The organism is Streptomyces sp. AK08-02 (genome assembly GCF_033795085.1).
Lineage (GTDB): Bacteria > Actinomycetota > Actinomycetes > Streptomycetales > Streptomycetaceae > Streptomyces > Streptomyces echiniscabiei.
The window spans coordinates 1-57,671 of sequence record NZ_JARAZV010000020.1; the positions used below are offsets into that span (position 1 = coordinate 1).

Below are 57,671 nucleotides of genomic sequence, written 5' to 3' on the forward strand. Positions count from 1 at the left end.
CTGCGTCGTACTCGGTGCTGACGGTCGCGCCTGTTGGCCCGGTCACCGTGATGCGGTTACCCACCGCGTCATAGGCGTAGCTCGTCGTGTAGGCGGCCGAGTCGGCTCCAGAGACGTTGCCGCGCGCGGAGACCGCGCTCAGTATCCGGCCGACCTTGTCGAGGTGTAGGTCGCTTTGTTGCCCAGCGGATCCGTTTCGGACGTGAGCCTGCCGCCCGAGTCGTACGTGCGAGTGACCGACTTGCTGGCCGCGTCGGTGGTCCGGGTCAGGTTTCCGGCGTCGTCGTACCCGTAGGTGGTGGTGTTGCCCGCAGGGTCCTTCGCCGACGTCAGCTGTTCGGCACCGTTGTAGCCGTAGGTGGTGGTGCGGCCCAGCGGATCGGTGGCGCTGTTGAGGAGACCGCGACCGTCGTAGGTGTACTTCGTGGTGTACGCGGCGGGATCGGCGCCGGAGACGTTGCCTCGGGGGTCTGTCTTCGAACGGATGCGGCCCGCACCGTCATATGTGAACGTCGACTTCTCGCCGAGCGGGGTGGTGACCGAGGTCCGGTTGCCCGCTGCGTCGTAGCCGTACGTCGTCGTCTTGCCGCGCGGGGTCGTCACGGTCTCCAGGGCGCCGAGCGTCGTGTAGGTGTACGACGTCTTCCCGCCGAGGGGATCTGTCCCGGAGGTCAGTCGGTTGGACGTGTTGTAGGTGTACGACGTCTTGTAGCCACGCCCGTCGGTGTGGCTGAGGATGTTGCCGGCGGTGTCGTACGTCCAGCTCTCGGAGTATCCGAGCGACGACGGCGAGCTGCGGGTGAGCATGCGTCCGGCGCTGTCGTACGTCATCGACGTGGTGTTGCCACGCTGGTCGGTTATCTCGACCGGGCGTAGATAGCGGTCGTAGTCGTAGGAAACGCTCTTTCCATAGGGGTCAATGCTTTCCATCAGCACATTGCCTGCGTAGAGGTCGGTCCACACACCGCCATCGGGAGCCGTGGTGTGCGACGCGTTGACGCTGGCGTCCCAGATGAAGTTCGTCGTCTTGACGTTCGGGTCGGTCTGGGAGCTGACTCGGCCGCTGGAATCGTAGGTATTGGTGACCTTGCCGCCCGCGGGGTCGGTGTAGGAGGTCAGCCGCTTGTCCGTGTTGTAGCCGTAGGAGGAGACCTTGCCCGCGGGATCGGTGACGGAGGTCAGCAGACCACCCGTATAGGCGTACGACACCGAAGTGGCGTCCGGTAGAGCCACGTTGGAAAGCAGACCGTCGGCGTTCAGGGTGAAGTTGGTGGTGCGGCCCGCAGCATCCTTAACGGAAGACAGTTTTCCGGACGTGTACGTCAGGGTCAGGCCCTGGCCGACGCCGTCCACAACCGAGGTGAGCTGACCGCTGCTACTGAAGGTGCGCTTGGTGTGATCAGGCGTGGTGACGGTGTAGGTGCTGGTGCCCTTGACGAGCTTCGCCGCCGAACCGGCAGGTGCGGTGTACGTGCCGTCACTGGCCTGCGTGAAGGCGAACTTCGCTCCGTCGTCCGCCTGGTAGGTCACCTTGCCGGTGGCGATCGTCAGCTTCGCGTCAAAGGGCGTCGCCCAGCCGGGGCCCAACAGGCCGACCGCAGTGGAGTCGGAACGGTAGGTGCGCTCCAGGGACACCTGTTCGCCAACGCCGACCATCTGAGCGTCGGTGAGTTGCTCGAAGAACATGCCAGTAGCCGTGTTGACCGGGTCCGCACGGTGGGCCTGCCCGTAGCAAGAGCAGATGCCGGCCTGGGCGCCGGGGATGTCAGGGGTGTAGAACGCCTCGACCAGCGGGGAGGTGGTGCCATTCGGACTCCACGTACCGTCCGAACCCTTGAGCAGGACCTGGGCAAAATACTTCTTGCCGTCTTCGAGGTATCCGCCCAGAGCGGTCGTCCCCCACCAGAAGCATTCGTCATTGCGGTCCGTCGAGGTCGCCCACCAGCCGTAACACCAGGCTCCAATGTCCGTTTGCGCCTTACCCGATGGATCATCTGTGGCCTTGTTGATCTCCTTGGCACGGACAGTGACTCCCGCCTCGTTCCGGATGATCAACACCAGCCCTGAATAGGATGAACCGGTGCCGGAGGAGAACTTCACGTACCCGCCGATGCTGAGACTCGCCGGATACGCCAGGGCCAAGCTCGAAACCCATGCCGGATCAGCGGTTGCCGCCGCTGCGCGGGGCTGGCGCGTCTTGCTCCCCTCGGCTGCGAGGCGGCGCTCGATAGCGCCTTTGCTAGGTCTGGGGTGGGGTTTGCCCACCGGCTTCCTGGTGGGTGAGTCTCTGTAGCCGCGCATGGGTGATAGCTCGTCCTGGGACTGCTTCACCTGTTTGCGCCGCTCCGCCAGCGTCATCGCCTTGGGCGGCTTCGGCAGATCCGCCGCTGTCCGGCCCGCAGATGGGGCCTCAATCTGAGGAGCCGTCACCAGAGCGGTGGCGGGGCTGTTGGGGAGGGCGCCGGCCGGTACGGCACCCCCGATTGCTGTCAGGGCCAGGATCAGGACCGCGATGACTGATCTTCGTGCTCGTGTGCGCACTGCGTATCCCCGTGTTTCTGCTGTGAAGGGTGTGACGCAGTGATTCTTGGTCTGAGGCACCGGGGGCGAACCTGTTGGATGCGAGTTGGCTGAAAGCGTCGGAGGGCGATCGGTCCGCCATTATGAATTACCTGTTCAAATGGACGAGATACGCCCAGCCCTGTGTGAAATGGCGTGAACATGCCGATTGTCTGTGGCGGGCCGTCGGAGTCCCCATAGACCTCGGATGGACCTGCACGGCGCCGAGGCGATGCTCGTCTTCGCCCTCGACTCCCCGCCGGGGCGCGCCGCACCGTGCTCGGTCCCCGGGCCGTACAGGGGAGCGCGCTGGCCTCCATCAGGCTCTGTGCCGAGAGACAGAAGCGTCTGGCCGGGAATGGCGACCGGCGGCCAGATGGCCTTCGAGGCGTTTGGCGGGTCGGTGGAAGCGTCTTCCATAGTGCTCCTGAGTGGCGCGCAGACGGGCGCCTGCTAAGCGAGTGGATTGTTCGAGGGTGGCCGCCCTGTCGAATACGGGTGGACTAAGGCGCCGACCTGACGAGGGCGGTTGTGCAGCCAGAGCCCTCACTGCTCAGGTGACGAGGCCCATCGCTGTTGGACGCCCAAGAACCGAGCGCCCTCACGACCGGCTTGTGGTAGCAGACTCGGCGGCTTTTTTGGGTGGCGAACTCGACTGATTGGAGAGCGAGTTCGCAGAGCGCGGGATCGCCCACGGTGGCCAGTTGAGTGCGTATCCCTTCCACCGTCTCGGCGAAGCGCCAGGAAGAGGACCTGAATCGGAACGAGCCGACGTCAGGACATTCGGCTAGGCGGAACAGAAGAGTCGTGACTGGCTGTGGCCCCTGGCCACGCCTGGCCCGCGCCCTGCGTTCGACCATGGTGGGTGGGCATGCGCAGGGGTGACCTGCATCAGCTTCCGGGGACAAGAACACACGCCCGTCGCAGTGGTGCGCGAGGCCGCGCGAGTCCCACAGTTTCATCTGCGCCGTCAGCCTGCCGGGATCCTCGACGAGGACTCGGAGACTGGCCTTCTCGGCTACCACTTCGAGCTGTCCCGGGCTGGGGGCCAGTCGCTGCTGCGGCTCGGCTCCGAATACGCTCGCGACGCTCTTCGCTGCCTGCGGCGACATCGTGAGCAGGCGCCAGACCGGCTGGGCGAGCAGCTTGCCGTCAAGGATGCGGCCGAAGTCGCAGTCACCGATGACCGGCTCGGCTGCCCCGGACACCGCGCACGCCCGCGGGGTGCCGATTCGCTGGTGGCGAGCGGTGTGAGGGCGGGTGCGGTCATGCGTCGCGGCTGTGTGATGCCGCTGGCGAAGGTCAGTGCAACCACCGCCGGCCGGCGAAGCGGTGGCCGGGCTGAATTCGGGTGCGGGTTCATGCAAGAGACGGCTCCTGATGGCTGGGAGACACAGAGGCGCCGGAGCAGCGTCGCGGCTGCTCCGGCGCCCCCGAGGACACCGTCAATGCTCCGAAGAATCGCCGGTTTCCCTAACCGGCGATGTGGGTGTATGTTCCCTCGCCCTTCCCGGGCCAGCGACATGTCAGACCGCTGCCGCGAACACGTCCTTCTGCCGCGATTCGTCGGCCTGTGGGGCATCGCCCTCGGTCTGTTTTGGTCGTACGAAGTCGACCGTCGCCCGCTTCTCGACGGGCGTCGACTTCCCCGCACCGGACGCTTTGGAGACCGTGAGCCTGCGCACGAACAGCTTGACGAAGTCCCTGCGCTCCTGCGTCGTCGCGGTCTCCCACCACGAGCCCTCGCCCACCGGATCGACATCCCCCGAGCCCATGGGCAGCCACAGGTGGATCGGCAGCGTCGACGTCGCCGCCTCCTCCAGCTCGGCGAGACGGGCCTCCGCCCTCTCCATGAGCCCGAGGAGCCGTTCCCTGCGCTCGCGGAAGCGGCGCCGTCCGACGGGGTCGTCGTAATCGCCGGCCTCGTCCCTGTCGTACAGCTCCTCCAGCGCCTGCTTGGCATCGGCGCGTTCGGTGATGAGACTGCGGCGCTCGCCCAGGATCTCGGGTTGTTCCGTCTGGGCCGCGTACTGCCGAGCGGCTTCGGCGAGAATGACCGCCGTCTCGGGGTCGTCCTCGGCGGTCTGGATGAGGGCGAAGATGCGCCGGGCCACGTACAGGTCCAGGCTCTGCATGCTGATGGTGCATTCGCCCTCGTGCTGGCCCGGCAGCGCCTTCCGACGGCGGCAGCGGTACGCGGCCTTGTTGGGGGTCGTGGCGCGGTGCGACGTCATGACCGCGCCGCAGTCGCAGAACAGGACGTCCATGGCGGAGAGTACAGCGTGTCCACGCGACAGGCCCTTGCCCTGGCCTCTGCCGTCCAGCCACTTCTGCAGTTCGTGCCAGTCGTCCGGTCGGATGATCGGCGGGTACGCCTCGACCGGCTTCATGGTCTCGGGGTCACGCTCGATGCGGTAGCTCTCGATGGTGCTCGTCAGCTTGCCGTCCTCCCGGCGCTTGTACACCGGGGTCGCCGCGTAGCCCGCGATGCGGGGGTCGCGAAGGATGCGCATGGCCGTCTTCGGATCCCAGACGCTGTCCTTCGTCTTCTTGCCGACTCGCTGCCCCTTCGTCGGGACTCCGTCGGCGGTCATCTGGGCGCAGATGCCCGTGAGAGAGCCCGGGTGCCGCCGTCCCCCTCCCGGCCGGTACGGCATGTCCTTGTGCTCCTTGATCCGCGCCCACATGTCCTGGATGACCCGCACCTCGTCGGGCTCGTGCTCCAGGATCTGGATCACGACGGGCCTGCCGTCAGGCGTCGTTCGCGTCGTGGGAACCATGCGGAAGCCATACGGCGGCTTGCCGCCCACGTATCCGCCGAGTTCGCGGGCCGTTTTCTTCGCGCTCCGCACCGCGTCGCTCTTGTTCTTGCTCTCACTGTGAGCCGCGTCGAGCCGCAGGATCAGATGGATCAGGTCCATCAGATTGCCCTTGCGGAACTCGCCCTCGGTGAGGCTCATGATCGTCACACCGAGGTTGAGCAGTTCCGTGACGATGGGGATGGCGTCGAGCGGGTCCATCCGCGACAGGCGGCTGATGTAGTAGACGATGATCAGGTTGATCCGGCCGTCGTGGCAGTCCTTCAACAGCCGGTCGAAGTCGGGGCGGTTGTCGCCCGTGAACGCGGATATACCGAGGTCCTCGTACTCGGTGATGCTGACGGCCCCGCGCCGCTGGGCCTCGGCCACACCCGCAGCGCGCTGCGTGACCGTGCTGACCTCGGACTTGTTGGCGCGCCCCACGGACTGACGCCCATAGACACCTGCATGGATGTCCATGCCGGTCACCACCCCTGGTCTGATCATGTGGGGACTCTAGCTGATTTTTTGAACCCCCAACTGGTTTCACCCAAGGACACCCCCTGGCACCCGCACCGCGGTTTCGAGACCGTCACCTACATCATCGACGGGATCTTCGACCACCAGGACAGCCAGGGCGGCGGCACCATCACCAACGGTGACACCCAGTGGATGACGGCCGGTTCGGGTCTCCTCCACATCGAGGCGCCGCCGGAGTCGCTGGTCGTGTCCGGCGGTCTCTTCCACGGCATCCAGCTGTGGGTGAACCTCCCGGCCAAGGACAAGATGATGGCCCCGCGCTACCAGGACATCCGCGGTGGCCAGGTCCAGCTGCTCACGTCCCACGACGGCGGCGCGCTCCTGCGCGTCATCGCCGGTGAGCTGGACGGTCACCAGGGTCCCGGTATCACCCACACCCCGATCAGCCTGGTCCACGCCACGGTGGCCCCGGGCGCGGAGGTCACCCTCCCCTGGCGGGAGGACTTCAACGGCCTCGCGTACGTTCTCGCCGGGCGCGGCAGCGTCGGTGCGGACCGGCGGGCGGTGCACAAGGGTCAGACGGCGGTGTTCGGCGCGGGTTCCTCGATCACGTTCCGTGCGGACGAGCTGCAGGACGCGAACAGCCCGGACCTGGAGGTCGTCCTCCTCGGCGGCCGGCCGATCCGGGAGCCGATGGCTCACTACGGTCCCTTCGTGATGAACACGAGGGCGGAGCTTGAGCAGGCGTTCGAGGACTTCCAGAAGGGCCGGCTGGGAACTGTCCCGGCGGTGCATGGAATGTCCGAGGGTGGCCTGTAGGCCGTAGGAAAGTTCAGTACTGTACGAACGGGCCCGAAGCCGCAACCTTGTTTTGCGGCTTCGGGCCCGTCTTTCCTGGGGGCTACCGGACTACGGCAGCACGTAGAACGGAGCGTCGTCCGGAGTGCGGCCGGCCTCGCGTACGCATCCCTGCTTGGACAGCAGCTTCAGGCTGTGGCGGACGCGGTCCGGTGAGAGCTCGGTGTGGACGGAGATCTCCTCCACGCTGTAGTTGGCGCCGCCGTGCAGCAGGGCCGGGGCGAGGTGGGCGGCGACCTTGTGGACGTCCTCGGTGACGACGAGGTTCCTGGACTTCCAGTTGGACAGGAGCTGTTGGGGTGTCAGCTCCGGGGCTTGGACCTGGCGGGTTCGGTCGCCTGTGTGGCGGAGGGTCTGGGTGATGTCCCTGAGCAGGTCGACGATCGCGTTCTGCTTGGTGTCGATCTGGCGCAGGGCTTCGTCCTGGCGGTCGACGCGTTGTTCGAGACGGACGAGGGCGTCGGCGAGTTGCTGGGGGACCGCGTAGGCGGTGACGGTGGTCGGGGTGGGTTGCAGGACTGCGGGTTCGAGGGAGTAGGAGCCGTCGCGCTGGATGGCGACGATGACTTCGGAGACCCAGGCCTTGAACGGCCGTGCCGACGGTTTGGTACAGCCGTTGACCAACCGGATCAGACCTTGGAGGTCCACGAGATTCATGTCTCGGCGCCACTCCCGACCTGCGGGAATGCTGAGACCGTGCCCTCCAGTTACGGTCTCGAGAGACTCTCGGTGCTCTGTGGGGACATGGTCCGTCAGAGTTTTTTGAGGGTTCCTGTACCCCAGCTTGTTGAGTACGTCCGTCGCGGGAAACCAGTGCGTCCCGTCCGGCATCGTCAGCCTCCGTACCCGCGCCCCCGTGGCCGCGTACACGAAGTCGTTGATGTCGATCGCGTCTTTGCGCGTGTTGTTCTGCTCGTTCATCGAGCATCACCTCCGCCTCCGAAAATAGGCAGGTGGGAGTGCAACTCGTTTTTGAAGCAATGATGTTCACTCGTTGTGCTGACGCGTCATCTCCGGGACCGCACCCCCACCCGGCCCTCCCCCACCGCCTGCAGCGTGATCGCCGCCGTCACCGGCATCTCCGTGTCCGGTGCCTCGACGTCGTACTCGCGGAGCAGTACCGCCAGGGCCAGGACCGACTCCAGCATCGAGAAGTGGCGGCCGATGCACGCGCGCGGGCCGCCGCCGAACGGGAGCCATGCGTAGCGGTGGCGGGCGGATTCCCGGTCGGGGGTGAAGCGGTCCGGGTCGAAGCGGTCGGGGTTGTCCCAGTGGGCCGGGTGGCGGTGGGTGACCCAGGGGGCGATCAGGACGTCCGCGCCCGCCGGGACGACGTGCCCGTCGATCTCCGTGTCCGCCACCGCCCGTCTGCCCACCAGCGGAGCGGCCGGATACAGCCGCATCGTCTCCTTCAGGACCCTCGTCAGATACGGGAGTTGGTCCACGGTCGCCGCCGTCCAGGGCTCCCCCGGGGGCAGCGCGTCGATCTCCTCGTGGGCCCGGGCCCGCACCTCGGGGTGACGGGCCAGGAGGCGGAGGGCGAAGGCCAGTGACGTCGCCGTCGTTTCGTGGCCGGCGAGCAGGAACACCAGGACCTGGTCGCGGAGTTCGGTGGCGTCGAGGCTGCCGTCCTCGTCGTTCTGCGCCCGGGAGAGGAGGGAGAGCAGGTCGTCGCCCTGGTCCTCGGTTGCGGTTCCGTCGCTCCGACGCGTCGCGATGATCCGGTCGCAGACCTCGTACACCTCCCGGGTCGCCGCGGCCGCCCGTCTGTTGGACGGGGTGGGCCAGGTGCGCGGAATCCTGAGCGGGGAGTAGGCCCGCCCCGTGATGTACGCGCTGATGACCGGGAAGTTGGCGTGGACGACGTCCACCGCGGCCTCGACATCCGCGCCGAACAGCACCCGGGTGACCGTCCGCAGCGCCAGCCGGTCCATCTCCCGTACGACGTCCACCTCGGTCTGGTTCCGCCAGCGTTCCGCTGTCGCCTCGGCCTCGTGGGTGATCGTCGTGGCGTAGCCGTCGACCCGCTTCTTGGTGAACAGGGGCTGGATCAGGCGGCGTTGGCGGAGGTAGTCGTCGTCCTGGCTGGTGAGGAGGCCGTTGCCGCCGGTTTGGCGTATCTCCTCGTAGAAGGCGTTGTCCTTGCGGAAGTCGGCGGCCCGTGCGGCCAGGACCTGTTGGGCGCCCTCGGGGGAGAACACGCAGTACAGGACCGTACGAAGGCCGGGTGGACCGGCGGCCACGCGGACCACGTCGCCGTACTCCCGCTGGGCGCGGACGAAGGTGCCGAGCGGGTCCCTGCGGAGGTCGAGGGCGGAGCCCAGGAGGGGGTGGCCGGTGGGGCCGGGTACGGGAGCGGGGGTGTGGCGGGTCCCGGGTGCGGTCCTGCGGGCGGTTCGCGTGACGGCCATGGTCATATCATCCGCGTTTCGCGGCTCCCCGGGGGTGTCTTCGCCTACTCGCTCTCCAGTTCCTCCAGTTCCTCCAGTTCCTCCAGATGTTCCAGCTCTTCCGTCGACTTCAGCGCCTCTTTCTCCTCCTTCTCCTCCTGGGTCCTCTCGTACAGCTCGAACCAGATGCTCTTGCCCTCGCCCCGGGGGTTGACCCCCCACGCGTCCGCGAGCATCTCGATCAGCATCAGTCCCCGGCCCGACGAGGCCAGTTCGCCCGGGCGGCGTTTGTGCGGGAGGTCGTCGCTCACGTCCGTGACCTCGACGCGGATGCGGCGCCTGCCCGGGTCGCCCGTGACCTCGGCGACGACCAGGGCGTCGGCGTCCGTGTGGACCAGGACGTTGGTGGCCGTTTCCGAGATCAGGAGGACCGCCGAGTCGACCTGGTCGGGACATGGCCAGTCGTGTAGCTGTTCGCGCAGCTGCTGGCGGGCGACGGCGACGCGCTCGGGTTCCGCCTGGGCGATCGTCAGCATGGTGCGCCGGACGGTGGGGAGTGGCACCGGCGGCAGCGCGCCGTCGGTGGAGTACTCGCCGGGGCGGCTCAGTAGCAGCAGCGCTATGTCGTCCTCGCGGCGATCGGCCAGCGGACCCGTGGTGTGGTGGGAGGAGGGGCCGTGCACGGCCTGGACCAGGGCGTCGGCCAGTTCCTCCAGACCGTCGTCCCTGATCTCTCCCTTGTGGTCCTCCAGGGTCCTGCGGATGCGCTGCCAGCCCGTCTCCAGGTCGTGGCCGCCGGTCTCGATCAGGCCGTCGGTGCACAGGAGCATGGTCTCGTCGGGTTCCAGGGCCAGAAGGGTGGTGGGGTAGTCGGCGTCCGGGTCGATGCCCAGGGGCAGCCCGCCCGCTGTCGGGCGGGCCAGTACCGTGCCGTCCGCCATCCGGATCGCCGGGTCCGGGTGGCCGGCGCGGGCGATCTCCAGAACGCCGGTCGCGGGGTCGACCTCGACGTACAGGCAGGTCGCGAAGCGCAGGTCGCCGCCCGCGCTGTCGCCGTCGTGGACGGCGTTGTGGGTGATGCCGTGCAGGAAGCGCGAAGCGCGGGAGAGGACCGCGTCGGGGCGGTGGCCCTCGGAGGCGTAGGCGCGCAGCGCTATCCGGAGCTGGCCCATCAGACCGGCGGCGCGGACGTCGTGGCCCTGGACGTCGCCGATGACCAGGGCGAAGCGTCCGCCGCCGGGCAGCGGGATCATGTCGTACCAGTCGCCGCCGACCTGGAGGCCGCCGCCGGTCGGTATGTAGCGGGCGGCGACGTCCATGCCGGGTATCTCGGGGCCGAGGGTGGGCAGCATGGACCGCTGGAGGCCGTCGGTCAGCTCGCGTTCCGACTCGGCCACGCCCGCGCGGGAGAGGGCCTGGGCGAGCATGCGGGCGACAGTCGTCAGGACGGAGCGTTCGTCGGGGGTGAAGCTGACCGGGTAGGCGAAGCCCGCCATCCAGGCGCCCATCGTGCGGCCCGCGACGGTCAGGGGCAGGAACGCCCAGGACTGGCGGTCGAACACCTGGGCGAGAGGCCAGGCGGTGGGGTACCGGATCTTGTAGGCCTCGGGGGAGGAGAGGTAGACGGCCCGGCCGGTGCGGACCACCTCGGCGGCCGGATAGTCGGTCTCCAGGGGCATGTGGGAGAAGGGGCGCTCGTCGCCGGGGCGCTGGCCGTGGTGCCCGACGACGGTGAGGCGGTCGCCCTGGACGCCGAAGACGGCGAGGCCGTCCGGTGAGAAGCCCGGCATCGACAGGCCGGCCGCGACCCGCAGCACCTCCTCCGTGGACCGCGCCTCGGCCAGTGCCCGGCCCGCGTCCAGCAGGAACGCCTCGCGGGAGCGGCGCCAGTCGCCGGTGACCGGGGTGCGTGCGGCGGCGCCCGGCGGAGGCTCGGTGACCTCCTGGAGGGTGCCCAGCACGTCGTACGCCTTGCGGTCGAGGTCGAAGGTCGGCTTCGCACGGCTGCGTGCGGTACGGATCACCCGGCCCTGCTCGTCCATGACCCGCACCCGGATCTCGGCGATGCTGTCCTCGGCCACGGCGAGCTGGATGACGCCGGTGATCTCGTTCCAGTCGACCGGGTGGAGGCGGGCCCGGGTCGCGGCCTCCGTCAGGGTGGTCGGCTGGGCGGGCAGGCCGAGCAGGCGGGCCGCCTCGGAGTCGAGCGTGACCAGTTGTGTTGCTGTGTCCCAATGCCACAGACCGGTCGCGAGGGCGACCAGGACGTCCCCCACGGCGGGCAGGGGCTCACCAGTGCGCATTGACCTACTTTATGGAGAGGTGATCGGAGCGTGCCACCCAAGCTGTACGGGGCACCGTGTGAAGGAGCGGGTACGGGGGGCGGGGGTGGGGGTGGGTACGGGGCGGGTACGGGCCGGGCCTGCGAACAATTGCGGGGAAGCTGGTTCGGGGTGGCCGGTACCCTGGGTCTGTGTTTCACGTGAAACATGCGATCGCGAAACACACACCCCGATCCCCGATCCGCGAAGGCTGGATGAACGACGATGCATCGGTACAGGTCCCACACCTGCGGCGAGCTCCGCGCCTCTGACGTCGGCAGCGACGTCCGGCTGAGCGGCTGGCTGCACAATCGGCGCGACCTGGGCGGCATCCTCTTCATCGACCTGCGCGATCACCACGGCATCACGCAGCTCGTCGCCCGCCCCGGCACGCCCGCCTACGAGACCCTCGACAAGGTCTCCAAGGAGTCGACGGTCCGCGTCGACGGCAAGGTCGTCTCGCGCGGCGCGGAGAACATCAACTCCGAGCTGCCCACGGGTGAGGTCGAGGTCGAGGTCGGCGAGGTGGAGCTGCTCGGCGCCGCCCAGCCGCTGCCCTTCACGATCAACGCCGAGGACGGGGTCAACGAGGAGCGGCGCCTGGAGTACCGCTTCCTGGACCTGCGCCGCGAGCGCATGCACCGCAACATCATGCTGCGTACGGCTGTCATCTCGGCGATCCGTCACAAGATGACCGCGCTGGGCTTCAACGAGATGGCCACGCCGATCCTGACGGCGACCTCCCCGGAAGGCGCCCGCGACTTCGTCGTCCCGTCCCGCCTCAACCCGGGCAGGTTCTACGCGCTGCCGCAGGCCCCGCAGCAGTTCAAGCAGCTGCTGATGATCTCCGGGTTCGACCGCTACTTCCAGATCGCGCCCTGTTTCCGTGACGAGGACGCGCGCGCGGACCGTTCGCCGGGCGAGTTCTACCAGCTCGACGTCGAGATGAGCTTCGTCGAGCAGGAGGACGTCTTCCAGCCGATCGAGCGGCTGATGACCGAGCTGTTCACCGAGTTCGGCAACGGCCGTGAGGTCACCTCGCCCTTCCCGCGCATCCCGTTCCGCGAGTCGATGCTGAAGTACGGCTCCGACAAGCCGGACCTGCGCGCCCAGCTGGAGCTGGTCGACATCACCGATGTCTTCGAGGGCTCGGAGTTCAAGGCCTTCGCGGGCAAGCACGTACGCGCCCTGCCGGTGCCGGACGTGGCGTCGCAGTCCCGGAAGTTCTTCGACCAGCTCGGTGACTTCGCCGTCACGCTGGGCGCGAAGGGCCTGGCCTGGGTGCGGGTCACGGAGGACGGTTCGCTGTCCGGGCCGATCGCCAAGTTCCTCACCGAGGAGAACGTCGCCGAGCTGACCAAGCGGCTCTCCCTGGCCGCAGGACACGCCGTGTTCTTCGGCGCGGGCGAGTTCGACGAGGTCTCGAAGATCATGGGTGCGGTGCGCGTCGAGGCCGCCAAGCGCGCCGGGCACTTCGAGGAGAACGTCTTCCGGTTCTGCTGGATCGTCGACTTCCCGATGTTCGAGAAGGACGAGGAGACCGGGAAGATCGACTTCTCCCACAACCCGTTCTCGATGCCCCAGGGTGGCATGGAGGCCCTGGAGACCCAGGACCCGCTGGACGTCCTGGCCTGGCAGTACGACATCGTCTGCAACGGTACGGAGCTCTCCTCCGGCGCCATCCGTAACCACGAGCCCGACATCATGCTGAAGGCGTTCGGCCTCGCGGGCTACGACGAGGAGACGGTCGAGCGCGAGTTCGCCGGTATGCTCCGCGCGCTGCGCTTCGGCGCTCCTCCGCACGGTGGCATCGCCCCCGGCGTGGACCGCATCGTCATGCTTCTCGCCGACGAGCCGAACATCCGCGAGACGATCGCGTTCCCGCTCAACGGCAACGCCCAGGACCTGATGATGGGCGCGCCGACGGAGCTGGAGGAGACGAGGCTTCGGGAGCTGCACATTTCGGTGCGGAAGCCGCAGCCGAAGTAAATTCGGCAGGCAATCGCGCTTGTTGTGGGAATGGCTCGGAATCGGCGGCGATTCCGAGCCATTCTTATGTGGTGCTCAGGAAACGCGGGAAATCACAGCTCTCTGACAGGTCGCGTTCATAATCTCCGGGGCCATGACAGAGACCCCCAAGGAAGAATTCACGCGCCGCAGAGTCGTCGTCGCCGGTGGCGCGACGGCGGTCACGGCCACCGCGGTGGCGCTGGGCGCCGGACTGGCGTCCGCGCAGGGAACGCCGGAGGGCAAGGGCGCGCCCGGCGGCCTCTCCGGTACCCCGTCAGGCACCCCCTCCGGCACTCCCGAGGCCTGCTATCTGCTGACCACGGAGACCACCGAGGGCCCGTACTACATCGACGCGGACAAGCTCCGCCAGGACGTCACCGAGGACGAGGAGGGCATCCCCCTCACCCTCAGGCTCAAGGTGATCGACGCCGAGACCTGCCGGCCGGTGCGGAACGCGGCCGTCGACATCTGGCACTGCTCGGCGCTCGGCATCTACTCCGGGTACGAGGACATGGGCAACGGTGGTGGCGGCGGGGGCGGCGACACCCCGCCGTCCGGCGCGCCGACCGACATACCCACAGGTCCACCCCCGTCGGGCGGTCCCGGCGGCCCCGGCGGCCATCAGGAGCCGACCGACGACGAGCGCTATCTGCGCGGTACGTGGAGGACGGACCGGCACGGCCAGGTCACCTTCCGGACCGTGTTCCCGGGCTGGTACCGGGGCCGCTGCGTCCACATCCACGTCAAGGTGCACGTGGACGGCACCTGGACCGACGCCGGCTACGAGGGCGGGCACACCTGCCACACGGGCCAGCTGTTCTTCGACGAGGAGTCGGTGCTGCTCTCGGCGGAGGTGGCGCCGTACTCGACGAACACGGCGACCCGTACGACCCTCGACGAGGACACGATCTACCCGGACAACGGCGCCGAGGGCGGGCTGCTGCGGCTGAGGTACAGGAAGCGGGACATCGGGCGCGGAGTCCTTGCCGAACTGACGATGGGTGTGGCGCCGGACGAGACGCACGACAGTAATTGATTCACGAACAAAAGGCGGACATACGGGAGGAGGGCATAGAGAAGGTCGGCATACGGAAGGGTGCGGGAAACGGTTGGCTGTTTCCCGCACCCCCTTCGGGAAAGGGCAAGGGAAAGCACAGTCCTTTCCCATGCTCTTGACAGGCCTCTTACCTAGGTTCCAGCGTCATGACAGAGAACCAAGGGCCGAAGCACAAACGGGATCTGACACGTCGCAAGGTCGTCGTCACCGGCGCCGGAGCGGTCGCCGCGGTGGGCGTCGCGGGCGGACTCGCGGCGGGCGCGTTCGCGGGTGAGACGGGCAAGGGCACGAAGACCCCCACCCCCAAAGCGTCCAGCAGCAGCTCGGAGGTCTGCTACACGCTCACCTCGGAGACCACCGAGGGTCCCTACTACATCGACGCGGACAAGCTCCGCCGGGACATCACCGAGGACAAGGAAGGCATCCCGCTGACCCTGAGCCTGCGGGTGATCGACTCCGAGACGTGCAAGCCGGTCGTCAACGCCGCCGTCGACATCTGGCACTGCGACGCGCTGGGTCTGTACTCCGGCTACGAGAGCCTCTCCACCGGCGGCGGTGGCGGCGCCCCGACCGACGCCCCTTCCGGCACCCCGACCGGTGAGCCGCCGACCGACGCGCCTTCCGGTGCTCCCTCCGGCGGTACGGGCGGTGGTGGTGTGCACGAGGAGCCCACCGACGACAAGCGCTACCTGCGCGGCACCTGGAAGACGGACCGGCAGGGCCGGGTCACCTTCAAGACGGTCTTCCCGGGCTGGTACCGGGGCCGCACCGTCCACATCCACACGAAGGTGCACGTGGACGGCACCTGGACGGACGCCGGTTACGAGGGCGGCACCACCTGCCACACCGGTCAGTTCTTCCTCGACGAGGCGTCGGTGCTCGCCTCCGCCGAGGTCGAGCCGTACTCGACGTCGACGACCGAGCGCACGACGCTCACCGAGGACACGATCTACGACCAGAGCGGTACCGCGGGCGGTCTGCTCAAGCTGAAGTACGACAAGAAGAACATCGCGAAGGGTGTGATCGGCTCCATCACGATGGGTGTCGACCCCGCGGCCACCCACGAGGGCACGTAAGCACGCACGCACTCACTCGCGTACGTATGGCCCGGCGAACGACCCGGCGAACGGGGCCCGGAACCTTCCCCCAGGTTCCGGGCCCCGTCGTGTGCCGTCCCCCAACTCCGCGCCGTACGGGCTTCGGTGAGGAAAAAAATCCCGGAAGAGGCCCGGCAACCTTTCCGGTACCCGGCGACCACTGATGATCCGTAAGCCTCGTCCCCACCGGAGCTTCACGAACCGCACGTGTTCCACAACCACGTAAGGACGCATCCGTGGCATCCCCCTCTCACCGCCGCTCCCTTCGCACGCGGCGCACAGTTCTGGTCTCCACCGCGGCCGTGGCCGCCGCCGGGCTCGGCGCCGCCGTGCTGGCCATGAACGCGAACGCGAGCCCCGTGGACCTGGCCCACCAGGTGCTGCCCGCGAAGGACGGCTGGGCGGCCTCCGGCACCGGTACGACCGGCGGCGCGCGAGCCGACTCCGCGCACGTCTTCACCGTCAGCACCCGCGCGCAGCTGGTGAAGGCGCTGGGCAGCGCCACCAACTCCACGGCGAAGATCATCAAGATCAAGGGCGTCATCGACGCCAACACGGACGACGCCGGCAAGAAGCTGACCTGCGCCGACTACGCCGCCGGTACGGGATACTCGCTGGCCGCCTACCTCAAGGCGTACGACCCGGCCACCTATGGCAAGAAGGCGCCCGCGGGCACGCAGGAGAAGGCCCGGGACGCCGCCAAGCAGAAGCAGTCGAAGAGCATCGTCTTCAGGGTGCCGGCGAACACCACCATCGTGGGCGTGCCCGGCACCAAGGCGGGCATCACCGGTGGCAGCCTCCAGGTGAAGGACGTCGACAACGTCATCATCCGCAACCTGGCCCTCACCGCCACCGAGGACTGCTTCCCGCAGTGGGACCCGAAGGACGGGTCGACCGGCAACTGGAACTCCGCCTACGACGCGGTCACCCTGCGCGGGGCCACGCATGTGTGGGCGGACCACAACACCTTCAGTGACGCGCCGTTCTTCGACAAGGCCGAGAAGACGTACTTCGGCCGCGAGTACCAGATCCACGACGGCGCCCTCGACATCACCAACGGCTCCGACCTGGTGACCGTGGAGCGCAACCAGTTCACCAACCATGACAAGACGATGCTGATCGGCAGCAGCGACACCGACAGCGTCGGCAAGCTGCGCGTCTCCATCCACCACAACGTGTGGAAGGGCATCACCCAGCGCGCCCCGCTGGCCCGCATCGGCCAGATCCACGTCTACAACAACGTCTACGAGACGACGACCCTCAACGGCTACGCGCCCAAGTACAGCCTCGACTCCCGCGCGAAGGCGCAGGTCGTGGCCGAGAACAACTCCTGGACGCTGCCGGCGGGCGCGAAGGTCGCGAAGCTGCTGAGCGGTGACGGCACGGGTGCGGTCGCGGGCGGCGGCAACCTCGTCAACGGCAAGGTGACCGACCTCGTGGCCGCGTACAACGCCGCGAACTCGAAGAAGCTGAAGACGACGGTCAACTGGAAGCCGACCCTCACCGCCGGACTGGAGACCTCGGCGAAGAACCTGGTGGCGGAGCTGACGGGCACGGTCGGCACCGGAGTTCTGTCCTAGCGCCTGAGGGGATCAGCACCTGAGGAACCGCTTGTGAAGGGGTCCGGGAGCCGAGCGCGCTCCCGGACCCCTTCGTGTGCGCGGGCGGGCCGACGAGGCGTGGCAGGTTCCGTGGACGCACGGGAGGTTCGCAGGCGGCGCACAGACTTCTCGTCGGATGCGCACAGTGGCCGGGCGTTCCATGGAACTGTCGCGGAGGGGGTACCCGCACCTCACGGCATGTTCCGCTCGGGTTCGCTGGAGGAAGTCATGGGAATCGTCGTTCCGCTCACGCTGCTGCTGATCGTGGGAGCGGTGGCTTCCGTCGTCCTGCTGCGCAGGCAGTCCGGGGCGTACGCGGTTCCGTCGAGGGCTTCCGGAATGTCCGGGCTGGACGCCGAGGTCGAGGCCAATCGGTGGGTGGTGCGGCTCGGGGGAAGCCTGGCCGGTCTTCGGCCGGGGGCCGACGAAGCCGCCGCGCGGGCGTTGGCCGAGGCTGCCGGACTGCATCGCACCGCCCGCGGCCAACTGGCCACCGCCGGCACCCCCGCCGAGTACGCCGTCGCGAGGCAGACCGCTGTGGAGGGTCTCCGGTACGTCCGCGCAGCCCGCAGCGCCCTCGGGCTGGAGTCGGCTCTGCAGGGCGCGGATGCCGATGCCGGCGCCGAAGCAGACGCCGATATCGATGACACCGACAACCGAACCGCCCGTCGAATCCGGGGAGTTCACGGGCGGTTCGGTGCGACGGTGCTCTGAGATCCAGGGCCCTGGTCAGGCGGAGTGACGCGGTTCCCCGCGCGGTGTTCGGCGTGCGTCTACGGTTCGAGCGGGAGCGATGTCTGTTCGGCTGCCGGGCCCAGGTAGGTGTACTCGGTGGACCGGGCGATGCCCACAGAGTCCAGCCGCTGTCGGAAGCGGACCCGGAAATGGACGTTGTCACCGAGACCTGGACCCATGCGCAGCAGTTCCTCGGGCTCCTCGAAACGAACGTCGTAGGCGTACGCGTTCTTGGCCGTGCCTGTGTGGGGGGAGAACATCCTCAGAGCGGTCAGGGCAGGTCAGGGCTGGTCATCTTGCCGGTACGGCCTCGGCGCCGCCGTGGGTTTCGGAGGTTCCGCCCGCTGACGCGCACGCCCGGCAGGTGCCCGGTTCCGGGCCTCGGAAGGCGCGGTCGCAGGTGTCGCAGTTCCGGAGCGGGTGCCTGACTGATGGTGGCGCTGCGGGAGTGCGGTAGGGAGGCACGGGAGGGAGCTGGGCCGTGAGGCGGTGGGCCAACAGGGCGGCCGGGCGGCGCAACGGCTCGGGTGGCAGGTCGCTGGTCAGGGCGCGGCGTACGTCGGTCGGAGTGAGGTCGCGCACCAGCCAGGCGGCGACGCCGGGGGCGAGGTGCTCGGTGTCGCTGGCGGAGAGCAGCAGGCGGGGGTCTTCGCGGCGGAGGCCGGCGAGGACGTCTGTGGCGGTCTGGAGGAGGGCGGGGGAGCTGAACGAGGGCTGCGGTACGGCGGGGAGGGCGCGGCGTGCGGGTTTCTGCCGTGGTGCCGCAGCCCGGCGGGCCGGCGGTTGGGAAGTGTCCGGCGCTGCGCGGTGGGCGAGGGTGCTGGGTGGGACTGGCGTTGCTCGGTGGGTGGGGGAGCTGGGCTCGGGTGCGTCGGTCGTTCCGCTGCCGTGTCGGCCGGGCTGGTTGCAGGAGACGGTGCGGGTGACGATGCGGCCGGTTTCGGTGCGCTCGCGGGGGCGGCGCAGGTAGCCGTGGGCCTCCAGTTCGCGCAGGGCGGCGGCGATACGGATCGGGCCCTCCGGGAAGCGGGCGGCGAGCGTCTTGATGTCGACGGGGGCACCGGAGGGAAGGGACTGGATGTGCACGGCCAGCCCGATGGCGAGCCCCGAGATGTCGGGGTGCTGCGCGAGGTGGTTGCCGATCACCGTGAAGCGGGTGGTGTGGCGGGTGTTGTCGTGGATGACTCCGCCGGAGGGCCTGCTCGTACGGGCAGGGCGGGGCGGGTGGTTTTTCCCGCTGGTCCTGGGCTGGGTGTGCGGGGGCGCGCTAGGGTTTTGGGTATCCATCGGGAAGGGCCTACTTCCTTGGTGGTCAGGCCCTCGCATTGGGATTCGCAGTCCCGGCGAGGGCCGTCGTATGTCTGGGGTTGTGTTGTTGTGTCGCGCTGAGCCTAGAGCAGGCAACCGGTGCCGAATCCAGCTGAGTTGGTCATGTTCACTCGTGCGAGTGAGCGTGCGTCGTGGGCGGCAGGGTGGGGCTTGGTGAGGTTTCTTTCCCTCTTGTGTTTCTTGGAGGGGACCGCCCGAGCCACCGGGGCACACGTTCCCGAGCTTCGGTGAGAGGTCGGGTCAGGCCCGGACACCCTTGCGGGGGACGGAGACGTGTGTGAGGGCCCGGTGGTGGCGGAGCAGTACGGCGGACTCGCCCAGCAGCAGCCCGTGAGGCTGGTAGTCAGGGCCTCGCAGAGAACGCTCCAGTGCGGGAAGGTAGTTCCAGCGGACCGCCGGGTGTGCGGAATGCGCGAAGTGGTACAGGTCTCCGTACGGCAGCCAGGTGCCGCGCGCCAGCAGGGCGAGTGGTGTGTTCCGCGGGTACAGGCGCAGGCACCGGCCCGCCTCCACCGCGACCGGGGGCCCGGTGACCGGATCCGGATCGAACCAGCGGTGTTCCACGAGCAGTGACATCCAGGCGAGCTGCGGATACAGCAGAAGCCTGGGCACCGTGTAGACGAAGACGGCGGCCTCCCAGCCGAAGACCTGGGCGAGTGCCATCCCCACGGCGACTGGCCCGGCCGCCCTCAGCCGCCCGACGCCGGGCTCCCGGGCGAGCGCCCAGAGGCCCTGGAGGGTGTACGACAAGCCGGTGGGAGTGAGCGGATGCAGGACACCCCGTAGGTATCGCGCGGTGGTGGCTCCTGCCCGCAGTCCCGCCCGGTGCAGGTCGGCGAGGTTGGGATCGGCTCCGGTGACCGTCGCGTTCGGATGGTGTTCCCGTACGTGCCGTCGCCGCCGTACAGGCACGGGGACCAGGCCGAGTGGGAGGTGCGCGGCCACCTCGGCGAGCAGCGTGTTCCACCGGGTACCGCGCGCCAATACGCCGTGTACCGCAAAGTGGCTGATCTCCTGCAGTCGGCGGAACGTGACGGCGGTCGCGAGTGCCGCGAGCACCATCCCGAGGAGCCCGCCGTGCACGGCCACCAGACACCATCCCGCGAGTTCCACCCACTGCCCGAGGAGCAGGAGCACAGGGGTGACGTTGTTCAGCCGCTCACGCTGGAGCGACATCACGGCACGCAGCGAACCTGGTGGGGGCCCACCACTGCCTCGGCGGAACCACCAACGATCCGCCTGCCGCAGCACGATCCCCGCCGCCACGACCACCAGACCAGCTGAAAGCGCACCCAAGACCCGTCCCCCTCCTCGCGCCCGCGCCGAGCCGAACGGAGTCCGCGCCCGAAGAAGCGGTGTCGAGTCTCCTGTTCACGGTCACGCCGACGGGCGCTCGCGGGAGACGGGGCGGTCAGGTCAGATCTCGGTGGGCTTGATTCCCGCGTCGCTCAACACCTTCAGGTTTTCCCGGCTGAGTTCGGCGAACGCGCCAATTTCCGCCATGTTCACCTCACCGGAGAACTCCACCGGCCCGTCCCCGAGCAGAACGGCGGGGTCCAGTTCGGCCTCGTACACGAGGGTGGCGTTCCCTTCCAGCAGGGGCTGCCACAGGTCACCCACGGGCTGGAGCAGACTCCTGGCCACGCCGCCGGGGTTGCGTACGGTCACCGGCCGTTCCGGTTCGACGAGCCCGAGGCGGGACAGCACCGCACGGGAGGCCGCGACGCCCGAACCGCACGACGGGGTCAGTCCCGCTCCCCGCTCGTAGGTGTGGACGAACACCTCGTCCTCCGCGAGCGGCAGTACGAAGGAGAGATTGGCGCCGATGGGGAACACGCCCGGTGATCCGGCGACGCGTCGGCCGGTCTCGATCAGCTCCGCCTCGTCGTAGGAGTCGATCAGGGTGATCAGGTGCGAGTTCGGCACGGCGACAGCCGTCACATGGCGCGACGCGTGGAACGCGGGCAGCAGCTGGTCCACGTACTCGCCGTTCGCACCGGCCTCGGCCACGATGGGCTCCGTCGGCGCGAAGTCGACGGCGGGCAGCTCGACGGAGACCTGCCGCACCCCGTGCGGCGTACGGCCCTGGTCGCGCACGGTGAAGGAGTACGGCCCCTGGTGCACCACCACGGATTCGGCCTGATGCCGGTCCAGCAGCACGCGACCGGCGCACCGCATGCCGTTGCCGCACAGCAGGGCCTCGGACCCGTCCGGGTTGAAGAACCAGGCCCGCGCGGTGCCGTCACCATGGTCGGCCACGAAGTACACCCCGTCACCGCCCAGTCCACGCCTGCGGTCGCACAGCAGGCCTACGCCACGCGTGAGCTGGTCCGCCGTGGCGAAGTGGTCGTGGGGGGCGCCGTCCACGACGAAGATGTCGTTGCGCGACCCGTGGGCCTTGATGAGCGAGAGAGCAGGCATAACGTACTTTCCGTCGCGCGGTCCCACCGGGTCCGGACCGGCTGTCGTTCCATGCTATCGAAGCCGTCTCGAACGCGATGAAGCCGTGAACGGCAGGTACTCACAGTCGACCCACTGCCGCCTGGGCGGTCGGCTCCGCCCACGTGCCCGCGTCGAGCATGGGCCGGACAGCCGCCTCGTACGACTGGAGGGCGAACGGCGCCGAATCCGAGCCGTGTCCCCAGATCGACTCGAAGCGTCCCGCCCAGCGCTCGACCTGTTTGAAGTACACGGAGCTGCGGCCCCGGCGGTAGGCGGCGTCGCCCTGTTCCTCTTCCAGCAGGACCGCTGCCTTCGATATCACGACGAAGTCCACGGCCTGGTCGGCGCGCAACCGGTCTCGCACGGCGAGGGCGCACTGGACGCCAAGGGACCGGTGGTGATTGATGAGATCGAGCAGAGACTGAGCGAACTCCTGCTTGACAAGATCGTCCTGCCAACAGATGAACAGTCGCTGCACCGTACCGCCGGCCTCGATGAGACGGCGATTGACGGCCAGGTACTCACGGCGTTGGGTCAGCACGTTCGGATCTGTGGTCAGATCGGCCGCCAGCACCCGCTTGGGTTCGGTACGCGAGTCGATGAGCGCCTGGTAGAGCAACACCGACAGGCGAGGTACCTCCGATGCGTACACCTGAAGGTGCCCGTCGGCGATCTCACCGAAGCCCGCGATCAGCTCACGCTCCAACTGCTCACGGACCCGGGCGAAGTACTGGGCGTCCGACATGTGCCGGTCGTTCGCACGGCGCAGCTGGATGTAGATACGCCGCAACCACATGTGGTTCGCCACCATGAGGAGCAGCAGAACGGTCTCCGCAGCCAGGAGCACGTCCTTCACCATGCTCCGCTGTGCTGCCCATGCCGCGATGGGGATGACCAGACCTGCCAAGCCCACCAAGGCGTTCAACACCTGCGAGGAGAGGGCGTCGGCCACGCGAGTACCGAAATCCCGACGCGGCTGCGATGCCATGCACTCCCCCTTGACGGCGAATCAGATAACACGCCATCGTCCCGGTTCGGTGAGGGCTGGGCAAGTACACCTCGTAGTGAGGCTATGTCTTTCCGTCACACGGGAGGCGGTGTTGGCGGTTGAGTCGGGTGGGCGAGGGCGCGTTCGGTGTGGGAGACAGCGGGATGCTGAAATGAGGGGTTGGGGGGAGTCGCGCGCAGTTCTCTGGTTCACGTCACCGAGCGTGGTGGTAAGTGGCCGGTAGGTCTGGGGCGGTGTGCAGTCGGCCGCTTGTTTGCTCTGGCCTTGAGGACGGCAGCCTGCCGTCTCTGGGATCGGCTCCTGACCCGGTTCCTGGAGGTGTCTGGGCAGTGTCGCCTGCGGCAGCGAAAGGGGCCTGGTGACGTCGTCCGACGTCACCAGGCCCCTTCTTCGTGCGCACGTCCTACTCGGGAGCGCCGCCGAAGCGCTCCTTGTACGTCTCCAGGTCCTCGTCCGTCAGCTTCGCGAACAGGACCGGCGGGACCGTGAAGGCGGTGCCGGTGGGGACGGCGGACAGGGACTTCGCCTCGTCGGTCGTGACCCACGTCCGCGTGTCGCTCGGCAGTGCGAACGCTGCGCGCATCGTCGCCGACGTCGCCGGGATGAAGGGTTCCGAGACCACCGCGTACAGGTGGATGAGGTTCATCGCCGTACGGAGGGTCAGGGCCGCGCCATCCTGGTCGGTCTTGATCTCCAGCCAGGGGGCCTTCTCCTCCAGGTAGGAGTTGCCCGCCGACCACAGGGCGCGCAGGGCAGCCGCCGCCTTGCGGAACTGGAGCGACTCCAACTGGCTCTCGTACTCCGCGAGCAGCTCGGCGATCTGCTCGCCCAGCTTCGTCTCCGCCTCGCCGGCCGCCGAGCCCGCCGGGACCTCGTCGCCGAAGCGCTTCTTCGAGAAGGAGAGGACGCGGTTGACGAAGTTGCCGAGGGTGTCCGCCAGGTCCTTGTTCACCGTGGCCGTGAAGTGCTCCCAGGTGAAGGAGGAGTCGTCGGACTCGGGGGCGTTGGCGATCAGAAAATAGCGCCAGTAGTCGGCGGGGAGGATGGACAGGGCCTGGTCGGTGAAGACACCGCGCTTCTGGGACGTGGAGAACTTTCCGCCGTAGTACGTCAGCCAGTTGAAGGCCTTGACGACGTCGACCTTCTTCCACGGTTCACGGACGCCGAGTTCCGTGGCCGGGAACATCACCGTGTGGAAGGGGACGTTGTCCTTGGCCATGAACTCCGTGTAGCGGACGGGGTTGTCGCCGGCGTCGGCCTCGTACCACCACGACTTCCAGTCCCCGCCGGTGGAGTCCGCCCACTCCTTCGTCGCCGCGATGTACTCGATCGGGGCGTCGAACCAGACGTAGAAGACCTTGCCCTCCGCCGCCAGCTCCGGCCAGGTGTCCGCCGGGACGGGGACACCCCAGTCGAGGTCGCGCGTGATAGCGCGGTCGTGCAGCCCCTCGGTCAGCCACTTGCGGGCGATCGAGGAGGCGAGGTGGGGCCATTGGCCCTCGTGGGCGGTCACCCATTCCTCGACCTCGTGCTGGAGCTTCGACTGGAGGAGGAAGAGGTGCTTCGTCTCGCGGACCTCCAGGTCGGTGGAGCCGGAGATCGCGGACCGGGGGTTGATCAGGTCGGTGGGGTCGAGCACCCGGGTGCAGTTCTCGCACTGGTCGCCGCGGGCCTTGTCGTAACCGCAGTGGGGGCAGGTGCCCTCGACATAGCGGTCCGGGAGGAAGCGGCTGTCGGCGGGGCTGTACACCTGGCGGATCGCGCGCTCTTCGATGAACCCGTTCTCGTTGAGACGGCGGGCGAAGTGCTGGGTGATCTCCCTGTTCTGCGGGGAGGAACTCCGCCCGAAGTGGTCGAAGGCCAGCGCGAATCCGTCGTAGATCGCCTTCTGTGCGTCGTGTGCCTGCGCACAGAACTCCGCTACGGGGATGCCCTGTTCCTTCGCCGCGAGCTCGGCCGGGGTGCCGTGTTCGTCCGTCGCGCAGATGTAGAGGACGTCGTGCCCACGCTGACGGAGGTAACGGGCGTACACGTCCGCCGGGAGCATGGACCCCACCATGTTGCCCAGGTGCTTGATCCCGTTGATGTACGGAAGGGCGCTGGTGATGAGGTGTCGAGCCATTGCGGGCTGCTCCCGAGTCGCTGCGTGGGGTGACGGGCGGCCGTGCCGGGCGTACCGGTGAGCCGTCGTACGAACCTTGGAATCGTAGCCCGACCGGGACGGCCCGTCGCCGCATATACTCCGAGTGGCATATGTATATACGGGAGGTCTGTGATGTCGAAGCTGCTCATCGAGGTCGACGACGAGGCTCTGGCGGAAGCTCAGCTGTTGCTCGGCACGAAGACCAAGAAGGACACCGTCAACACCGCGCTGCTGGAAGTGGCCAAGCGGCGCCGTCGGGCCATGGCGCTGGCTGAGCTCCGGGAGCGGGGAGCGCGAGGTGACTTCGACATCCTGCTGGACAAGAGGAACTACCGCCGGTGAGTGACGTCTCGTATCTGATCGACACCTCGGCCGTCGTGCGCCTGCTCAGCAGCGATGCGTACGACGCGCGATGGCAGCAGGTGCTCGACAACGGGCTGGTCGCACTCTGTGACCTGACCGAGCTGGAGATCCTCCTCTCCGCTCGTGGGCGAGCGGACCGTGAAGGCGTGCAGGAGGAACTGCGGCAACTGTTCGGTCGGACTCCGATTCCCGACGGTGTCTACCAGCGCGCTCGTGAGGTTCAGCGGCTGCTCATCGACGACGGTGAGCACGGTTCGGCCGGGCCGGTCGACCTGCTCGTCGCGGCTACGGCTGAGTTGTCGGGCCTTACCCTCCTCCACCACGACCGGGACTTCGACGCTGTCGCCCGCCGTACGGGCCAGTCGACCGTCTGGTTGGGCGATCCCGAGTCCTGAGAACGCCGGTGGACAAGGCGGAGCCCCGGGAACGAACAGCTTGTCCCCGGGGCCCGTCATGTCATTTTGCGGAGGGTTCTACTGCGGAGGGTTCTGTGACGGTTACGGGCGCCAGTTGGCCAGTACGCCCTCGTAGAGCTCCGTGTCCGTCAGCTCGAGGGGGGTCGGGCCCGCGTGGAAGAAGGACGTGTTGTCCGTCTTGAGCTTGCGGAGGTAGTCGAAGGCCTTGTTCTCCTGCTCGCCGAAGGCGACGAAGGAGAAGAAGACGGTGGGGTGCTTTGCCGCCGTGTCCGTGAGGGACTGGGTCGCGGGGGTTTTGGCGTCCGGGGCGCCGTCCGTCTGGAAGATGACGAGGGCCGGGTGCTTGGTGCCCGACTTCTCGTAGTGGGCGACGATCTCCTCCACGGCGGCGTGGTAGCTCGTACGGCCCATGCGGCCGAGGGAGGCGTGCAGTTCGTCGATCTTGTTCTCGTGGTCGGGGAGGGTGAGCTCGCCGGTGCCGTCCAGTTCGGTGGAGAAGAAGACGACGTGGACGGTCGCCTCCGGGTCGAGGTGAGCGGCGAGGGCGAGGGTCTGCTCGCCGAGGGACTGGGCGGAGCCGTCCTTGTAGTACGGGCGCATGGACGCGGAGCGGTCCAGGACGAGGTAGACCTTGGCGGGGGTGGTGTCGAGGTTGAGGGTCTTGAGGGTGGCGGCGGCGGAGTTGTACGCGGTGAGGAGGCTGGCGGGTACGGCCTCGGCTACGCCTTCGGCCGCGTCCGTTTTCCCACCCGCACCACCCGTGGCGGGTTCGTTCTCGGGTGCGGGTGGCCCCTGTGGGGCTTCCTGTGCGTCGGCGGCTGCCGGTTCCAGGACCTCGGCCTCAACCTCAGCCCCGGCCTCCGGGGCGACCTCGGTCTCCTCGACGACCGGCTCCGGCTCAGGGGTCGCCTCGACGGCAGGCTCCGTTTCCGGCTCGGGCTCCGGTGCCACCTCGGCGACCGGCTCAACTTCCGGCGCGGTCTCGGCGACCGGCGCAGACTCAGCCTCCGGCACCGCCGCAGTCACCGGCTCCGGCTGGGCTTCCGGCTCGGCAGCTGCCTCAATCACCGGCTCCGGCTCAAGCTCCGTCACCGCTACCGGCTCCGGCTCGGCCGCTACCTCAGGCTCAGCTACCGGCTCCGGCTCGGTCTCCTCCGCAGCCTCGGGCTCCGCCTCGACCTCGGCGACCGGTTCTGCCACGGGTTCAGTTTCGGCCTCGGCCACTGGCTCGGCCTGGACCTCAGTCACCGGCTCGGCCACCGATTCAGTCACCGGCTCGGCGTCAACCTCGGCCTGGACCTCAGCCACCGATTCAGCCACCGATTCAGCCTCGGCCTCAGTCACCGCCTCAGCGTCGGCCTCAGCCACCGGCTCAGCCTCGGCCTCAGTCACCGCCTCAGCGTCGGCCTCAGCCACCGGCTCAGCCTCGGCCTCCGTCACCGCCTCGGCCTGGACCTCAGTCACCGCCTCAGCCTCGACCTCAGTCACCGGCTCAGCCGCAGCCACCCGCTCCGTCGGCTCGTCCACCGGCCTTGACGGCTTGGGGACCGTCACGTTGTCGAAGGCCGCCGAGACCAGGTCGTCCACGACCGAGGGGGTTTCGGTGGGCTTCGGTGTCGGGGGCTGGGTCAGGGTCGGTTCAGGGGACGGTGCCGGAATCATCGGCTCGGTGGCCTCCTGCTGAGGTACCGCCTCCGCCTCCCGCGCGGGCGCCGCCTCGGCGTCACGCCCCTTGCGTGACTTGCCGAACGCGTTCCGCAGGAGAGTGAGAATGCCCATGTGCGCAACCCTTCACGTGAGTTGTAGCCGTCAATCCCTGGCCAGGACGGACACGTAAGGTTAGCGGGCCGAACCGGCGATCTTGGGCAGGGTCTTTCACGGAACCCGACGGACGTCAAGGGCGCCCCTTCGCCAACCGTGCGCCCCGTCTCCGAGTGGGCGTCCCCAGGGCTTCCAACGGCTGCCTTCCACAGCTTCCCCGCACGTCCAACCCCCTTACCGCTCCCACGGGTTCACTCGTCGTTCATTCGGCGTCCCCACCCTCGCACCCCCGTCCCCCTAGCGTCGCGCTGACACCAAAGGCACGTATAGGGAAGTCCAGGGGAGAGTAAAGTGCGCAAGCTGCTGCCGTTGATCGGGTCGCCGTCCGGATCGCATCCCGGCGGGCGGTCCGCGATGACCTGCCGTTTCCGGTGTGGTGACGCCTGCTTCCACGAGGTTCCCAACACCAGCGCCAACGAGTACGTCGGCGATGTGATCGCCGGTGCCCTCGGTCGTCGTTCCGTGATGCGCGCCGCCGCTGTCGTCACCGTGGCCACCGCGACCGGTGCCGCCGTGAACGTCGCCGGCGCCCAGGGTGCGGAAGCGGCCACGGCTGCATCCTCTCTCTCCGGCCGGACCCACCACGCCCACTCCTCCGTGCCGCGTGGCCTGCGCTTCAGTCCTGTCGCGCCCAACACCGCCGACGCCGTGACCGTCCCCGGCGGCTATGGCCAGAACGTGGTCATCCGCTGGGGCGAGCCCATCCTCCGGGGTGCCCCCGCCTTCGACCCGGAGAAGCAGACCGCCGCCGCGCAGGCCGGACAGTTCGGGTACAACAACGACTTCCTCGCCCTGCTCCCCCTCCACGGGAACCAGCGGCTCCTCGTCGCCAACCACGAGTACACCGACGAGATCCTGATGTTCCGCGGCTACGACCCCGCCAACCCGACCCGCGAGCAGGTCGAGGTCGCCTGGGCCGCGCACGGGCTGTCCGCCGTCGTGGTCGAGGGCGACCGGCGTACCGGCAAGCTCACCCCCGTACTCCGCCACCCGCTCAACCGCCGTGTCACCGCCACCACCGAGTTCCGGATCACCGGCCCCGCCGCCGGGTCGGACCTGCTCAAGACCTCCACCGACGCGACCGGGCGCAAGGTCCTCGGGACGCTCAACAACTGCTCCGGCGGGACCACGCCCTGGGGGACCACGCTCCACGGCGAGGAGAACTTCAACCAGTACTTCGCCAACGCCTCCCGGGACACCGACAAGCGGTACGGCATCGGCACCGGCGCCACCGAGCGCAAGTGGGAGCGGTTCGACAAGCGGTTCGATGTCGCCCAGGAGCCCAACGAGGTGCACCGGTTCGGGTATGTGGTGGAGTTCGATCCGTACGATCCCTCCTCCACGCCCCGCAAGCACACCGCGCTCGGCCGCTTCAAGCACGAGGCCGCCACCATCCGGCTGACCTCGGACGGGCGTCCCGTCGTCTACACCGGCGACGACGAGCGCTTCGACTACTTCTACAAGTTCGTCAGCAGCAAGCGGATGCGGGAGGGCGGCTCGCGGGCCGTTCGTGAGCACAATCTCTCGCTCCTCGACGAGGGCACGCTGTACGTCGCCAAGCTCACCGGTGACTCCCCCGCCATCGAGATCGACGGGAGCGGGAAGCTGCCCGCCGACGGGGAGTTCGACGGCGGCGGTACGTGGATTCCGCTGGCGACCGCCACCGCCAAGGGCGCCGTCTCGCACGTCGACGGCATGACCGCCGAGGAGGTCTTCGTCTTCACGCGGCTCGCCGGGGACAAGGTCGGCGCGACCAAGATGGACCGGCCCGAGGACATCGAGCCCAACCCGGTCACCGGCAAGGTCTATGTCGCCCTCACCAACAACAGCAACCGGGGCAAGGCAGGCTTCGCCGCCGCCGACGAGGCCAACCCGCGCAACTCCAACAAGCACGGGCAGGTCCTGGAGCTGACCGAGCGCTGGAACCGGGCCGACAGCACCTCGTTCGGCTGGTCGCTCTTCCTGGTCGCCGGTGACCCGAACGACCCCGCCACCTACTTCGCGGGCTTCCCGAAGGACTCCGTCAGCCCGATCTCCTGCCCCGACAACGTCGCCTTCGACCGGCACGGCAACCTGTGGATCTCCACGGACGGCAGTCAACTCGGTTCACACGACGGGCTGTTCGGGGTCGCGACCAAGGGGGCTCGGCGCGGTGAACTCAAGCAGTTCCTGACCGTGCCGACCGGCGCCGAGACCTGCGGGCCGGTCATCGGGGAGCGGCAGGTGCTCGTCGCCGTGCAGCACCCGGGCGAGATCGACGGCGCCTCGGTGGAGAAGCCCGCCAGCACCTGGCCCGACGGACCGGGGAAGATCGTCCGCCCGGCGGTCGTCGCCGTGTGGCGTACGGACGGGTGCGACATCGGCGTCTGAGCCGCAAAGGGTCTACGGGAGGGCCGGCACCGGGGGTTTCGCATCCCTCTGTGCCAGCCACTCCCGGTACGCCGGTGCCTGCCGTGCCACCTCGTCGTACGCCTCCGCCAGCGCCGGATGCACCCCGTCCAGCTCCGTCTCCGTGCGGGCCGCCAGCAGCAGGCGTACGCCGAGCGGGTCGCCGTGCAGTCGGCGTACCGCCATCTCGGGGCGGGGCAGACAGGTCGCCTGGCAGACGGTGACGACCTCGCCGGTCGCCACCAGCGCGGCCGTGGTGTGGTAATCGCCGTGCAGGACACGGGGGTTGAGGCCGGCGGCGTGCAGCATGCGCAGTACGGCGTCGAACTCGCCGTCGACCGTCTCGTCGGCCATCCAGCGGTCGCCGGCCAGCTCGGAGAGGTGGACGACCGGTCTCACGGCGGCCGGATGGTCGGCGGGCAGGGACACGAACTGGGGTTCCCTGTCGACCAGTACGCGCAGGCGGAGGCCGTCCGGGACTCTGAGCGGGCAGCCCTCGACCTCGTGCACGAACGCCACGTCGAGCCTGCCGTCGGCCACCATGCGCAGCAGCGCGTTCGCGGAGACGTCCATGCGCAGGGCCGGCTCCTGCTGGCGTTGACGGAGTCGGCGCAGCCAGCCCGACAGGGCCCGGCTGGCTGTCGAGCCGATGCGCAGCTGAGGTCTCTCCGTCGCGGCGGCCCTCGCCTCCGTGACCAGGGAGCGCATCTCCGCCACCAGGGGACGGGCCCGGCTCAGTACGACCCGGCCGAGCGGCGTCGGACGGCAGCCGGTCCGGGTGCGGGTGAACAGCTCGCCGCCCAGTTCCTGTTCGATCCGGCGCAACTGGGTGCTCAACGAGGGTTGGGCCACGCCCAGTTGGCGGGCGGCCCGGTGCAGGCTGCCGGTGTCGGCTATGGCGCACAGCGCCCGAAGGTGCCTCACCTCTAGCTCCATGAGGCCGACTCCGTGCCGCGAATCATGCGCATGCACATGTCCATGCCATCGAACCCTAGGCCGGAACCTCGCGTTCCGACAGACGCACAAGGACGGGGTGATAGGGCCGGGCTATCGCGACTTGCCATCATCACAGCCGCCGCACAGGCGCCGACACTCACGATACGACCGACTGACTCATCCCCCCACACAAGGAGTCATCGATGAGAAAGCCCATGTCCGGTGCCGTGGCGGCCACTCTGGGCCTGAGCCTGGCAACTCTCGCCCTGGGTACGGCGATTCCCGCCTCCGCCGCACCCGCACCCGAGACCACCTCGTCGACCTCGGCGACCGTGACCACCACGAGGGTCGCGTACGCCGGGTCGGCCGAGGAGGCCTCCGCCAACAAGGCGTTCTTCGCGGCCGTCCTGAAGTCCGTCGCGGAGAAGCGCGCCGCCAACCCCCGCTCGGCAGCCGCTGTCACCGTCATCTACAACGCGTCCCGCGCGCCCTCCTTCAGCGCCGAGATAGCCCGCTCCACCTCGATCTGGAACAGCTCGGTGACGAACGTGAGGCTGCAGTCGGGCTCCGCGTCCGCCGCCGACTTCACCTACCGCGAGGGCAACAGCTCCCAGGGCTCCTACGCCTCCACGGACGGCCACGGCAGCGGCTACATCTTCCTGGACTACGCGCAGAGCGACCAGTACGACCCGACCCGTATCACCGCCCACGAGACCGGCCATGTGCTCGGCCTGCCCGACCACTACTCGGGCCCGTGCAGCGAGTTGATGTCGGGCGGCGGTCCCGGCACGTCCTGCACCAACCCCAACCCGAACTCGGCCGAACGCTCCCGCGTGAACCAGCTGTGGGCCAACGGCCTCGCGACGGCCATGCGTTAGTCAGTCCGCAGCAGCCCCCCCCAGTACCCCGAGTACCCCCCAGTCCCACCCCCCACGGGCGCGGGCCGTCCCTCTGCACAGGGGCGGTCCGCGCGGGCCTTTCAGGGGAGGCTCACTTGGGCGAGGTGATCGCCCTCGCCGCCGCCACCTCCTGCCGCAGCGGCTCCAGCACACTGTCCGCCGGTCCGCTGAGGTCCGTACGCACCGCGTACAGCGTCTCGACCCGGCGCAGCCCGTCCGACAACTCCCGCAGCTGTCCGACGACTTGGTGGATCTCCGCCTCGGACGGCGGCTTGGCGCCCTGCTTGATGTGGACCCGGGCCGCCGTCGTCGCGTCGACGATGCGTTCCACCGCGACGACCAGGGGCCACCACGCCGCCGCCCGCCGTCCGGTCGGCGGCGGTTCGGTCAGGGCGCGCTGGAACTCCGTACGGACGACGGAGAGATCGCGGTACAGGCGCCGCCGCATCCGGGCCCGGACAGCGCCCTCGGTGTCGGCGCGGAACGCCGACTCCACATAGCGTGCCGTGTCCGCGACCGCGTCGGCGAGGTGGACGCCCACCCGGGTGTGCCAGCTCTCCGGCCACAGCAGGTACCCGGCGACCAGGGCGATGCCGCAGCCCATGAGGGAGTCGAGGAGCCGGGGCAGCAGCAGGGCGGCGCCCTGGTGGTTGAGGACGTCGGAGAGCAGCAGGATCACCGGGGTGATGGCGGCCGTCTGGTAGCCGTACCCGCGTGGTGTCAGCCCCGGGATCAGGGTGGCGAGCAGCAGGATCACGGGTACGTCCCACCAGCCGCGCGGCACCTGGACGAGCACCCCCGCCGCGATCACCAGCCCCACGACCGTGCCGAGGGCGCGCAGCAGGGCCCGGGAGAAGACGGAGCCCAGGTCGGGCTTCAGGACGAAGGTGATGGTCAGCGCGACCCAGTACGAGCGCGGCACCGGGACGATCGAGACCAGCACCTGCGCGAGGCCGATACAGAGCGCGAGGCGCAGTCCGTAGCGCCAGGAGCCGCCGGACAGTACGACGTCCCGGGCGGAGCGGAGGGCGCGGGTGCGCAGGGCGGCCGGGCGGCCGAGCCGGTCGTCGTCGGCGACGGCGGTACGCAGGTCGGGGGAGCGGCTGCCGACCACCTCGGCGGTGTGACGCAGCGCCTGTTCGACGGCGCGGGAGGTCTGGTCGGTCGGGGCGGGGATGTCCAGCCCCAGGGGGCCGCCGTAGCCGGTCTCGACGGCGTCGGCGAGGTGGCGGACCGCCCGCGGGACCTCGGGCGGCAGCGGGCGGCCGGCCTGGTGGGCGGCGGGGGCGGCCTCGACGACCGGGGTGATCGCGTTCAACTGGGCGAGCAGCCGCACGAGTTCGGGGCTGCGGCCGTGGTGGCGGGCGCGCCGGGCGAGGACCAGGTCGTACGACTTGTTGAGGGACTGGGTGACGGCGTACCGGGCGTCCTCGTAGCCGTCGGTGGTGCCGGCGGCGAGGAGCTCGGCGACCTCGCGGTAGGTCTGCGCGACCGCCGCCCGTTCCGGCACGCCCGACCGCAGCGGCCAGGCGAGGAGAGCCAGCACGAGGACGAGCAGCCCGCCTCCGGACATCAGGACCGGCGCGAGCCACCACGCCCCCGGCAGCGGCAGCCCGGCGCCGATCAGGGAGTTGAGGAGCAGCAGCAGTCCGGACACGGAGGCCACCGCGCCGATCGTCGAGATCATCCCGGAGACGAGGGCCACGCCGGTGACGGCGACGACGGCGGTCCAGCCGTGGCCGTACACGAGCGAGCCGAGGGTGACGCCGAGCGCGCCGAAGAGCTGGGGGATCGCGATGTTGAGGAGGCGCATCCGGTACGCGTCGGCGGTGTCCCCGATGACGCCGGAGAGGGCGCCCATGGAGGCGAGGGCGCCGTAGGCGGCGTGGCCGGTGGCGAGGCCGACGGCCAGGGGCAGGGACATGGCGATGGCGGCGCGGGCCACGGCGGGGCGGTTGACGGGCGGGGCCGGCTGGGGCCGGAGGTTCCGCACCAGCCAGTCGGGGGGTGTGAGGCCGATGGGAAACTCTCGGGGCATGGCCCCATTATCGCCGTGCCCCTTTTCAGGGGGTCGTGTCGATGCGTGTCGCGAGGAAGCCGGCCAGGGCTTCGTTGAACTCCGCCGGGCGTTCCAGGTTGGGCATGTGGGCCGCGTGCTCGATCACGTGGAGCGTGGAGTCGGGGAGTGCCGTGTGCATGGCCTCGGCGTCGGCGACCGGGGTGAACTCGTCGTCGGCGCCGACGACGACCAGGGCGGGGACGGTGAGCGTGGAGAGGAGGGGGCGGTAGTCGGGGCGTTGCGCCCGGCCCCGGAGTGCCGCCGCCGCGCCCCGGGGGTCCGTGGCCGTCATCATGCGGTGGACGTGGGCCTTGACGCCCGCGTCGGCGGACGGGGACACCATCTTCTCCAGCACCTCGTCGGCGTATCCGCGCATGCCCTCGGCGAGCAGACGGTCGGCCGTCGCGTTGCGGGCGAGGTGTCCCTCCGGTGTCTCGGGCGAGGGGAAGGTGTCGGCGAGGACGACGCCCCGGACGCGCTCCGGGAAGCGGGCGCAGCACTCCATGACGATCTGGCCGCCCATCGAGAGCCCGACGAGCACGCACGACTCCACCCGCGCCTCGTCCAGCAGCTCCTCGATGTCGTGCGCGAACCGCGAGAGCGGGGTGGCGGCGTCGAGGGGCATCCGGGAGGTGCCGTAACCGCGCAGGTCGGGGGCGATCACCCGGCGGGTGGCGGAGAACGCCTCGATCTGCGGGTTCCACATCGTGTGGTCGAAGGGGTGGCCGTGAACCAGGACAAGAGGGGTGGAGGTGGGCATGTGCACGACCCTAGGCCGCCCCAACCCCTCGGTGCAATAAGCTCTTTGCGCTCGGTGCAATGTGCCGGAGCGGGTACGAGAACAGGTACGAGTACGGGAACGGGTACGGGGGACACATGGACGACGACTACCGGCGCCTCGCCGACCGCATAGCCGACGACATCGTCACCGGACGACTTCGCCCCGGCGAACGGCTGCCTCCGCAGCGGGCGTTCGCACGCCGGCGCGGTATCGCGGGGTCGACGGCCGGGCGCGTGTACGGCGAACTGGTGCGGCGCGGACTGGTCGTCGGCGAGGTCGGACGCGGCACGTTCGTCCGGGCCGCACCGCACACGCCGACCGGGCGCGCCCTCGCCGAGCCGGCCGTGAACACCCAGGTCAGGGCGGTCAACCTGGAGCTCAACTACCCTTCCGCGCCGGGCCAGTCGGAGCTGCTGGCACCGGCCCTCGCGCCTCTTCTGCGCCCCGACGTGCTCACCGAGGCGCTCCGCCCGGCGCCCGCCACCGGTACCGCCGAGGCCAGGTCGGCGGTCGCCGGGCTGCTCGCGACCCCGGGCTGGCGGCCCGACCCCGACGGTGTCCTGTTCACGGGCAACGCCCGGCAGTCGATCGCCGCCGCCCTCGCCTCCCTGGTCCGGCCGGGCGGCCGGGTCGGCGTCGAGGCGCTGACGTATCCGCTGGTCAAGGAGATCGCCGCCCGCCTCGGCATCACGCTCGTCCCCCTCGCCATGGATCAGGACGGTCTGCGTCCGGACGTGCTCGTCGCCGCCCACCGCACCGCTCCCCTGTCCGCGCTGTACGTCCAGCCGACGCTGCACAACCCGACGTCGGTGACGATGAGGGACGAGCGGAGGCGTGAACTGGCAGGCACAGTACGGGAGTTGGCGGTACCGGTGGTGGAGGACCGGATCTGGTCGTTCCTCGCGGGACCGGAGACGGGCGCCGCCAGGGAGCCGCTCGCCGCTCATGTCCCCGAACTGGCCCATGTCGTCGACGGGTTGTCCAAGCGGGTCGCGCCCGGGCTCACCGTGGGCTTCCTCGTCGTACCGCCGGACCGGACGGAAGCCGTCGCGACCGCTGTGCGGTCGGGTGGGTGGAGCGCGGGGAGGTTCGCGCTGGAGGCCGGTGTGCGGTGGGTCGAGGACGGGACCGTGGCGCGGCTCGTGGCCGCCAAGCGGGCCGACGCGGCGCGTCGACAGCGTTTGCTGGCAGGGGAGTTGGCGGACTTCGGCGGCGCCGTCCGGTCGGATCCGTACGCCTACTACGCGTGGTGGGAGCTGCCCGCGTCCTGGCGGGCGGACACCTTCACGGCCGCGGCGGCGGCGCACGGCATCGCCGTCACGCCGGGGAACGCCTTCGCCGTGGGCCCGCAGCGGGCGCCGGACGCCGTCAGACTCGGGCTCGCGTCGGCTCCGGAAGCGGAGCTGGCACGGGCGTTGCGGACGCTCGCCGCGATCGCCCGGCGCGGCCGTACCGCTCCGTGACCCACATGCCGAGGGCCACGGCGAGGCCCAGGGCGAGCAGCAGCCAGGAGACGGTACGCAGGGTGGCCGTCAGGGCGTCGTAGACGGCGCCGGCGGCGGGTGCGGAGACGCCCGGCGGCAGGTCGGTGAGGGTGAGACGGCGGGTGATCGCCAGCGCGACGCCGAGCAGCGCCCCGCCGAGGGCCGTACCGAGCGCGGTCGCCGTGATCGCCCGGCGGCGCCGGACGGCGAGGGCGATCCCGGCGACGGCGAGGACGCAGGCCGTCACCGGAAGCCAGAAACCGGCGACTTCGAGCACGCGAAAACCCTTCCGGAGCGGCACGAGATCCTGCGCGGGCAGGACCGCGACCTCGGTGTGCGCGACGGGGATACGGCTCGCCAACGGCACGTGGTCGACGGTGAGTTGCCGCTTGATCTGGGCGGTGACGGGGGCGAGGTCGATGGTGACGGCCGCCTCGCCGCCGTAACGGCCGTAGGGGCGCTGTCTGTTCGGGTCGTTCCGCAGGGCCCGCAGCACAGCCTCGTGGGTCGCGCGGTTCGCCGTGTCCCAGGCCGCGCGAAAGGCCGCGGTGCGGGTGAAGGAGTGCACCGCGTCCTGCACGAAGTGGTTGACGGTGCCTTCGAGCGGGCCGACATCGACGGCGTGCACGATCCCGGCGCCGACGTTGTCCGCGATGGCGTCCTGGACGTACGGATTCCGGGCCAGCGGCGCCATCGTGGTGACGTAACGGTCGGTGTCGGCGAGGCCGTACGCCGCCCAGGCCGAGAGCGCGCCGAAGGGCAGCAGGAAGCACGCGAGGGCGATGAGGACGGCCGACAGGGCGCTCCGGAGGCGGTGGGTCACCCCTCCAGGCAAGGGCCCGGGGGCCCGGAACGCGAGCCGGTTGACTGCATATGGGCGTGCGGGACAAGCCCCGGCGGGGGAGCCTCCGGTGGAGCGTTCACCCGAACGGGTGTTTCCTGGTTTTGGGGAGAGGGAGACACGGGGGGTTTCGGGGATGAGGAGGCAGACATGCACACCACCCCGGCTCTGCGGAACCTGACCGCGGCCCTGTTCACCGGCGGAATCCTGGCCGTACCCGTCGGTACGGCGATGGCCGCCGCGCCCGCGGGCTCCCACGGCTCCGACGGCTCCGGGGTCCGGGGCACCGTCGTCTCCGCCGGCGAACTGAACGTGCGGCAGCAGCCGACCACCCACTCGCGCGTCGTCGCACGGCTCGCCCCGGGCAGCCACGGGCGCGTCGAGTGCTCGGTCGTCGGCCAGACCGTGCGCGGGAACCCGTACTGGTACTGGCTGCCCGGCGTCAACGCCTGGGCGAGCGCCGTCTACATCGACACCGGGCACCGGTCGGTGCCGACCTGCGCCGACCCGTGCCCGGAGTGGAAGGACGACGGCCACTGGAGCGCCTCGGGGACGTTCAGCTTCAACTGGAACGTCACCGTCGGCTGAGACGGGACGACCCGGGACGACCTGGGACGACCCGGCCGGTCCCGGCCGGGTCGTCCCAGGTCAGGACCGTCAGCCCACCCGGTGACCGGCCGCGTCCTCGTGCGTGTAGTAGCGGTAGAACAGCACCGCGGCCACGGATGCCGCGACCGCCAGCGAGTTCCCGGCCGACCGCAGCACACTCGCCCCGGTCTGGCTGTAGACGAACCCGAAGGCGACCCCGGCGAACGCGCCCCACGCCACCGCGTGCGACTCGCGCCGCAGCCGCGGCGCCACCGCCCGTACGCCGATGAACACCGCCATGAACGCCAGCGCGCTCACGAAGCCGAACAGGACGTTCCAGCCGGTGATGGGACCGCCGCCGCGCCGGTTGGCCGCGGCCCAGAAGCCGTAGACCAGCCCGAGCACGACGGGCAGGGCCCGGTTCGCGGCCAGGTGGGCCCGCGCGCTGAAGATGTCGGGAGTCCCGGCCTTGCCGGGGATGCCGGACGTTGCCTGAGCCATGAGAGTCGTTCCTCTCTCCTCGCCCCCGCCCTCCAGAGCACACCCTGGAGAGGCCCTCCGGCAAGTCGACAGCGGGGGCCGGCCGTGTTTCGCTGAGTTCCATGAAGCCGGTGGGCCCGGTGGGTCCGGTGGGTCGCGACGAGGGCCCCGCCTTCTCGTCGCCCGTCCTCGCCGGGCGCCGTGTCGGCTGGGTGCCGCCGCTGGTGCTGCTCATCGTGATCGCGGTCCTCGACTGGAACACCACCGGCGAGTTCCGGATCATCTCCTGGATCGTGCTGGTGCCCGGGATCGCCGCCGCGCTCTGCCGGGTCGCCGGCACCGTCGTCTTCGCCGTCCTGTCCCTGGGCACCTACGTCTTCGTCGACGGTGCCTGGCCCCACCAGGACCAGACCGGGCTGCCCGACTTCATCCTGGTCGGCCTCGGCGGGCTGCTCGCCGTCCTCGCCTGCATGGTCCGGCTGCGCGGTGAGCGGCGCATGCTGCACATGCGGGACGTCGTCGAGACCACCCGCCGTACGGTGCTGCGCCCGCTGCCGCCGGGCTGGGGCGGCCTCGACCACGCGGCGGTGTATCTCGCCGCCGACGCCTTCGCCCGGGTCGGCGGCGACTTCTACGACATCCAGCCCGGCCCGCACGGCACCCGGGTCCTCATCGGTGACGTGCAGGGCAAGGGGCTCGACGCGGTGGAGGCGGCGGCGGCCCTGCTCAGCACGTTCAGGGAGTCCGCGTACCACGAGCCGTCCCTCGCGACCGTCGCGGAACGCCTGGAGGTACGGATGCTGCGGCACGTCCGCTACCGGGCCGCCCTGGGCCGGAGCGAGGGTGACCGGTTCGCCACCGCCGTCCTCATCGGCTTCCCCGAGGAGCGGCGGGCGACGGCCGCCGGGCTCGTCGCCCGGGCGGAGGCGGAGGCGGAGGTCGAGGTCGAGGTCGTCAACTTCGGTCACGAGCCTTCCCTGATCGTGTCGGCCGACGGCGTACGGAGCCTGCCGCCGGGGGACGGACTCCCGCTCGGGCTGAGCGAGTTGACCCCGGGCGACGGCGGGCTGCCGTCCGTGGTCCGGGTGCCGCTCGCCGCAGCGGAGACCCTGCTCCTCGTCACCGACGGCGTCACCGAGGCCCGGAACGCCGACGGCACCTTCTTCCCCCTGCGCGAACGTGTCGCCGACGCCGTGGCCGTCGATCCGCGCGTCGCCGACCCGCGGCGCCTGGTGGCGTTCGTCCGGGACGGCACACTGCGGCACAGCGGAGGGCGTCTCGCCGACGACACGACGGTGTTCGCGGTGCGCAGGGCAGACCCCGCCCCCGGTACAAGCCGTCCATAGTCGGCCATAGCCGTACCGCCGATCCCCCTTCGCAGTCGCACCGGTTACGGTGCTGTCCGGACACGTGACCGCCGCGACCGCCGTGAGGGATGTGCAGGACGTGCAGGACGTGCAGGACGTGAGGGGAGGCACCATGGCCGGACCGACGGGTTCGCCCGGCTCGACGACCGGAACCGCGCTGCTGCTCGCCGCCTCGCCGGTGGGCAAGGGATGTCTCGTGGACGCGGCGTCCGTGCTGCCCGTCCTCGCCGCCGTCGCCCCCGCCGTGCTGGCCGGCACCGACACGGCGAACGTCGTCGAACTCGCCGACCCGCTGGAGCCGCAGGCCGTGCTGACCCGGCTGCGTGCCGCCGCGGTGACCCCCGGGCCGCTCACCGTCTTCCTCACCGGACAGCTCCAACTCGACCGCAAACAGCACCTTCCGCATCTCGCCCTGGCCCGTACGACCCCCGCGACGGTCCGCTACACGGCCTTCCCCTGGCACTGGATCGCCGAGGAGCTGCGGCTGCGGGCGCCGGGGACGACGACGCTCTTCCTCGACCTGCACGCCGATGCCGCCGCGTGGCAGTACGTCACGGGGCGGGTGTTCGCCGCGGGGCGCGGGGTGAGTGTGTACGGGAGGATCGCTCCGCCGCCGCCTCGGCGGGCGGTGGCTGTGCCGACGTACATGAAGGCGGTCGCGACGATTCTGCGCAGCGGGTATCGGCCGGAGGCCGGGCAGTTGCATCAGCAGGCGATCGGGCGGCTGTCGTCGGACGGGGTTGCCTACGGGGATGTGGTGTTGTTTTCGCCCCCGCCGCCCCTACCCGTCCCATCCGTACCTGGGGGCTCCGCCCCCAGACCCCCGGTTCGCGCTGAACGCGCTCGTCCTCAAACTCCCCCAGAGGGGGGACCCCCAGACGGGCTGGAAATGCGGGCCGGCGCTGAAGAGTCACCGGGCGGGCTGGAAACGCCGACCGGCGTCCAGAACGCTTCTGGCAGTGATCCGCACTCCTTCATCACCTCCGCCGTCCAGGCCGGCCGTCACGGTGACGCCGATGCCGTCGCCGCTCGGTGGGAGCAGGCCGCCTTACGGGAGCACGGGCCCGCTTCCGAGGAGGCGCTGCACTGGACCGAGGTCCGGGCCGATCTCGCGATGTTCGCCGGGGATCCGGCCCGGAGCTGTCGGGTCTGGCTGGCCGTCGCCGGTGCCCGGCTCGGTGTCGGGCAGGCGTCGGACGCGCCCGCCGTCGAGGCGGCCGTGGACCGGGCCCACCATCAGTGGACGAGCCTCGGTGAGAGCGCCGACGCGCGTGAACTGGGGCCGGTGGTCGTCGAGTTGAGGCGGCGTGTGCCCGGCCGGCGCGAAGGTGCCGTACGGCATGCCGAGCGGCGGCTGGAGCGGCTCGGTGAGCGGAGCGGTCAGCGCGTGCCGGGTTAGGCACCTCCCGCGTCGGTCCTACGTCGCCGACAGCACCGCCAATGCCCCCGAGACGAGTGTCCGTACCCCCGGGGCGACCGTCGAGAGGTCCGGTGCGAACAGGGGGCTGTGGTTGCTCGGGACCGCCGCGAGCCTCGCCATGAGGTCGTCGCCGCCGTCCGCCGCGTTCCACACGTCGCCCGGTGTGGTCGTCACGAACCAGTACGAGTACGGGAGTCCGTCCGTCGCCAGGTGGGCGAAGTCCTCGCTGCCCATGGCGGGCCCGGGGTCGAAGACCGTGCCCGCGCCGAACACCTCGCGGTGGACCGAGGCCACCCGTTCGTCGAGGGGCACGTCGTTGACGGTCAGCGGGAAGGTCGCGCCGACCCGGATCTCCGGTTCGCTCGGGCAGCCCGCCGCCAGGCACTCGCCCTGGGCGATCCGCCTGATCGCGGCCAGCATGCGGTCGCGGACGTCGGTGGACTGGGTGCGCAGGTTGAGGGCGATCCGGGCCGTCGCGGGGATGATGTTGTGCCGGGTGCCCGCCTCGATCACCCCGACCGTCAGGACGGCGGAGTCGCGGGCCGCGATCTCGCGCGAGACGACCGACTGGAGGCGCGTGACGAGGTAGGCGGCCGTCACCACCGGGTCGACCGTCGTCTCCGGGCGGGAGCCGTGTCCGCCCCGGCCGTGCACGACGATGTCGACGTCGGTCGACGCCGACATGATCAGGCCCGGGACGTGCGGGTAGAGGCCGGCCGGGCCGGGCGCCGCGTGCTGCGCCAGCAATGCGTCCGGGCGCGGGAACCGGTCGTACAGGCCGTCGGCCAGCATCGCCCGTGCGCCCTCGCCGGTCTCCTCACCGGGCTGGCCGACCAGCACCAGCGTGCCGTTCCAGGTGTCCCGGCCCGCCGACAGGGCCTGGGCGGCGCCCGCCAGCCAGGTCACGTGCAGGTCGTGGCCGCAGGCGTGCATCACGCCGGGGACGGCGGAGGCGTACGGCAGGCCGGTCTCCTCCGGCACGGGGAGCGCGTCCAGGTCGGCGCGGAGCAGGACCGTCGGGCCTTCGCCGTTGCGCAGGACGCCCACGACACCGGTGCCGCCCACGCCCTCGGTCGTCTCGTACCCGGATGCTCGCAGCGCCCCGGCCAGCAGGCCCGCCGTGCGGTGTTCCGCCAGGGACAGTTCGGGGTGGCGGTGCAGGTCGCGGTAGAGGTCCTCCAGCGCCGGGACCGGCAGGTCGGCGGTGAGGTCGAGGGCGGTACGGGCGGCGGTTGAGGTCACGTGGGCAGCGTATGCCCGTGACCGGGACGCGGACAGGGACGAGGGGGGTGCCGCCGGTGGGACGGGGCGGGGGAGCAGTGGTCCCACCGGCGGCTGCTCAGGACGGCCCGGGTGTCACCGAGCCGGCTGTCAGAACGCCGGGATGGCGGCGGCGGCGCGGCTGTCGGCGTCGCGGGCCTTGTTGATGTTGCTCTGGAGGTTGCCGGTCAGCGGGAAGTTGGCGTCGCCCCACTTGGAGTTCCAGAGCTGGTCGCGCGGGGTCTTGTCCATGTTCTCCATGGTGACCAGGGCCGGGTGGTCCCAGCCGCCGTCGCCCCAGGCCACCGGGGTCTCGCCCCACTTGGCGAAGCGGAAGGCGTGCGTGCTCGCGCCGTCCTTGTGGTAGACGATCTCGACGCGGTTGTAGTTCGCCTCGCCCGGCAGCCGGCCCATCGGCACCTCGTTGATCGGGTGGGTGCTGTAGCCGCCGTGCCGGGAGGCGGACAGGAAGCGGGGGCTCTCCTCGCCCTGCTTCTGGAAGACCACGACGGACTCCCAGTCGTGGCGGTGGCCGAAGGCGTCGGCGCCGTTCAGCGTCTGGTCCTTCTCGAAGTAGAGCCCGTAGACGTACGCGCACCAGCCGTTCTTGCACCAGCTCTGCGAGTACGTGTTCGCCTTGCCGAGGTGGTCGGTCCGGCAGCCGCCGGTGATCGAGCCGCTGTTGTTGAGACCGCCGTTGAGCTTTCCGCTCGCGTCGACGGCCGCCGCGGGGAAGCAGCTGTCCGAGTCGTAGTCCCAGAGCGGCTGGTACTTCTTCTGGAAGGTGCTCGCGTTCTCCGGCAGGGGGTTCAGGATCGCGGCCGACGCGTTCGTCGAGATGCCGACGGTCAGTGCGCCGGCGCTGACCGCGATGAGCGCGGCCCGGCCGAGACGGAACGTCCTGCCGCTGTGCGTGGATGCCTTGAACATGTGCGGGTGCTCTCCACTGGGTCAGGCCGGGAAGACGGCTCGGTCGTGCCGTGAGTCCGGCGTGGCGGGACCGACACTGGCAGCCGGGAAGTTGACTGGCACCCCTTTCACCGGGCCGTTCAATTCCGTCGTCGGGAGTTCGTGTTCACCGCCCCGTCCGTTTTCCTTGTGAACGGGTATGGCGCCCGGACCGTTTTTCCCTGTGATGTGGCTCCTGTGCGGTACGGGTAGGGGGAGGGTGGAGCTCATGGGGCGTCCGGAGAGACCGGTGGACCCGCAGGCCGGTCCGGTGCAGCGGTTCGCCCATGAACTGCGGGAGTTGCGGCGGACGGCGGGCGGCCCCTCGTACCGGCTGATGGCCGAGGCCGCCGGATTCTCCGCGGCGACCCTGTCCGAGGCGGCGCGCGGGGAGCGGCTGCCGTCGCTCGCGGTGGTCCACGGGTATGTGCGGGCGTGCGGGGGCGACCCGGGTGTGTGGGAGCCGCGCTGGAAGGACGCCGAGGACGAGGTGGCGTCCGCCGCCCGGGACGAGGACGGGGAGGGCGCGGCGCCCTATCGGGGGCTGGCCCCCTTCGAGCAGGGCGACCGGGAGCTGTTCTTCGGGCGGGACGATCTGGTCGGCGAACTGCTGCGGCTGGTGCGGGAGCACCGGTTCGCGGTGGTGTTCGGGGCGTCGGGCAGCGGGAAGTCGTCGCTGCTGAGAGCCGGGCTGATACCCCGCCTGCGGCAGGAGTGCGGCATCGGCGGCGCCGAGCTGCGGGTGTTCACGCCCGGCGAGCGGCCCGCCGAGACGTACGGGCGGTTGCTGACCCCGGCCGAGGGCGAGCCGGAGAGCTGGGTGGTGGTCGACCAGTTCGAGGAGGTCTTCACCCTGTGCCACGACCGTGCCGAACGGGCCCGCTTCATCGATCTCCTGCTGGCCGCCCGGAACCCGGCGAGCCGGCTGCGGGTACTCGTGTCCGTACGGGCCGACTTCTACGCCCGCTGCGCCGAGCACCGGGAGCTGGCGGACGCGCTCGGCGGGGCCGGACTGCTGGTCGGGCCGATGACGGCGGACGAACTGCGGGAGGTGGTGACCCGGCCGGCGGCGGCCGTCGGGCTCCTGGTCGAACGGGAGCTGACCGCGCGGCTCGTCGAGGAGGTCCTCGACCGGCCGGGCGCGCTGCCGATGCTGTCGCACGTACTGCTGGAGACCTGGCGGCGGCGCCGGGGCCGGCTGCTGACGCTGGCCGCGTACGAGGCGGCGGGCGGGGTGCGCGGGGCCGTCGCGGCGAGCGCCGAGGAGGTGTACGGGCAGCTGACCCCCGAACAGGCGCGCAGCGCCCGCCGGTTGCTGCTGCGGATGGTCGAGCCGGGGCAGGGCAGCGCCGACACCCGGCGCCCGCTGACCCGGGCCGAGCTGGCCGAGTCGACGACCGACCCGGACGTGTCCGTGGTGGTGGAGCGGCTGGCCCGCGCACGTCTGGTCACCGTCGACGAGAGCGGCGTCCAGCTCGCCCACGAGGCGCTGATCACCTGCTGGCCGAGGCTGCGCGACTGGATCGAGGAGGACCGGGAGTGGCTGGAACACCATCGGCGACTTGCCGAGGAGGTCCGGCTCTGGCTGGAGCACGGCCGTGATCCGGGCGCGCTGGTCCGGGGCAGCAGGCTGGCCCGCGCCGAGGAGCTGTTCGCCGGGGAACCGGCCGGGGAAAGGGGCCGGCTCACCTCGCCCGAGCGGGAGTTCCTCGACGCGGCGCTCGCGGCCCGCCGGGCGGAGTCCCGGGCCGTCGCCCGCACCACCCGGCGCTCCCGCGTCCTGGTCGGCGCGCTGTCCGCCGTACTGACGCTGGCCCTGCTGGTCGGGCTGGCCGCCTGGCACCTGGGCGCCGACAACGCGCGCCACCACACCGAGAACGCCGCCCGCCGGATCGCGGACCTCGCCGACGCGACCCGGACGACCGACCCGCGTATCGCGATGCTGCTGAGCGTCGCCGCCTGGCGCGTCTCGCCGCTTCCGGAGGCCCGCCGGGCGCTGCTCGGCTCCCTCGCCCAGGCGGAACACGCCGTCTTCACCGACCCGGCGCCGGGTGACGGTCCGGCGCGCTTCCTCGCCGACTCCGGCCGTACGCTGCTCAGCGCCGACGGCCGCACCTGGCGGACCTGGGACGTGGCCGGGGCCCGCAGCACCGGCTCCGGACCGCTGCCGGCCGGCCAGGTGATCGCGGCCGGGCCCGACGCGCGAGTCCTCGCGATCGCCGGATACGCCGGAATCCGCCTGTGGGACACGACCACCGGCAGCTGGACCGGCGATCCGCGCGCCCTCCCCCTCACCTCCGGCACGGACATCGCGGCGGGCGGTTACGTCGTGAGCGACCTCGACGACGACCGGGTACGCCTGCGGTCCGTCACCGACGGCAGGGTGCTGTTCGAGGGCCGGGCGGCGGGCCTGGTGACCCCGGCCGTGAGCGCGGACGGCCGCCTGGTCGCCGTCTGCCCCGAGGGCGGCTCGCCGCAGGTCTGGGACATCGCCCGCCACCGCACCCGCCCCGGCCCCTGGGACCACGCCCGAGGCCTGTGCGAGGAGGCGGCGGAGACGGCCCTGGTGTTCGGCGCCGGCGGTGACCGGCTCGCCGCGCTCTCGCGGTCCGGCGTGACGGTGTGGGACACCGGGGCCGCCCGCGAGATCGCCCACCTCGACGAACCGGGCGCGGAGCGGGCCGCGTTCACCCCGGACGGCACCTTCCTCGCGACGGCGGGCGGCGCCGAGATCCGGGTGTGGCGGCTGTCCGACCCGGCGGCCCCCGTGTTCCGGCACTCCCTCAACAACCAGCATCTGTACGGGATCTCGTGGGACCCCGTCCGTCGCACCACCCTGCGCTACCTCGAAGGCGGCGCCGTCCACTGCCTGGAACTGGGGATGGCGGTCACCCCGGCCTGGCGCGCGGACCCGCTGACGGAGGTACGGGTGAGCCCGGACGCCCGGACCTACGCCACCGCCCAACTCGTCGACGGAGGCTACCGTTTCGAACTCCGGGCCACCTCCGACGGCCGCCTCCTGCACACCCTTCCCGCCCCGCCCGCGCCCGTCTCGGCCGACCCCGCCACCCCGGTGATCCCCGAGGACACGCTGGCCCTTCTCGCGTTCAGCCCCGACGGCCACGCGCTCTCGTACGGTGTCTCCGCGCCCGGCAGGGAGGCGTCGCCGCAGCGCTTCACGGTGTGGGACCTGGGCCGGGACCGGCCCCGGGCCACCCTGGACCTCGCGAGCCCCGGGTCCGCCGCCCCTGTGGTCTCCCTGGCCCTGGGGCCGGACGGCTCGACCCTGTACGCGGCCCGGCTACCGGTCCTCGGTGACGTGAGCGACGAGGCGTGGCACACCGCGACCGGCCGCAGGACGGCTGTCCTCGCCGGGTTGACCAGCATCCACCTGGCCGTGCGCCCCGACGGCGGCCTTCTCGTTGGCGACAACCGCGCCACGAGCCTGCCCGCCGCCGGGGTCACCAGGAAGGGTCTCGTGCAGGGCGAGCAGATCAGCGCCCTCGCCTTCTCCCCCGACGGCTCACACCTCGCCGCAGGTGACCTGACCGGGCGGGTCGCCCTGTGGGACGGGGAGTTGGACGACCGTACGGGCATCCTGCGCAACGTCTTCCCCGCTCCCCTGGGCGCGCAGCCGGAAGAGGTGAGCGCGCTGGCCGTCAGCCCCGACGGCGCCACCCTCGCTGTCGGCGGCGGCGCCGGCACCCTCCAGCTCTGGGACATCGCCACCCAACAGCCCCTGGGCGGCCCGCTGACCACACCGGGCGAGCCGGTCGAGACCCTCGCCTTCGGCCCCGACAGCGGCACGCTGTACGCGGGCGGCGCGCACGTCCCGCTCCAGCGGTACACCGTCGATCCGGAACGCGCGGTCGCCCGGGTGTGCGCCCGCGCGGGCACGGGGGCCGAGCTCTCGCGGGAGCAGTGGCGGACGTACGTGCCGGAGGTGGCGTACCGCCGGGTGTGCGTCAGCTGAACGGGTCGAGCGTGATGTAGGCCGTCTGTGGTGAGCCGTCGTTGACCAGCGACTCGTGGTGGCCGACATCGTCGAAGGCGAAGGCGTACGCCGTGCCGTCGGCCATCTGGGCGTGGATCTTCCGGGCGTAGTGGTTGGTCACCGGGTCCTGGTAGAAGCCGGCCGAACCGCTGTCGGGCTGGCTGGAGTTGGTCAGGAGCGTGGAGCGGTTGTAGCCGGCGCACAGGGTGCGGGAGATCGGCCCGCGCACCAGGTCGTTCGGTGCGTCCAGGAGCTTGTGGCAGCCGAAGACGCTGTCGGCGTCGGGCTTCTGGAAGGTGGTGACGACAGTGCCGGCCCCGTTGGTGAAGTTCATGACGTTGCCCGCGACCCGGCCGTAGTACCTGGTGGCCGGCTGGTCGGCGAACGGTGTCACCGTCAGCGTGGAGCCGGCGTACTTGGTCCACACGCGGTTGACGTAGTCGTCCATGACGGTGCTCGGCAGGGCGCCGGACTCGATGCCGTGGCCGGGCGAGAGCGCGCGCAGGATCGTGCCGTCGGACCGGGTTCTGACGAGGTTGGCCCAGCCGCCGGGCTGGCTCTTCAGGGAGTTGAAGAATCCGGCGTAGCCGCCCGCCTTCAGATGGCCGGTGTTCCTCACGGTCCCGGAGGTGTTCTTGACGCCCACGGCGTAGGGGGCCGAGAACATGTCCACCTGTGTGCTGTTGATCCACAGACCGGCGTCGTTCAGGGTGTACTCGGTCCAGTTGAAGAGGATGTTCGCGTTGGGGTCGGAGGGGTTCTGCACGGCGGGCTGCACCAGGCCGCCGGTGGTCAGCCTGAACACGAGCTTCTGGCCGTAGGAGAAGTAGACGCGGCCGGAGAACTTCGGCATCCGGAGCGTCATCGACGACCCGTTCGGCGGTCCGGCGATCGACGCGTCGGGCGCGGGGGTCGGCGGGTTGCCGCCGGCGGGCCAGGCGTGGAAGGTGCCGTTCGCGTCCGCCCAGCCCTGCTGACCGGTCGAGAGCAGGGTTCCGATGTTGTAGACGTAGACCTGGTCACCGCGTCCGGAGTTGTTCCGGAACTGGAGCGGGATGGTCGTGGGCACCGCGGCCTCGGCGGCCTCCGCGCGGGCCCCGGGGGCCGCCGCCGTGAGCGCCGTGGCGACGGCCGCCGCGGCGACCAGGGGCACCAGTACGTTCCGTATCTTCCCTTGGGTCAACACGTTCGTCCTCCTCGTGTCGCTCCGCCAGTGGCGCTGAGCCCGCCAGTGGTTCTGAGAGCGCTCTCAGGCTGCTCTCGTGAACTGAGCACGTCAAGGTCTAGACCAAAATGGTTGCTTCCTCGGGTTGTCGGCAACGCCACATCGGGGGCGGTTTACGACACCGAGTGACGAATCGTAGATTGACCTTCTGAACATCGTTTTCACCCGGATGGTGGTAATCCCGTGGGGCGTCCCGAACGACCGCTGGACCCCGGCGCAGGCCCCACGCAGCGGCTCGCGCACGAGTTGCGCGAACTGCGCAGGGCGGCGGGCGGGCCGTCGTACCGGACGATGACCGAGGTGGCCGGCTGCTCGGTGACCTCGCTGTCCGAGGCGGCGGCCGGGCGGAAACTGCCCTCGTTCGCCGTCTTCCAGGGTTACGTACGGGCCTGTGGCGGCGACCTCGGCGAGTGGGAACCCCGGTGGAAGGACGCCGACGCGGAGGCCGCCGGGACCGTGCGCGAGGAGGCGTCGGACGCGGCACCCCCTTACCGCGGCCTGGCCCGCTTCGAACCCGGCGACCACGCCCTCTTCTTCGGCCGGGACCGGCTTGTCGAGGAGGCGCGGGAACTGGTGTGCGTCCACCGGTTCGCCGTCGTGTTCGGGGCGTCCGGGAGCGGGAAGTCGTCGCTGCTGAGGGCCGGACTGATACCCCACCTGCGCGCGGAGATCGCGCGGTCCGGGAACCCCGCCGTGCTCCGGGTGCTCACCCCCGGAGCGGCCCCGGCACGGACGTACGGCCATCTGCTGACCCCCGCGGACGGGGAGCCGGAGAGCTGGGTCGTGGTCGACCAGTTCGAGGAGGTCTTCACCCTCTGTCGTGACTCGCGGGAGCGCTCCCACTTCATCGACCTGCTGCTCGCCGCCCGCAACCCGGACAGCCGGCTCAGGGTGCTCATCGCCGTACGCGCCGACTTCTACGCCCGCTGCGCCGAGCACCGTGAGCTGGCCGACGCCCTGCGCGGCGCGGGTCTCCTGGTCGGCCCGATGAACGCGGAGGAACTGCGCGAGGCGGTCGTCGGACCGGCCCAGGCCGCCGGACTGCTGGTGGAACGGGAACTGACCGCGCGCATCGTCGACGAGGTCCAGGACCAGCCGGGCGCGCTGCCCATGCTGTCCCACGCCCTTCTGGAGACCTGGCGCCGCCGCCGCAGCCGCATGCTCACCCTGGCGGCGTACGAGTCGGCCGGCGGTGTCCTCGGCGCCATCGCCGCGACCGCCGAGGACGTGTACGGCCGGCTGTCCGAGGCCCAGGCACGCACCGCCCGCCAGTTGCTGCTGCGGCTGATCGAGCCCGGCCAGGGCAACGCCGACACCCGGCGCCCCCTGGTCCGCGCCGAACTCGACGACTGGAACGGCGCCGACGTGCCCGTGGTGGTGGACCGGCTGGCCCGCGCCCGTCTCGTCACCGTCGACGAGGACGGCGTCCAGCTCGCCCACGAGGCGCTGATCACCTGCTGGCCGAGGCTGCGCGCCTGGATCGAGGAGGACCGTGAGCGTCTGCGCCACCACCGGCGCCTCACCGAGGCCGCCCGCGCCTGGCTGGAGCACGACCGCGACCCCGGCGCCCTCTACCGGGGCAGCCGTCTGGTCCGCGCCGAGGAACTGTTCGCCGACGACCGCGGCGCGCTGACGGCGCCGGAGCGCGCGTTCCTCACGGCCGCCCTGGCAGCCCGCGAGGCGGAACGCCGGGCCGCGAACCGGACCGCCCGCCGCTCCCGCACCCTCATCGGCGCGCTGTCCGCCGTACTGGCGGTGGCGCTCCTCGTCGGCCTCGCCGCCTGGAGACAGTCCGAGGACAACGAGGAGCGGCGTACCGACGACGCGGCCCGCCGGGTCGCCGAGGTCGCCGACGGCCTCCGTACGACCGATCCGCGCACCGCGATGCTCCTTGGCGTCGCCGCCTGGCGGGTCTCGCCGCTGCCCGAGGCCCGTCGCGCGCTGCTCGGCTCCCTCACCCAGGCCGAACGGGGCACCTTCACCGACCCCGCGACGGCCGCCGACACCGTCCGACTCCTCCTCGACTCCGGCCGTACGCTGCTGAGTTCGGACGGCGGCAACTGGCGGACCTGGGACCTGGCGACCGGCCGCCGCACGGCCTCGGGCCGCCTCCCCGAGGGAGACACGGACGTCCTCGTCACCGCCGGGCCGGGCGGCCGGGTGCTCGCCGTCGGAGGGAAGAGCGGCATCCGGCTGTGGGACACCTCGACCCGGCACTGGACCGGCGGTTCCTCCCGGACAGGGGCGAACTGGACGAACGTACGCTTCAGCCCCGACGGCGCCACCTTCCTCGCCGCCACCGCCGCGGGCGGGGTCGAGCTGCGGTCGGTCGCGGACGGCCGCCTCCTCTACACGACGCGTGGCGCGGCCGACCTGTCCGACGTGGCAGCGGGGCCGGACGGCCGACTGGTGGCCCTCTGCCCCGACGGCCGGGCACCGGAGTTGTGGAACATCCACGACCGGCGTCTCGTGCACGGATCGTGGGAGCGCTCTCGGAAACTCTGCGACGGGTACTCGACGCTGGTGTTCGGAGGAGGAGGGGGAGGCGGCGGCACGGCCGGGGGCGGTGGCCGGTTCGCGGTTCTCTCGGACACCGGTCGGCGCCCCGAGGGCAACGGATCCACCGGGATGAGCGGGAACACCGGCCTGCGCGTCTGGGACACGGGCACCGGGCGCCAGGTCGCGGACATTCCGTCGCTGGGGGTGGGCTCCGCCGCGTTCAGCCCGGACGGGGCGCTGCTGGCGACGGCCGACGACACCGAGGTCCGGATCTGGCGCCTCGACGGCCGGACGACGGGGCCCGTCTTCCGCCACGCCCTGAACAACGAGACCCCCTCGGACGGCCTCAGCTGGGTCCCCGGCCGCCGTCCGGCCCTGCGCTACCTGGAGGAGCGCACCGTACACACCCTCGACCTCGGCCCGGCGGTCACCTCGGCCTGGCGCGCACACCCGGTGGACAACGTCCTGCTCAGCCCGGACGGTCACACGCTGGCCACCGCCGAACGCACCACCGGCGCCAACTACCGCTTCCGGCTCCTCGACACCCGCGACGGCCACGACCTGGGCACCCTGCCGTCCCCGCCCGCGCCCGTGTCCGAGGACACCTCCGCGCCGGTGGAGCCGCGGGACACGCTCTCCGTGACCGGCTTCAGCCCCGACGGCACGACGTTCACGTACGGCATCTCCGCGCCCGGCGTCCCGACGGGGCCGCAGCCGGTCACGGTCTGGGACGTCGGACGCCACCGCGTCCGTACCACCCTGTCCCTGCCGAACCCCGACCCGGCCGTCATGGTCGTCGGACTGAGTCCGGGCCCGGCCGGACGCCGCCTCTACGTCACCCGCATATCGGACGCCGGCAGAGTCGACGAGGAGGTCTGGGACGTCACCCGGCACCGCCGGACCGGCACGCTCCGAGGGGTGGAGGGCATACCCCTGGCCGTCCGACCCGACGGCGGCCTCCTCGTCGGCGACAACCGGGCCGTACGCCTGCCCGCCGGTCGGGTCACGAGGCCCAGCCTCGTCCAGGGCGCCCGGACCGGCGCCCTGGCCTTCTCCTCCGACGGCTCCCTGCTGGCGGCGGGCGACTGGTCCGGCCGCGTCGCCCTGTGGGACGGCGACCTCCGGCGCAGCACGGGCGTCCTGCGCAGCGTCTTCCCGACCGCGCTCGAAGGGGGCCCGGAGGGAGTCGGCGCGCTGGCCGTCAGCCCTGACCGCCGCACCCTGGCGGTCGCCGGTGACCAGGGCACCCTCCAGCTGTGGGACATCGCGACCAGCCAGCCCCTGGGCGGCGCGCTGACCACCCCCGGCGACGCGATCACGACACTGGCCTTCGCTCCCGACAGCGCGACGCTGTACGCGGGGAGCGCCCATGTCCCCCTCCAGCGCTACTCGATCGACCCGGCGGGCGCGGTACGGGAGGTCTGCGGCCGGGCGGGCGGCCACGGCCTGACGCGGGAACAGTGGCGGACGTACATCCCGGACGCGGGATTTCGGAAGGTGTGCGGGACCGGGACCGGGACCGGGGCCGGGACCTAGATCGCGGGCGGCTCACTTGCCGTCTTGGAAACTCACCACTTTCCACATTGGAAACCAACGGCTACTCTTTCCGTCATGGAAACAAACGGGGTACGACTCACGCCGGAACAGGCCCGTGCGGCCCTGGCCGACACCGAGCACGTCCGGGCCTCGGCCGCGGCGCTGTCGGCCACACCATGGCCGACCTGGTTCTTCGTCACGCTCACGCTCTACATCGCGGCCCTTCCGATCACCTACGGAGGCATCGCGGCCGAGTCGGACTGGCTGCTGCCACGCCTCGCCTGGGTCGGCGTCATGCTGGCGACCACCGCCGTGTACGGGGCGCTCCTCGCCGTCGCGGTCAGATCCTGGCGCGACAGGACCGGCGTGGCGCTGCGGTTCGACGTGCTGCCGAAGCGGGTGACGGTGCCGCTCGCGATCGGCCTGCCCGCGCTGCTGGTGGGGTCGGCGCTCGCGTTCCGGCTGACGGGACGGCCGGCGTTCCTGATCGCGGCCTCGCTGATCGGCGCCGCAGTGTCCGTCGGCTTCCACCTCGCCTTCGTCCGGCTGCACCGGAAGTCCACGTGAGCGGCGGGACGGACGACGGGCCGACGGGTTTCGACAACACCGTCCACGCCCCGAACCGGCTGCGCGTCTGCGCCCTGCTGGACACGGCGGGCGAGGCGGAGTTCGGCCTGGTCCAGCAGCAACTCGCCCTCTCCGCCTCCGTGTTGAGCAAGCACGTCACCGTCCTGATGGACGTCGGCTATGTCGAGCAGCGCAAGGCCGTCCGCGACACCCGGCAACGCGTGTGGCTCCGCCTGACCGACCGGGGCCGCGACGCCTACCGGGGGCACCTGGCGGCACTGCGGGCGATCGTGGGGCCGTCGGATCCGGCGCTCTAGTCGCCGTTCTGGTCGCCGTTCTTGGCGTCACACTCGAACCAGACGGTCTTGCCGGTGTGCGTGGGGTGCGAGGGCGTGCGGTGCCAGCCCCAGCGGTCGGTGACGGCCTCGACGATCAGAAGTCCACGCCCGCCTTCTCCGTCCACAGCTGTGGACAACCCCGGAAACACCGGGACCCGCGCGTCCGTGTCGGTGACCTCGACACGGACTCCGTCCCCGCCGGACTTCCTCAGCAGCAGTACGGTGCCACGCCGGTCGGGGACATGCCGCACGACGTTGGACACCAGCTCGGTCAGGGCGAGGGTGGCGGAGTCGGCGAGGCCCGGCATTCCCCAGGCGCCGAGGTAGGCACGGAGGATGCGGCGAAGGTGCCGGGCCGAATGCTCACCGAGGGTGAAGTTCATGCCGTACCTCGGCCCAAGTGGGCTTTCGGTCGGGTCAGTTGCGTCATTTGCGTGATTCACATCACCAGAGTGAGGGTGCGTGGTTACGCTGGGCTACATCGTGAATCCAACGACGCGAAGCGTCAGCTCGGGGGTGGCCCACCGTGCCCAACATCCGCGAACTCGACCCCAGTGCCTCTCCGCTGGACTACTTCGGCTTCGAGCTGCGCAGAAAGCGGGAGGAAGCGGGCCTTACCCAGGGGGAGTTGGGTGGGTGCATCTTCTGTACGGGGTCACTGGTCGGCCAGGTCGAGACGGCGAGGAAGGTTCCCACGAGGGAGTTCGCCGAACGGGTGGACGCGGCACTGGGAACGGACGGGGAGTTCTCGAGGCTGGTGGGGTTGGTGCTGCGCAGCCAACTCCCGCACTGGTTTCAGGCGTACGCGGAGATGGAGGCGAGGGCGAGCTACATCTCTACGTACCAGGCGCAGGTGATGTACGGGCTCCTACAGACGGAGGAGTACGCGCGGGCGGTACTTGGCGTACGGAGTGATGTCGACCTCGACTCGCGGGTGGCTGCTCGGATGGAGCGGCAGCGGGTTTTGGCGCGGGTGCAACCGCCCGTGGCGTGGGTGGTGTTGGACGAGGCAGTCCTGCATCGGCGGATCGGCAGCAGGGAGATCATGCGAAACCAACTCGCGCGCCTGTTGGAACTGCCTGCGGGAGGCTGGACGCAGGTCCAGGTGCTGCCCTTCGACGTTGGTCAACACCACGGCCTGCCTGGGACGTTCAACCTGCTGCGCTTCGATGACGACCCGGATGTGGTGTACACCGAGGACTTCGTCCAAGGGCACATGACCGCCGACCCGGACAAGCTCAAGGAAGGTTTTCACCGTTACGATCACTTGAAGGCTTCTGCGCTCTCGGTGGAGGCTTCGGCGAAGCTGATCACGCGTGTGATGGAGGAGCGTTATGGGCACCAACCGGGACCTGACGAACGCGCGGTGGCGTAAGTCCAGCTACAGCGGTGACACGGGAGGCCAGTGCGTTGAATGTGCCCCCATAGGCACCGCCGCTTGGCGGAAGTCCTCGTACAGCTCCGACACCGGCGGCGACTGCGTCGAAGTCGCCCCCCTGAACCCCCACATCGCAGTCCGCGACTCCAAGGCCCCCGGCCTGGGCGCTCTCACGCTCACGCCGGAGGCATTCACTGCGTTCGTTACCGCCGTGGGCTCGTCAGGATGACGAGTTGCTGGGTCGCTCGCGTCATCGCGACGTAGCGGTCCACCGCCCCCTCGATGCCCTCGCCGAACGACTCGGGGTCGACGACCACCACGAGGTCGAACTCGAGCCCCTTGGACAGTGACGGCGTCAACGACCGGACACGCGGCGTCGTCGGGTGGAACCCGGGGGCGCCGATGACGCAGGCGATGCCGTCGGTGTGCGAGGCGAGCCAGTTGTCGAGGACGGAGTCGAGCTCCGACACCGAACCGTGGACGACGGGAACCCCGCCGCTGCGGATCGACGTCGGGACGTTGGCGTCGGGGAGGGCGGCCCGGATGACCGGCTCGGCCTCCGCCATGATCTCCTCCGGTGTCCGGTAGTTGATGCTGAGCGACGCCAGGGTGATCCGGTTGAGCCCGACCCTTTCGAGGCGCTCCTCCCACGACTCCGTGAACCCGTGCCGGGCCTGGGCGCGGTCCCCGACGATGGTGAAGCTCCGGGACGGGCACCGCAGGAGCAGCATCTGCCACTCCGCGTCGGTCAGTTCCTGGGCCTCGTCCACGACGATGTGCGCGAACGGCCCGGCGAGCAGGTCCGGTGCGGCGAGGGCCAGTTCGGACTCGTCGACCAGGCTGACCTTGGCGTCCTGGCCGCGCAGCATCCGTACCAGGCCCACACCTTCGTCCCCGTCCGCGCCGGAGGCGGACGCGGCGTCGATCAGGTTGTCCACGACCTGATCCATGCGCTCACGCTGGGCGGCGAGCACGCTCTCGTGCCGCCGCTTTCGCCGGGCCGCCTCCGGGTCCCCGAGTCGCAGGCGGGCCGCGTCCAGGATCGGCAGGTCGGACACGGTCCAGGCGTGGACGTCGCCGCGCTGCAGCTTCCGTACCTCCTCGGGAGTGAGCCAGGGCGCGCACATTCGGAGATAGGCGGGCACCGACCACAGGTCCCCGACGAGGTCGGTCGCTTCGAGGAGCGGCCACGCGCGGTCGAAGGTGCCCAGCAGCTCCCGGTCCTGCGCGAGGGCCTTGCGCAGTTGCTCGGGCGAGATGTCGTGGTCGCCGGCGCTGTCACCGTCGGCCTCGTGCTTCTCGGCGAGGATCGTGAGGATCTCCTCCCAGACCTGGTCGCGGGCCTCGTTGTGCGGGACGCCGGGTGCCGCCTCGAAGGCGACGGCCCAGTCCCCGGCGGTCAGCCGGATGTCGGACCAGGGGGTCGAGACCGTCATCCCCTGGGTGGGCGGCTCCTCGTAGAAGCGGACGCCCTTCTCGACCGCCTTCACCAGCTCCGCCGACGACTTCAGCCGGGCCACGTCCGGGTCGGCCTCGACCCCCGCCGAGGCCCCATCGTCGACGAGGTCCCGCAGGGTGCAGGTCTGTACGCCCTCCTCGCCGAGACTGGGCAGGACATCGGCGACGTACGCCAGGTAGGGCCGGTGCGGGCCGACGAACAGGACGGCTCCACGACGGTGACCGAGACGCGGGTCGGCGTAGAGGAGGTAGGCGCTGCGGTGCAGGGCGACGACCGTCTTGCCAGTGCCGGGGCCGCCGTCGACGACGAGTGCGCCCCGCGAACCCGCGCGGATGATGGCGTCCTGGTCGGCCTGGATGGTGCCGAGGACGTCCCGCATGCGGGGGGAGCGGTTGCTGCCCAGGCTGGCGATGAAGGCGGACTGGTCGTCGAGGGCGGCGGCGTGCCCGTCGAACCCGTCCGAGGCGAACACCTCGTCCCAGTAGTCGCTGATCCGGCCGTCGGTCCAGCGGTACCGGCGGCGGCTGGCCAGGCCCATGGGGTTGCCGTGGGTGGCCCCGAAGAACGGCTCGGCGGCGGGGGAACGCCAGTCGAGCAGCAGCCGCCGGCCGGTGCTGTCGGTGAGGCCGAGCCGTCCGACGTACACGGACCGCTCGGGATCGTCCGCGCCGACCATGTGGCCGAGGCAGAGGTCGAGCCCGAAGCGGCGCAGGGTGCGCAGGCGGGCGGTGAGCCGGTGGATCTCGGTGTCCCGGTCCATCGCGTCGCGGCCGGTGCCGCCGGGGGCTTTGCGCACGGTGTCGAGACGGTCGGTCAGTTCGGCGATCGACTGTTCCAGGCACTCCGCGATGGCGGCGAAGTGCCGCTCGTCACGGGCGATCAGCTTCGGGTCGGCCTTGGCGGCGAGACGCTCGGGAAGGTCGAACGCGCTGGTGGCGGACGTGGCAGACGTGGTGGGCTGGGTGGTGGTCGCCTGTGGGTTCACTGGGTCGGCTCCGATCCGGGGACCAGCGCGCGCACCGGCTCGGCGGCCATCGGCTGGACACCCCCGCGCGACCTATGGGCCGACAACAAAACACGCACTTCGAGACTCCCCGTTTCCGCAGATTCCGGCCTAGGCCGGAGATTCTGCGGCAGACAGGGGGCCTTGCCGCAAGCCCCCCTGTGCGCTATATCTTGAACATGGCAAGGGGTTCAGAACTCCTTGCTTTTTTGTTTTCCTGGCGGCGCGCGACCTGCGGATGCGGGGACGGTGCGTCTCAGCCCTCCGCGCTCCTCCGTTGCCTCTTCCGTCGACTCCTGGTTCGGCTGATTCTCACATCACCCGTTTAAGCCCCACTTGGGTGCCTATCGGTACGGCCCCGTTTCTCTCAGTGGAAGAAAACTTCCGTTGACGGGGCGGTTACGTGTGCGGCATTTGGGCGAAACACCCTGGCCGTTCTCTTTAGGCCATCCGGCGCCATCGTGGCGACCCGCGCAGGAAGAGACCCCCGATGACGGACACGGACACGGACAGACCGGCGGAGATCGCGGACAGGGAGGGCTACTCCCCCCGCCTCTACAACGAGGACCTCGCCCCGGCCACCGAGCGCAAGTGGGGCGCGTTCAGCATCTTCAACGTCTGGACCTCTGACGTACACAGTCTGTACGGCTACTTCCTCGCCGCCAGCCTGTTCCTGGTCGCCGGCAACACCTTCAAGTTCCTGATCGGCATCGGCGTCGGATCGCTGATCATCTACTACCTGATGACGCTGATCGGCAAGGCCGGCGTGCGGACGGGCGTCCCCTACCCCGT

The 57,671-nt window shown here is 70.4% G+C and carries 43 protein-coding genes and 1 pseudogene (1 of these 44 running past the window's edge); 21 read left to right on the top strand and 23 right to left on the bottom strand.

All coding sequences use genetic code 11. From position 1 onward, the window contains the following. Window positions 1-138: 138 nt before the first annotated feature. From PV734_RS35875 to PV734_RS35880, 3 genes are all read right to left on the bottom strand, one after another. The gene (locus PV734_RS35875; protein ID WP_319293582.1) at window positions 139-2,058 is read right to left on the bottom strand and encodes a DUF6531 domain-containing protein; all 1,920 of its coding nucleotides are present in this window, start codon (window positions 2,056-2,058) and stop codon (window positions 139-141) included. 1,004 nt (window positions 2,059-3,062) lie between these two features. Next, window positions 3,063-3,671 carry a hypothetical protein gene (locus PV734_RS45945; protein WP_415924324.1) on the bottom strand — a complete coding sequence of 203 codons (609 nt, stop codon included), beginning with the start codon at window positions 3,669-3,671 and terminating at the stop codon, window positions 3,063-3,065. Between the two features lie 414 nt (window positions 3,672-4,085). After that, window positions 4,086-5,864 carry a recombinase family protein gene (locus PV734_RS35880; RefSeq protein ID WP_319098632.1) on the bottom strand — a complete coding sequence of 593 codons (1,779 nt, stop codon included), beginning with the start codon at window positions 5,862-5,864 and terminating at the stop codon, window positions 4,086-4,088. Between the two features lie 42 nt (window positions 5,865-5,906). On the opposite strand from PV734_RS35880, the pseudogene PV734_RS35885 reads away from it, so the two are divergent. Next, window positions 5,907-6,656 (top strand): annotated as a pseudogene (locus PV734_RS35885) (pirin family protein); the annotation flags it as partial. A gap of 90 nt (window positions 6,657-6,746) precedes the next feature. Here PV734_RS35885 and PV734_RS35890 read toward each other — a convergent pair. The 3 genes from PV734_RS35890 to PV734_RS35900 form a co-directional block, all read right to left on the bottom strand. After that, window positions 6,747-7,616, bottom strand: coding sequence for a Bro-N domain-containing protein (locus PV734_RS35890; protein ID WP_319293584.1), 870 nt, complete (start codon window positions 7,614-7,616; stop codon window positions 6,747-6,749). Between the two features lie 86 nt (window positions 7,617-7,702). Further along, window positions 7,703-9,106 carry a cytochrome P450 gene (locus tag PV734_RS35895; RefSeq protein WP_319293586.1) on the bottom strand — a complete coding sequence of 468 codons (1,404 nt, stop codon included), beginning with the start codon at window positions 9,104-9,106 and terminating at the stop codon, window positions 7,703-7,705. Between the two features lie 44 nt (window positions 9,107-9,150). After that, window positions 9,151-11,388: a SpoIIE family protein phosphatase gene (locus tag PV734_RS35900; RefSeq protein ID WP_319293588.1), complete on the bottom strand. Its 2,238-nt coding sequence runs from the start codon at window positions 11,386-11,388 to the stop codon at window positions 9,151-9,153. A 243-nt stretch (window positions 11,389-11,631) separates the two neighbouring features. On the opposite strand from PV734_RS35900, the gene aspS reads away from it, so the two are divergent. From aspS to PV734_RS35925, 5 genes are all read left to right on the top strand, one after another. Further along, window positions 11,632-13,395, top strand: a complete 1,764-nt coding sequence (gene aspS, locus PV734_RS35905) for an aspartate--tRNA ligase (protein WP_319293591.1) — start codon at window positions 11,632-11,634, stop codon at window positions 13,393-13,395. 133 nt (window positions 13,396-13,528) lie between these two features. Beyond that, a complete protein-coding gene (locus tag PV734_RS35910; protein ID WP_319293593.1) occupies window positions 13,529-14,452 on the top strand; it encodes an intradiol ring-cleavage dioxygenase in 924 nt (307 codons plus the stop codon). Between the two features lie 167 nt (window positions 14,453-14,619). Further along, window positions 14,620-15,549, top strand: a complete 930-nt coding sequence (locus PV734_RS35915; RefSeq protein WP_319098627.1) for an intradiol ring-cleavage dioxygenase — start codon at window positions 14,620-14,622, stop codon at window positions 15,547-15,549. A gap of 257 nt (window positions 15,550-15,806) precedes the next feature. Next, entirely contained in the window at window positions 15,807-17,150 is a 1,344-nt protein-coding gene (locus PV734_RS35920; RefSeq protein WP_319293595.1) for a polysaccharide lyase family 1 protein, read from the top strand. A gap of 249 nt (window positions 17,151-17,399) precedes the next feature. Then, window positions 17,400-17,885 carry a hypothetical protein gene (locus PV734_RS35925; protein WP_319293597.1) on the top strand — a complete coding sequence of 162 codons (486 nt, stop codon included), beginning with the start codon at window positions 17,400-17,402 and terminating at the stop codon, window positions 17,883-17,885. Between the two features lie 59 nt (window positions 17,886-17,944). On the opposite strand, the gene PV734_RS35930 is transcribed toward PV734_RS35925, so the two are convergent. From PV734_RS35930 to metG, 6 genes are all read right to left on the bottom strand, one after another. Beyond that, a complete protein-coding gene (locus PV734_RS35930) occupies window positions 17,945-18,166 on the bottom strand; it encodes a hypothetical protein (RefSeq protein WP_319293599.1) in 222 nt (73 codons plus the stop codon). 31 nt (window positions 18,167-18,197) lie between these two features. After that, on the bottom strand, window positions 18,198-19,193 hold the full coding sequence (locus tag PV734_RS35935; protein WP_319293601.1) for a helix-turn-helix domain-containing protein: 996 nt from the start codon (window positions 19,191-19,193) through the stop codon (window positions 18,198-18,200). Window positions 19,194-19,475: 282 nt separating this feature from the next. Further along, the gene (locus PV734_RS35940; protein WP_319293603.1) at window positions 19,476-20,531 is read right to left on the bottom strand and encodes a fatty acid desaturase; all 1,056 of its coding nucleotides are present in this window, start codon (window positions 20,529-20,531) and stop codon (window positions 19,476-19,478) included. Window positions 20,532-20,651: 120 nt separating this feature from the next. Next, window positions 20,652-21,656, bottom strand: a complete 1,005-nt coding sequence (gene dapF / locus PV734_RS35945) for a diaminopimelate epimerase (RefSeq protein ID WP_319098621.1) — start codon at window positions 21,654-21,656, stop codon at window positions 20,652-20,654. A 100-nt stretch (window positions 21,657-21,756) separates the two neighbouring features. Next, complete coding sequence (locus tag PV734_RS35950) at window positions 21,757-22,665, bottom strand: hypothetical protein (RefSeq protein WP_319098620.1); 909 nt, start codon at window positions 22,663-22,665, stop codon at window positions 21,757-21,759. A gap of 424 nt (window positions 22,666-23,089) precedes the next feature. Continuing rightward, window positions 23,090-24,808, bottom strand: coding sequence for a methionine--tRNA ligase (gene metG / locus PV734_RS35955; RefSeq protein ID WP_319293606.1), 1,719 nt, complete (start codon window positions 24,806-24,808; stop codon window positions 23,090-23,092). A gap of 153 nt (window positions 24,809-24,961) precedes the next feature. Here metG and PV734_RS35960 point away from each other — a divergent pair, with 153 nt between their 5' ends. Continuing rightward, window positions 24,962-25,171 carry a type II toxin-antitoxin system VapB family antitoxin gene (locus tag PV734_RS35960; RefSeq protein ID WP_319098618.1) on the top strand — a complete coding sequence of 70 codons (210 nt, stop codon included), beginning with the start codon at window positions 24,962-24,964 and terminating at the stop codon, window positions 25,169-25,171. Further along, window positions 25,168-25,587: a PIN domain nuclease gene (locus PV734_RS35965; RefSeq protein ID WP_319098617.1), complete on the top strand. Its 420-nt coding sequence runs from the start codon at window positions 25,168-25,170 to the stop codon at window positions 25,585-25,587. The genes PV734_RS35960 and PV734_RS35965 overlap by 4 nt, the downstream gene beginning before the upstream one ends. Window positions 25,588-25,689: 102 nt before the next feature. Here PV734_RS35965 and PV734_RS35970 read toward each other — a convergent pair whose 3' ends face one another. Further along, complete coding sequence (locus PV734_RS35970) at window positions 25,690-27,387, bottom strand: VWA domain-containing protein (protein ID WP_319293608.1); 1,698 nt, start codon at window positions 27,385-27,387, stop codon at window positions 25,690-25,692. Between the two features lie 333 nt (window positions 27,388-27,720). On the opposite strand from PV734_RS35970, the gene PV734_RS35975 reads away from it, so the two are divergent. After that, entirely contained in the window at window positions 27,721-29,799 is a 2,079-nt protein-coding gene (locus PV734_RS35975) for a PhoX family protein (RefSeq protein WP_319293610.1), read from the top strand. Between the two features lie 12 nt (window positions 29,800-29,811). Here the strand turns inward: PV734_RS35975 and PV734_RS35980 are convergent, their stop codons facing one another. Then, the gene (locus tag PV734_RS35980) at window positions 29,812-30,753 is read right to left on the bottom strand and encodes a LysR family transcriptional regulator (RefSeq protein WP_319098614.1); all 942 of its coding nucleotides are present in this window, start codon (window positions 30,751-30,753) and stop codon (window positions 29,812-29,814) included. Between the two features lie 203 nt (window positions 30,754-30,956). On the opposite strand from PV734_RS35980, the gene snpA reads away from it, so the two are divergent. Next, a complete protein-coding gene (snpA, locus tag PV734_RS35985) occupies window positions 30,957-31,631 on the top strand; it encodes a snapalysin (RefSeq protein WP_319098613.1) in 675 nt (224 codons plus the stop codon). Window positions 31,632-31,743: 112 nt separating this feature from the next. Here the strand turns inward: snpA and PV734_RS35990 are convergent, their stop codons facing one another. Both PV734_RS35990 and PV734_RS35995 read right to left on the bottom strand, forming a co-directional pair. After that, window positions 31,744-33,690, bottom strand: a complete 1,947-nt coding sequence (locus PV734_RS35990; RefSeq protein ID WP_319293612.1) for an FUSC family protein — start codon at window positions 33,688-33,690, stop codon at window positions 31,744-31,746. Between the two features lie 25 nt (window positions 33,691-33,715). Then, the gene (locus PV734_RS35995; protein WP_319293613.1) at window positions 33,716-34,471 is read right to left on the bottom strand and encodes an alpha/beta hydrolase; all 756 of its coding nucleotides are present in this window, start codon (window positions 34,469-34,471) and stop codon (window positions 33,716-33,718) included. Window positions 34,472-34,587: 116 nt separating this feature from the next. Here PV734_RS35995 and PV734_RS36000 point away from each other — a divergent pair, with 116 nt between their 5' ends. Further along, entirely contained in the window at window positions 34,588-35,955 is a 1,368-nt protein-coding gene (locus tag PV734_RS36000) for a PLP-dependent aminotransferase family protein (protein WP_319293614.1), read from the top strand. Here the strand turns inward: PV734_RS36000 and PV734_RS36005 are convergent. Beyond that, window positions 35,861-36,799 (bottom strand): hypothetical protein, encoded by a 939-nt coding sequence (locus PV734_RS36005; RefSeq protein WP_319098609.1) that lies wholly within the window; start codon window positions 36,797-36,799, stop codon window positions 35,861-35,863. The two genes, PV734_RS36000 and PV734_RS36005, sit on opposite strands and share 95 nt — an antisense overlap. Window positions 36,800-36,967: 168 nt before the next feature. On the opposite strand from PV734_RS36005, the gene PV734_RS36010 reads away from it, so the two are divergent. Further along, window positions 36,968-37,405 (top strand): SH3 domain-containing protein, encoded by a 438-nt coding sequence (locus tag PV734_RS36010; protein ID WP_319098608.1) that lies wholly within the window; start codon window positions 36,968-36,970, stop codon window positions 37,403-37,405. Window positions 37,406-37,474: 69 nt separating this feature from the next. Here the strand turns inward: PV734_RS36010 and PV734_RS36015 are convergent, their stop codons facing one another. Continuing rightward, the gene (locus tag PV734_RS36015) at window positions 37,475-37,906 is read right to left on the bottom strand and encodes a hypothetical protein (protein WP_319098607.1); all 432 of its coding nucleotides are present in this window, start codon (window positions 37,904-37,906) and stop codon (window positions 37,475-37,477) included. 101 nt (window positions 37,907-38,007) lie between these two features. Between PV734_RS36015 and PV734_RS36020 the strand changes: the two genes are divergently transcribed. Together PV734_RS36020 and PV734_RS36025 are read left to right on the top strand one after the other, a co-directional pair. Continuing rightward, complete coding sequence (locus PV734_RS36020; RefSeq protein ID WP_415924319.1) at window positions 38,008-39,231, top strand: PP2C family protein-serine/threonine phosphatase; 1,224 nt, start codon at window positions 38,008-38,010, stop codon at window positions 39,229-39,231. A gap of 133 nt (window positions 39,232-39,364) precedes the next feature. After that, the gene (locus PV734_RS36025) at window positions 39,365-40,651 is read left to right on the top strand and encodes a hypothetical protein (protein ID WP_319293616.1); all 1,287 of its coding nucleotides are present in this window, start codon (window positions 39,365-39,367) and stop codon (window positions 40,649-40,651) included. Between the two features lie 18 nt (window positions 40,652-40,669). Here the strand turns inward: PV734_RS36025 and PV734_RS36030 are convergent, their stop codons facing one another. Continuing rightward, complete coding sequence (locus tag PV734_RS36030) at window positions 40,670-41,914, bottom strand: amidohydrolase (protein WP_319098604.1); 1,245 nt, start codon at window positions 41,912-41,914, stop codon at window positions 40,670-40,672. A 129-nt stretch (window positions 41,915-42,043) separates the two neighbouring features. Continuing rightward, window positions 42,044-42,862 (bottom strand): NPP1 family protein, encoded by an 819-nt coding sequence (locus PV734_RS36035; RefSeq protein WP_319098603.1) that lies wholly within the window; start codon window positions 42,860-42,862, stop codon window positions 42,044-42,046. 247 nt (window positions 42,863-43,109) lie between these two features. Here PV734_RS36035 and PV734_RS36040 point away from each other — a divergent pair, with 247 nt between their 5' ends. Then, the gene (locus PV734_RS36040) at window positions 43,110-46,853 is read left to right on the top strand and encodes a hypothetical protein (protein ID WP_319293618.1); all 3,744 of its coding nucleotides are present in this window, start codon (window positions 43,110-43,112) and stop codon (window positions 46,851-46,853) included. On the opposite strand, the gene PV734_RS36045 is transcribed toward PV734_RS36040, so the two are convergent. Then, window positions 46,846-48,060, bottom strand: coding sequence for a glycoside hydrolase family 64 protein (locus tag PV734_RS36045; protein ID WP_319098601.1), 1,215 nt, complete (start codon window positions 48,058-48,060; stop codon window positions 46,846-46,848). The genes PV734_RS36040 and PV734_RS36045 overlap by 8 nt on opposite strands. Before the next feature lie 222 nt (window positions 48,061-48,282). Here PV734_RS36045 and PV734_RS36050 point away from each other — a divergent pair, with 222 nt between their 5' ends. The 3 genes from PV734_RS36050 (at window position 48,283) to PV734_RS36060 (ending at window position 53,018) form a co-directional block, all read left to right on the top strand. Continuing rightward, window positions 48,283-52,134, top strand: coding sequence for a hypothetical protein (locus PV734_RS36050; protein WP_319293620.1), 3,852 nt, complete (start codon window positions 48,283-48,285; stop codon window positions 52,132-52,134). A gap of 75 nt (window positions 52,135-52,209) precedes the next feature. Further along, window positions 52,210-52,701, top strand: a complete 492-nt coding sequence (locus PV734_RS36055) for a hypothetical protein (RefSeq protein ID WP_319293623.1) — start codon at window positions 52,210-52,212, stop codon at window positions 52,699-52,701. Next, entirely contained in the window at window positions 52,698-53,018 is a 321-nt protein-coding gene (locus PV734_RS36060) for a transcriptional regulator (RefSeq protein ID WP_319293625.1), read from the top strand. Before PV734_RS36055 ends, PV734_RS36060 begins: the two co-directional genes overlap by 4 nt. On the opposite strand, the gene PV734_RS36065 is transcribed toward PV734_RS36060, so the two are convergent. Next, entirely contained in the window at window positions 53,015-53,422 is a 408-nt protein-coding gene (locus PV734_RS36065; protein WP_319098596.1) for an ATP-binding protein, read from the bottom strand. The genes PV734_RS36060 and PV734_RS36065 overlap by 4 nt on opposite strands. A 143-nt stretch (window positions 53,423-53,565) precedes the next feature. Here PV734_RS36065 and PV734_RS36070 point away from each other — a divergent pair, with 143 nt between their 5' ends. Together PV734_RS36070 and PV734_RS36075 are read left to right on the top strand one after the other, a co-directional pair. Next, entirely contained in the window at window positions 53,566-54,414 is an 849-nt protein-coding gene (locus PV734_RS36070; RefSeq protein WP_319293627.1) for a helix-turn-helix transcriptional regulator, read from the top strand. Further along, complete coding sequence (locus PV734_RS36075; protein ID WP_319098594.1) at window positions 54,374-54,646, top strand: DUF397 domain-containing protein; 273 nt, start codon at window positions 54,374-54,376, stop codon at window positions 54,644-54,646. The genes PV734_RS36070 and PV734_RS36075 overlap by 41 nt, the downstream gene beginning before the upstream one ends. Here the strand turns inward: PV734_RS36075 and helR are convergent. Further along, window positions 54,621-56,861 carry an RNA polymerase recycling motor ATPase HelR gene (gene helR / locus PV734_RS36080; RefSeq protein WP_319293629.1) on the bottom strand — a complete coding sequence of 747 codons (2,241 nt, stop codon included), beginning with the start codon at window positions 56,859-56,861 and terminating at the stop codon, window positions 54,621-54,623. The genes PV734_RS36075 and helR overlap by 26 nt on opposite strands. A gap of 508 nt (window positions 56,862-57,369) precedes the next feature. On the opposite strand from helR, the gene PV734_RS36085 reads away from it, so the two are divergent. Then, on the top strand, window positions 57,370-57,671 hold the start of the coding sequence (locus PV734_RS36085; protein ID WP_319293631.1) for an NCS1 family nucleobase:cation symporter-1. The gene runs 1,198 nt beyond the window's last position; only the first 302 of its 1,500 coding nucleotides appear in the window; the start codon lies at window positions 57,370-57,372; the stop codon falls past the right edge of the window.

Bases quoted from the DNA above. Each gene is read 5' to 3' on its own strand.
- PV734_RS36020 (WP_415924319.1), top strand. From the start codon at position 38,008: ATGAAGCCGGTGGGCCCGGTGGGTCCGGTGGGTCGCGACGAGGGCCCC.
- PV734_RS35930 (WP_319293599.1), bottom strand. From the start codon at position 18,166: ATGTTCTCCCCCCACACAGGCACGGCCAAGAACGCGTACGCCTACGAC.
- PV734_RS36055 (WP_319293623.1), top strand. From the start codon at position 52,210: ATGGAAACAAACGGGGTACGACTCACGCCGGAACAGGCCCGTGCGGCC.
- PV734_RS36015 (WP_319098607.1), bottom strand. From the start codon at position 37,906: ATGGCTCAGGCAACGTCCGGCATCCCCGGCAAGGCCGGGACTCCCGAC.
- metG (WP_319293606.1), bottom strand. From the start codon at position 24,808: ATGGCTCGACACCTCATCACCAGCGCCCTTCCGTACATCAACGGGATC.
- PV734_RS35925 (WP_319293597.1), top strand. From the start codon at position 17,400: ATGGGAATCGTCGTTCCGCTCACGCTGCTGCTGATCGTGGGAGCGGTG.
- PV734_RS35990 (WP_319293612.1), bottom strand. From the start codon at position 33,690: ATGCCCCGAGAGTTTCCCATCGGCCTCACACCCCCCGACTGGCTGGTG.
- PV734_RS35960 (WP_319098618.1), top strand. From the start codon at position 24,962: ATGTCGAAGCTGCTCATCGAGGTCGACGACGAGGCTCTGGCGGAAGCT.
- PV734_RS35970 (WP_319293608.1), bottom strand. From the start codon at position 27,387: ATGGGCATTCTCACTCTCCTGCGGAACGCGTTCGGCAAGTCACGCAAG.
- PV734_RS36010 (WP_319098608.1), top strand. From the start codon at position 36,968: ATGCACACCACCCCGGCTCTGCGGAACCTGACCGCGGCCCTGTTCACC.
- dapF (WP_319098621.1), bottom strand. From the start codon at position 21,656: ATGCCTGCTCTCTCGCTCATCAAGGCCCACGGGTCGCGCAACGACATC.
- PV734_RS35910 (WP_319293593.1), top strand. From the start codon at position 13,529: ATGACAGAGACCCCCAAGGAAGAATTCACGCGCCGCAGAGTCGTCGTC.
- PV734_RS35915 (WP_319098627.1), top strand. From the start codon at position 14,620: ATGACAGAGAACCAAGGGCCGAAGCACAAACGGGATCTGACACGTCGC.
- PV734_RS35980 (WP_319098614.1), bottom strand. From the start codon at position 30,753: ATGGAGCTAGAGGTGAGGCACCTTCGGGCGCTGTGCGCCATAGCCGAC.
- PV734_RS36025 (WP_319293616.1), top strand. From the start codon at position 39,365: ATGGCCGGACCGACGGGTTCGCCCGGCTCGACGACCGGAACCGCGCTG.
- PV734_RS35950 (WP_319098620.1), bottom strand. From the start codon at position 22,665: ATGGCATCGCAGCCGCGTCGGGATTTCGGTACTCGCGTGGCCGACGCC.
- PV734_RS45945 (WP_415924324.1), bottom strand. From the start codon at position 3,671: ATGTCGCCGCAGGCAGCGAAGAGCGTCGCGAGCGTATTCGGAGCCGAG.
- PV734_RS36065 (WP_319098596.1), bottom strand. From the start codon at position 53,422: ATGAACTTCACCCTCGGTGAGCATTCGGCCCGGCACCTTCGCCGCATC.
- PV734_RS36075 (WP_319098594.1), top strand. From the start codon at position 54,374: ATGGGCACCAACCGGGACCTGACGAACGCGCGGTGGCGTAAGTCCAGC.
- PV734_RS35935 (WP_319293601.1), bottom strand. From the start codon at position 19,193: ATGGATACCCAAAACCCTAGCGCGCCCCCGCACACCCAGCCCAGGACC.
- PV734_RS35895 (WP_319293586.1), bottom strand. From the start codon at position 9,106: ATGGCCGTCACGCGAACCGCCCGCAGGACCGCACCCGGGACCCGCCAC.
- PV734_RS35995 (WP_319293613.1), bottom strand. From the start codon at position 34,471: ATGCCCACCTCCACCCCTCTTGTCCTGGTTCACGGCCACCCCTTCGAC.
- PV734_RS36000 (WP_319293614.1), top strand. From the start codon at position 34,588: ATGGACGACGACTACCGGCGCCTCGCCGACCGCATAGCCGACGACATC.
- PV734_RS36040 (WP_319293618.1), top strand. From the start codon at position 43,110: ATGGGGCGTCCGGAGAGACCGGTGGACCCGCAGGCCGGTCCGGTGCAG.
- aspS (WP_319293591.1), top strand. From the start codon at position 11,632: ATGCATCGGTACAGGTCCCACACCTGCGGCGAGCTCCGCGCCTCTGAC.
- PV734_RS36035 (WP_319098603.1), bottom strand. From the start codon at position 42,862: ATGTTCAAGGCATCCACGCACAGCGGCAGGACGTTCCGTCTCGGCCGG.
- PV734_RS35900 (WP_319293588.1), bottom strand. From the start codon at position 11,388: ATGCGCACTGGTGAGCCCCTGCCCGCCGTGGGGGACGTCCTGGTCGCC.
- PV734_RS35890 (WP_319293584.1), bottom strand. From the start codon at position 7,616: ATGAACGAGCAGAACAACACGCGCAAAGACGCGATCGACATCAACGAC.
- snpA (WP_319098613.1), top strand. From the start codon at position 30,957: ATGAGAAAGCCCATGTCCGGTGCCGTGGCGGCCACTCTGGGCCTGAGC.
- PV734_RS35880 (WP_319098632.1), bottom strand. From the start codon at position 5,864: ATGATCAGACCAGGGGTGGTGACCGGCATGGACATCCATGCAGGTGTC.